Origin of the sequence: Xanthobacter albus, from assembly GCF_043194895.2 — a bacterium.
Taxonomy (GTDB): Bacteria; Pseudomonadota; Alphaproteobacteria; order Rhizobiales; family Xanthobacteraceae; genus Xanthobacter.
This window is the reverse complement of record NZ_CM195532.1, coordinates 1,820,389-1,875,927: the sequence shown is the minus strand read 5'-3', so window position 1 is coordinate 1,875,927 and position 55,539 is coordinate 1,820,389. Positions and strand designations below refer to the sequence as shown.

Annotated in this window: 50 protein-coding genes, 1 tRNA gene and 1 other RNA gene (2 of these 52 cut by a window edge); 28 read left to right on the top strand and 24 right to left on the bottom strand. The window is 70.4% G+C overall.

The features are described 5' to 3' along the window. The 3 genes from V5F75_RS08350 to V5F75_RS08340 form a co-directional block, all read left to right on the top strand. On the top strand, positions 1–841 hold the 3' portion of the coding sequence (locus tag V5F75_RS08350; RefSeq protein ID WP_394034828.1) for an imelysin family protein. 260 nt of this gene lie to the left of the window's left edge; 841 of the gene's 1,101 nt are visible here — the last part of the coding sequence; the start codon falls outside the window, past its left edge; it ends in the stop codon at positions 839–841. A 7-nt stretch (positions 842–848) separates the two neighbouring features. Next, a complete protein-coding gene (locus tag V5F75_RS08345) occupies positions 849–1,967 on the top strand; it encodes a DUF1513 domain-containing protein (protein ID WP_394034829.1) in 1,119 nt (372 codons plus the stop codon). Between the two features lie 263 nt (positions 1,968–2,230). Further along, positions 2,231–2,791, top strand: coding sequence for an NADPH-dependent FMN reductase (locus V5F75_RS08340; RefSeq protein WP_394034830.1), 561 nt, complete (start codon positions 2,231–2,233; stop codon positions 2,789–2,791). Positions 2,792–2,911: 120 nt separating this feature from the next. Here V5F75_RS08340 and V5F75_RS08335 read toward each other — a convergent pair whose 3' ends face one another. From V5F75_RS08335 to V5F75_RS08315, 5 genes are read right to left on the bottom strand one after another with little or no spacing between them, the layout of a single operon-like run. Continuing rightward, on the bottom strand, positions 2,912–4,066 hold the full coding sequence (locus tag V5F75_RS08335; RefSeq protein ID WP_394034831.1) for an acyl-CoA dehydrogenase family protein: 1,155 nt from the start codon (positions 4,064–4,066) through the stop codon (positions 2,912–2,914). Positions 4,067–4,090: 24 nt separating this feature from the next. Continuing rightward, the gene (locus tag V5F75_RS08330) at positions 4,091–5,287 is read right to left on the bottom strand and encodes an acyl-CoA dehydrogenase family protein (protein ID WP_394034832.1); all 1,197 of its coding nucleotides are present in this window, start codon (positions 5,285–5,287) and stop codon (positions 4,091–4,093) included. A gap of 3 nt (positions 5,288–5,290) precedes the next feature. Then, positions 5,291–6,478 carry an acetyl-CoA C-acyltransferase gene (locus tag V5F75_RS08325; protein ID WP_394034833.1) on the bottom strand — a complete coding sequence of 396 codons (1,188 nt, stop codon included), beginning with the start codon at positions 6,476–6,478 and terminating at the stop codon, positions 5,291–5,293. A gap of 21 nt (positions 6,479–6,499) precedes the next feature. Then, complete coding sequence (locus V5F75_RS08320; RefSeq protein WP_394034834.1) at positions 6,500–8,218, bottom strand: AMP-binding protein; 1,719 nt, start codon at positions 8,216–8,218, stop codon at positions 6,500–6,502. Further along, a complete protein-coding gene (locus V5F75_RS08315; RefSeq protein WP_394034835.1) occupies positions 8,218–10,302 on the bottom strand; it encodes a 3-hydroxyacyl-CoA dehydrogenase NAD-binding domain-containing protein in 2,085 nt (694 codons plus the stop codon). The genes V5F75_RS08320 and V5F75_RS08315 overlap by 1 nt, the downstream gene beginning before the upstream one ends. A 466-nt stretch (positions 10,303–10,768) precedes the next feature. On the opposite strand from V5F75_RS08315, the gene V5F75_RS08310 reads away from it, so the two are divergent. From V5F75_RS08310 to V5F75_RS08265, 10 genes are all read left to right on the top strand, one after another. Then, a complete protein-coding gene (locus V5F75_RS08310) occupies positions 10,769–11,971 on the top strand; it encodes an ABC transporter substrate-binding protein (protein WP_394034836.1) in 1,203 nt (400 codons plus the stop codon). An 84-nt stretch (positions 11,972–12,055) separates the two neighbouring features. Continuing rightward, the gene (locus V5F75_RS08305; RefSeq protein WP_394034837.1) at positions 12,056–12,928 is read left to right on the top strand and encodes a branched-chain amino acid ABC transporter permease; all 873 of its coding nucleotides are present in this window, start codon (positions 12,056–12,058) and stop codon (positions 12,926–12,928) included. Positions 12,929–12,939: 11 nt separating this feature from the next. Next, positions 12,940–13,947: a branched-chain amino acid ABC transporter permease gene (locus V5F75_RS08300; protein WP_394034838.1), complete on the top strand. Its 1,008-nt coding sequence runs from the start codon at positions 12,940–12,942 to the stop codon at positions 13,945–13,947. After that, positions 13,934–14,644, top strand: coding sequence for an ABC transporter ATP-binding protein (locus V5F75_RS08295; RefSeq protein WP_394034839.1), 711 nt, complete (start codon positions 13,934–13,936; stop codon positions 14,642–14,644). Before V5F75_RS08300 ends, V5F75_RS08295 begins: the two co-directional genes overlap by 14 nt. After that, positions 14,637–15,359 (top strand): ABC transporter ATP-binding protein, encoded by a 723-nt coding sequence (locus V5F75_RS08290; protein WP_394034840.1) that lies wholly within the window; start codon positions 14,637–14,639, stop codon positions 15,357–15,359. Before V5F75_RS08295 ends, V5F75_RS08290 begins: the two co-directional genes overlap by 8 nt. Next, positions 15,356–16,345, top strand: coding sequence for an NAD(P)H-dependent flavin oxidoreductase (locus V5F75_RS08285; protein ID WP_394034841.1), 990 nt, complete (start codon positions 15,356–15,358; stop codon positions 16,343–16,345). The genes V5F75_RS08290 and V5F75_RS08285 overlap by 4 nt, the downstream gene beginning before the upstream one ends. Positions 16,346–16,367: 22 nt before the next feature. Beyond that, a complete protein-coding gene (locus tag V5F75_RS08280) occupies positions 16,368–17,120 on the top strand; it encodes an enoyl-CoA hydratase-related protein (RefSeq protein ID WP_394034842.1) in 753 nt (250 codons plus the stop codon). A gap of 104 nt (positions 17,121–17,224) precedes the next feature. Further along, positions 17,225–18,037 (top strand): IclR family transcriptional regulator, encoded by an 813-nt coding sequence (locus V5F75_RS08275; protein WP_394034843.1) that lies wholly within the window; start codon positions 17,225–17,227, stop codon positions 18,035–18,037. Positions 18,038–18,065: 28 nt separating this feature from the next. Further along, the gene (locus V5F75_RS08270) at positions 18,066–19,292 is read left to right on the top strand and encodes a CaiB/BaiF CoA transferase family protein (RefSeq protein WP_394034844.1); all 1,227 of its coding nucleotides are present in this window, start codon (positions 18,066–18,068) and stop codon (positions 19,290–19,292) included. Between the two features lie 587 nt (positions 19,293–19,879). Continuing rightward, positions 19,880–21,520 (top strand): Na+/H+ antiporter, encoded by a 1,641-nt coding sequence (locus V5F75_RS08265; protein ID WP_394034845.1) that lies wholly within the window; start codon positions 19,880–19,882, stop codon positions 21,518–21,520. A gap of 14 nt (positions 21,521–21,534) precedes the next feature. On the opposite strand, the gene V5F75_RS08260 is transcribed toward V5F75_RS08265, so the two are convergent. Beyond that, on the bottom strand, positions 21,535–22,455 hold the full coding sequence (locus V5F75_RS08260) for a LysR family transcriptional regulator (RefSeq protein ID WP_394034846.1): 921 nt from the start codon (positions 22,453–22,455) through the stop codon (positions 21,535–21,537). A 124-nt stretch (positions 22,456–22,579) separates the two neighbouring features. Here V5F75_RS08260 and V5F75_RS08255 point away from each other — a divergent pair, with 124 nt between their 5' ends. Then, the gene (locus tag V5F75_RS08255) at positions 22,580–23,413 is read left to right on the top strand and encodes a DODA-type extradiol aromatic ring-opening family dioxygenase (RefSeq protein ID WP_394034847.1); all 834 of its coding nucleotides are present in this window, start codon (positions 22,580–22,582) and stop codon (positions 23,411–23,413) included. A 93-nt stretch (positions 23,414–23,506) separates the two neighbouring features. Then, positions 23,507–23,908 carry a DoxX family protein gene (locus V5F75_RS08250; protein WP_394034848.1) on the top strand — a complete coding sequence of 134 codons (402 nt, stop codon included), beginning with the start codon at positions 23,507–23,509 and terminating at the stop codon, positions 23,906–23,908. Between the two features lie 67 nt (positions 23,909–23,975). Here the strand turns inward: V5F75_RS08250 and V5F75_RS08245 are convergent, their stop codons facing one another. From V5F75_RS08245 to V5F75_RS08235, 3 genes are all read right to left on the bottom strand, one after another. Further along, positions 23,976–24,524 carry a GNAT family N-acetyltransferase gene (locus tag V5F75_RS08245; RefSeq protein ID WP_394034849.1) on the bottom strand — a complete coding sequence of 183 codons (549 nt, stop codon included), beginning with the start codon at positions 24,522–24,524 and terminating at the stop codon, positions 23,976–23,978. Positions 24,525–24,543: 19 nt separating this feature from the next. Next, positions 24,544–25,200, bottom strand: coding sequence for a GntR family transcriptional regulator (locus V5F75_RS08240; protein ID WP_394034850.1), 657 nt, complete (start codon positions 25,198–25,200; stop codon positions 24,544–24,546). A 213-nt stretch (positions 25,201–25,413) separates the two neighbouring features. Further along, positions 25,414–26,415: an MDR family oxidoreductase gene (locus V5F75_RS08235; protein WP_394034851.1), complete on the bottom strand. Its 1,002-nt coding sequence runs from the start codon at positions 26,413–26,415 to the stop codon at positions 25,414–25,416. A gap of 290 nt (positions 26,416–26,705) precedes the next feature. Here V5F75_RS08235 and V5F75_RS08230 point away from each other — a divergent pair, with 290 nt between their 5' ends. Further along, positions 26,706–28,154: an NAD-dependent succinate-semialdehyde dehydrogenase gene (locus tag V5F75_RS08230; RefSeq protein ID WP_394034852.1), complete on the top strand. Its 1,449-nt coding sequence runs from the start codon at positions 26,706–26,708 to the stop codon at positions 28,152–28,154. A gap of 198 nt (positions 28,155–28,352) precedes the next feature. On the opposite strand, the gene V5F75_RS08225 is transcribed toward V5F75_RS08230, so the two are convergent. Then, on the bottom strand, positions 28,353–29,480 hold the full coding sequence (locus tag V5F75_RS08225; protein ID WP_394034853.1) for an aminomethyl transferase family protein: 1,128 nt from the start codon (positions 29,478–29,480) through the stop codon (positions 28,353–28,355). Positions 29,481–30,259: 779 nt separating this feature from the next. On the opposite strand from V5F75_RS08225, the gene V5F75_RS08220 reads away from it, so the two are divergent. The 5 genes from V5F75_RS08220 to V5F75_RS08200 all read left to right on the top strand — a co-directional run bounded on the left by V5F75_RS08220 (position 30,260) and on the right by V5F75_RS08200 (position 37,190). Then, a complete protein-coding gene (locus tag V5F75_RS08220; RefSeq protein WP_394034854.1) occupies positions 30,260–32,578 on the top strand; it encodes a trimethylamine N-oxide demethylase in 2,319 nt (772 codons plus the stop codon). Between the two features lie 298 nt (positions 32,579–32,876). Continuing rightward, positions 32,877–34,559 carry an APC family permease gene (locus tag V5F75_RS08215; protein ID WP_394034855.1) on the top strand — a complete coding sequence of 561 codons (1,683 nt, stop codon included), beginning with the start codon at positions 32,877–32,879 and terminating at the stop codon, positions 34,557–34,559. A gap of 11 nt (positions 34,560–34,570) precedes the next feature. Then, positions 34,571–35,158, top strand: coding sequence for a dimethylamine monooxygenase subunit DmmA family protein (locus tag V5F75_RS08210; RefSeq protein WP_394034856.1), 588 nt, complete (start codon positions 34,571–34,573; stop codon positions 35,156–35,158). Then, positions 35,155–36,111, top strand: coding sequence for a PDR/VanB family oxidoreductase (locus V5F75_RS08205; RefSeq protein WP_394034857.1), 957 nt, complete (start codon positions 35,155–35,157; stop codon positions 36,109–36,111). The genes V5F75_RS08210 and V5F75_RS08205 overlap by 4 nt, the downstream gene beginning before the upstream one ends. Before the next feature lie 17 nt (positions 36,112–36,128). Further along, a complete protein-coding gene (locus tag V5F75_RS08200) occupies positions 36,129–37,190 on the top strand; it encodes a heme-dependent oxidative N-demethylase family protein (protein ID WP_394034858.1) in 1,062 nt (353 codons plus the stop codon). Positions 37,191–37,373: 183 nt separating this feature from the next. Here V5F75_RS08200 and V5F75_RS08195 read toward each other — a convergent pair whose 3' ends face one another. From V5F75_RS08195 to V5F75_RS08170, 6 genes are all read right to left on the bottom strand, one after another. Continuing rightward, positions 37,374–37,898 (bottom strand): dihydrofolate reductase, encoded by a 525-nt coding sequence (locus V5F75_RS08195; RefSeq protein ID WP_394034859.1) that lies wholly within the window; start codon positions 37,896–37,898, stop codon positions 37,374–37,376. Beyond that, complete coding sequence (locus V5F75_RS08190) at positions 37,895–39,160, bottom strand: flavin monoamine oxidase family protein (protein ID WP_394034860.1); 1,266 nt, start codon at positions 39,158–39,160, stop codon at positions 37,895–37,897. The genes V5F75_RS08195 and V5F75_RS08190 overlap by 4 nt, the downstream gene beginning before the upstream one ends. A 46-nt stretch (positions 39,161–39,206) precedes the next feature. Further along, positions 39,207–39,830 (bottom strand): SspB family protein, encoded by a 624-nt coding sequence (locus V5F75_RS08185; RefSeq protein ID WP_394034861.1) that lies wholly within the window; start codon positions 39,828–39,830, stop codon positions 39,207–39,209. Positions 39,831–39,965: 135 nt separating this feature from the next. Further along, positions 39,966–40,326, bottom strand: a transfer-messenger RNA (tmRNA) gene (gene ssrA / locus V5F75_RS08180). 44 nt (positions 40,327–40,370) lie between these two features. After that, positions 40,371–41,336 carry a site-specific tyrosine recombinase XerD gene (locus V5F75_RS08175; RefSeq protein WP_394034862.1) on the bottom strand — a complete coding sequence of 322 codons (966 nt, stop codon included), beginning with the start codon at positions 41,334–41,336 and terminating at the stop codon, positions 40,371–40,373. Next, positions 41,333–41,476 carry a hypothetical protein gene (locus V5F75_RS08170; RefSeq protein ID WP_393988947.1) on the bottom strand — a complete coding sequence of 48 codons (144 nt, stop codon included), beginning with the start codon at positions 41,474–41,476 and terminating at the stop codon, positions 41,333–41,335. The genes V5F75_RS08175 and V5F75_RS08170 overlap by 4 nt, the downstream gene beginning before the upstream one ends. A 261-nt stretch (positions 41,477–41,737) precedes the next feature. On the opposite strand from V5F75_RS08170, the gene aroB reads away from it, so the two are divergent. Next, positions 41,738–43,474 (top strand): 3-dehydroquinate synthase, encoded by a 1,737-nt coding sequence (aroB, locus tag V5F75_RS08165; RefSeq protein ID WP_394034863.1) that lies wholly within the window; start codon positions 41,738–41,740, stop codon positions 43,472–43,474. An 83-nt stretch (positions 43,475–43,557) separates the two neighbouring features. On the opposite strand, the gene V5F75_RS08160 is transcribed toward aroB, so the two are convergent. From V5F75_RS08160 to nth, 3 genes are all read right to left on the bottom strand, one after another. After that, positions 43,558–44,463 (bottom strand): alpha/beta fold hydrolase, encoded by a 906-nt coding sequence (locus V5F75_RS08160; protein WP_394034864.1) that lies wholly within the window; start codon positions 44,461–44,463, stop codon positions 43,558–43,560. A 49-nt stretch (positions 44,464–44,512) separates the two neighbouring features. Next, the gene (locus V5F75_RS08155; protein WP_394034865.1) at positions 44,513–45,148 is read right to left on the bottom strand and encodes a DUF2087 domain-containing protein; all 636 of its coding nucleotides are present in this window, start codon (positions 45,146–45,148) and stop codon (positions 44,513–44,515) included. Positions 45,149–45,357: 209 nt separating this feature from the next. After that, positions 45,358–46,035 carry an endonuclease III gene (gene nth, locus V5F75_RS08150; RefSeq protein ID WP_394034866.1) on the bottom strand — a complete coding sequence of 226 codons (678 nt, stop codon included), beginning with the start codon at positions 46,033–46,035 and terminating at the stop codon, positions 45,358–45,360. Positions 46,036–46,351: 316 nt separating this feature from the next. Here nth and V5F75_RS08145 point away from each other — a divergent pair, with 316 nt between their 5' ends. Continuing rightward, a complete protein-coding gene (locus V5F75_RS08145; RefSeq protein ID WP_394034867.1) occupies positions 46,352–46,891 on the top strand; it encodes a DUF2244 domain-containing protein in 540 nt (179 codons plus the stop codon). Positions 46,892–47,066: 175 nt separating this feature from the next. After that, positions 47,067–47,801 (top strand): ZIP family metal transporter, encoded by a 735-nt coding sequence (locus V5F75_RS08140; protein WP_394034868.1) that lies wholly within the window; start codon positions 47,067–47,069, stop codon positions 47,799–47,801. A gap of 12 nt (positions 47,802–47,813) precedes the next feature. On the opposite strand, the gene V5F75_RS08135 is transcribed toward V5F75_RS08140, so the two are convergent. Then, a complete protein-coding gene (locus V5F75_RS08135) occupies positions 47,814–48,107 on the bottom strand; it encodes an ArsR/SmtB family transcription factor (RefSeq protein ID WP_393988942.1) in 294 nt (97 codons plus the stop codon). Positions 48,108–48,211: 104 nt separating this feature from the next. Between V5F75_RS08135 and V5F75_RS08130 the strand changes: the two genes are divergently transcribed. The 4 genes from V5F75_RS08130 to V5F75_RS08115 all read left to right on the top strand — a co-directional run bounded on the left by V5F75_RS08130 (position 48,212) and on the right by V5F75_RS08115 (position 52,943). Continuing rightward, entirely contained in the window at positions 48,212–48,415 is a 204-nt protein-coding gene (locus V5F75_RS08130) for a YgaP family membrane protein (RefSeq protein ID WP_394034869.1), read from the top strand. Positions 48,416–48,451: 36 nt separating this feature from the next. After that, a complete protein-coding gene (locus V5F75_RS08125) occupies positions 48,452–49,537 on the top strand; it encodes an efflux RND transporter periplasmic adaptor subunit (RefSeq protein ID WP_394034870.1) in 1,086 nt (361 codons plus the stop codon). Positions 49,538–49,554: 17 nt separating this feature from the next. Next, the gene (locus tag V5F75_RS08120; protein WP_394034892.1) at positions 49,555–52,803 is read left to right on the top strand and encodes an efflux RND transporter permease subunit; all 3,249 of its coding nucleotides are present in this window, start codon (positions 49,555–49,557) and stop codon (positions 52,801–52,803) included. A gap of 64 nt (positions 52,804–52,867) precedes the next feature. Continuing rightward, positions 52,868–52,943: transfer RNA gene (locus V5F75_RS08115), tRNA-Ala, on the top strand. 357 nt (positions 52,944–53,300) lie between these two features. On the opposite strand, the gene V5F75_RS08110 is transcribed toward V5F75_RS08115, so the two are convergent. The 4 genes from V5F75_RS08110 to V5F75_RS08095 form a co-directional block, all read right to left on the bottom strand. Then, positions 53,301–53,867: a recombinase family protein gene (locus V5F75_RS08110; protein WP_394034871.1), complete on the bottom strand. Its 567-nt coding sequence runs from the start codon at positions 53,865–53,867 to the stop codon at positions 53,301–53,303. A gap of 159 nt (positions 53,868–54,026) precedes the next feature. Further along, positions 54,027–54,299 carry a hypothetical protein gene (locus V5F75_RS08105; protein ID WP_394034872.1) on the bottom strand — a complete coding sequence of 91 codons (273 nt, stop codon included), beginning with the start codon at positions 54,297–54,299 and terminating at the stop codon, positions 54,027–54,029. 607 nt (positions 54,300–54,906) lie between these two features. After that, complete coding sequence (locus tag V5F75_RS08100; protein ID WP_394034873.1) at positions 54,907–55,107, bottom strand: AP2 domain-containing protein; 201 nt, start codon at positions 55,105–55,107, stop codon at positions 54,907–54,909. A gap of 131 nt (positions 55,108–55,238) precedes the next feature. After that, positions 55,239–55,539: the 3' end of an N-acetylmuramoyl-L-alanine amidase gene (locus V5F75_RS08095; RefSeq protein WP_509212161.1), read on the bottom strand. The gene runs 5,057 nt beyond the window's last position; only the last 301 of its 5,358 coding nucleotides appear in the window; the start codon falls outside the window, past its right edge; it ends in the stop codon at positions 55,239–55,241.

Here is a 55,539-nt window from a genome sequence, read left to right as displayed (position 1 = left end):
GACCGCCGATGCCTGGAATGCGGTGGAATTCATCACCTTCGGTCCCATCAGCCAGAACCTGAGGGCCGACCGCTTCAGCTTCTTCCCCGACCGGCGCAACGCCATCGCCCGCGGCATGGCGGAGGTCATCTCCGACCCCGACGCCGCCCGCCTCTCGCCCGAGCGCTTCGCCCAGGCCAGCGCCTCGGTGCAGGGCCTGCCCGCGCTGGAACGCCTGCTCTATGACGAGGGCGCCGCCCAGGCGCTCGCCGCCGGGCCGGAGGCGGCGCGCCGCTGTGCCTTCGGCCTCGCCATCGCCACCAATCTCGCCGCCATCGCCCATGATGTGCGCACCCAGTGGGGAGGCCGGGACAGCGGGCTGCTCGGCGCGCTGGCGGCCGGCAAAGGCGACCCGGATCTCTTCCCCGATGCCGCCGCCCTTCCCGGCATGATCCTCACCGATCTCTCCGGCGCCTACCAGCGGGTGACGGACACCAAGATCCTGCCCGTGCTCGGCTCCGGCCCGTCCGAGGCCAAGCCCCTCTCGGCGGACAACTGGCGCTCCGGCCGCTCGGGCCGGGTGGCGGCCAACATGGTGAAAAGCGCGGACGCGCTCCTGCGCGCCATCGCCACCCAGATGCCGAGCCGCCCGCAATGGGTGGTGAACAAGGCCGCCACCGAGGCCGACGCCACCGCCGACAAGCTGCCCGCCGACCTCGGCGCCGCCGCGCAGACGGCGAGCGGGGCGGCCGCGCTCCACGCCGCCATCAAGACCTTCAAGGCGGCCCAGCTCGCGGTCTACCGGCCGATGGCCTCCTATTTCGTCATCTCCCTGGGCTTCAACGCCCTCGACGGCGATTGAGGCGGCCATGGGCTTCCTCTCCCGACGCGCCTTCGTCGCCGGCGCGCTGCTCGCGGTTCCCGCCGCCGCGCGCCTGCATGCGGCGGCGGACGCCGCCCCCGCCACCGGCTGGCTCTCCACCGCCGGGGTGACGGAGGGCTTCGCCGCGGTCTCCGTGGACGCCGCCGGCGCGGCCGATGTGGATGCCCCCTCCGCCGCCCGCCTCCATGGCGTCGAGGCCAGCCCCACCGGGCCGCTCGCGGTGGCGGTGGGCCGGCGGCCGGGCAAGGTGGCGGTGGTCTTCCGCCACGACCGTGCGGGCGTCGTTTCCACTTTCGCGCCGGGCGAGGGGCGCGTGTTCTCGGGCCATGGCCGCTTCACGCCCGACGGGCGCTTCTTCCTCACCGCCGAGATCGAGCCCCCGCGCGCGCAGGACGGCCGGCCCACCATGGGCCGCGGCGTGCTGGCGCGGCGCGAGGTGGCGGCCGGCTTCGCCATCACCGACGAATGGCCGACCGCCGGCGACGGGCCCCACGACCTGATGCGCTCGGGCGCCGCGCTGGTGATCGCCAACGGCGGCATCGAGCCCAACACGCCGGAAGCCCGCGACGCGGAGCTGACCGGCTCCACCATCACCCTCCTCGACCCCGCCACCGGCGCCCTGCGCGGCGAGGGACGGCTTTCGCGGGACCTCTCCAGCCTGTCCCTGCGCCATCTCTCGCGGGATGGCGCAGGCGGCACGGTGGTGGCGGCGCAGGACCTGATGAACGACGGCATCGCCCGCCCGCTCCTGTTCCGCATCGCCGCCGATGGCACGGTCTCACCCTTCGAGGCGCCGGACAACGCCTGGCGCGAGCTGCGCGGCTACGTGGGCTCCGTGGCCTACGACGCCTCGGGCCGGTTCGTGGCCTGCGCCTCGCCGCGCGGCGGGCGGGTGGCGGTGTGGCGGGCGGACGGGCGCTATCTCGGCGCCGTGCCTCTGGTGGACGGCTGCTCCCTCGCCATGACCTACGAGGCCGGCGCCTTCGTCGCCGCCAGCGGCTATGGCGAGGTGGTGCGCATCTCGGCCGCCGACGACGGCGTCGCGGTGGTGGCGCGCCGCACCGGCGGCCCGCGCTTCGACAACCACATGGTCCGCATCGGCTGAGACCGGAGGCCCGTGAGCTTTTCCCGCCGACCTCTCACTTGGACGGCTTTGTCCGCTCGTTCTGTCCGCTCGTGCTCCTGGGCGTTTACTCATGCCCGCGCAGCGTGTGAGCGAAACCCGCCTGGCGCCGCTCGGGGCGCGGAGCGGATGGCGCGACGCCGCACGCCTGCGGACCGCGGCCGGCACGTATGACTTCGGCCCCGGTTTGTGCTCAAGTTCCAGCCGCCGGCGGCCAGCCGGCGGATGAAATGAGAGGTCGCGCCATGAAATGGGTCGTTCTGGTGGGCAGCGTGCGCAAGGGGTCCTACAACGCCGCCATCGCGCGCGCGCTCCAGGGCCTCGCCCCCGAGGGTGTCGAGATCGAGATCCTGCCCTCGATCGCCCTCCTGCCCATCTATGACGGAGACATCGAGGCCGCCGGCTTCCCGGCGCCGGTCACCGCGCTCGCCGACGCGATCATTGCCGCAGACGCCCTGGTGATCGTGACGCCGGAATACAATTATTCCATCCCCGGCGGGCTCAAGAACGCCATCGACTGGCTCTCCCGCCTGAAGGAGAAGCCGCCGCTGAAGGACAAGCCCACCCTCATCCAGTCCGCCTCCATGGGCGGCTTCGGCGGGGCGCGGGCGCAGTATCACCTGCGGCAGGTCCTGGTGGCCCTCGACGTGCCGGTCATGAACGTGCCCGAGGTGATGGTGGGCCAGGTCCACACCAAGGTGACGGACGGCACGCTGACCGACCAGGGCACCCTGAGCTTCATCGAAGGCCAGCTCGCCGCCTTCCATGATTTCGCGCGGCGCCAGAAGGCCGGCGCCGCCGCCTGAGGCGTGGCGCACAGTGACCGGGGCCTCCCCTCAGGGGGGCGGCCCCGCGTCATGCCATGGGCTCCGGCCCATGACCCGCGCCGGGCGGGTTTCGCTCAAGGGCCGCGCGGGCCCTCCGCATCAGGCGGCGGCGACCAGCCCGCCCTCGGCCGCCACCCGGCGCTGGTGGAAGGGCGTGTCGCCGAACATCAGCTCGATCATGGCGAGGCGCCGGAAGTGGTGGGCGCCGATATACTCCATGGTCATGCCGATGCCGCCGTGGAGCTGCACCGCGGTCTGCCCCACGAGGCGGGCCGAGCGGTTCACCTGCGCCTTGGCGGCGGAGAGCGCCACGCGGCGCTCTCCAGCATCCTCGGCCTCCACCATCATGGCGGCATAGAGCGCCATGGAGCGGGCCTGCTCCAGCGCCACGAACATGTCCACCGCCTTGTGCTGGAGCGCCTGGAAGGAGCCGATGGCGACCCCGAACTGCTTGCGGGTCTTGAGGTATTCCACCGTCAGCGCGTGCAGCGCCTCCATCAGGCCCACCGCCTCGGCGCACAGGGCCGCGATGGCGCCCTCGACCACCCGCTCCACCACGGGGAGCCCCTCGCCCACCGTGCCGAGCACGGCGTCGGCCGGCACCAGGACATCGGCCAGCAGCACATCGGCCGCGCGGCCGCCGTCCTGCGTCGCGTAGGCCGTGAGGGTGAGCCCCGGCGCATCCGCCGGCACCAGGAACAGGGTGATGCCGGCCCCGTCCCGCCGATCGCCGGAGCTGCGGGCGCTCACCACCAGCGTTTTCGCCGCATCGGCGTTCAGCACCACGCTCTTGCGGCCGTCCAGGCGAAAGCCGCCCTCCACGGCGCGGGCGGTGGTGCCGACATCGTTGAGGTCGTAGCGCGCCTGGACCTCGGAATGGGCGAAGGCGAGGCGGGCGGAACCTTCGATGACGCCCGGCAGCAGCGCCGCGCGCTGCGCCTCCGAGCCGGCGAGGCGCACCGCGCCGCCGCCCAGGATGACGCTCGCGAGGTAAGGCTCCGGCGCCAGCGCGCGGCCCAGGGCCTCCATCACCACCTGCGTCTCCACCGGTCCGCCGCCGAAGCCGCCGTCGGCTTCCGCGAACGGCAGGCCGAGCAGGCCCAGTTCCGCCAGCTCCGCCCACTTGGCCTCGGGAAAGCCCAGGGGCTCGGCGCGGGCGGCGGCGAGCTGCTCGATGGTGGAATAGGTGTCCGAAGCCCAGCGCTGGGCGGTGTCCTTGAGCAGGGACTGCTCGTCGGTCAGGTCGAAATCCATGGAGTCCTCCTCGCGGGCCCGGTTTCAAAGACCAAGGATCGCCTTGGCGATCACATTGTGCTGGATCTCGTTGGACCCGCCGTAGATGGACACCTTGCGGTGGTTGAAATAGACGGGCGCCGCCGCGTCCGCCCAGGCGAACAGGGCCTCGGCGTCGTTGTGGCCGGCGTCGGGCCGCGCCGCCGGCAGGGCCTGCGGGCCCGCCAGCTCCAGCAGCAGCTCGGTGGTCGCCTGCTGCAGCTCCGAGCCCTTGATCTTGAGGATGGAGGAGGCGGGGTCGGGCTTGGTGGGGTCACGCGTCGCCTGCGCCGCCACCACCCGCATCTGGGTGATCTCCAGCGCCTTCAGCTCGATCTCGACGGACGCGAGGCGCGAGCGGAAATCCATGTCGTCCCACATGGTGCCGGCCCCCGCCGGCGTCACCCGCGCGAGGCGCTTGATGCGGGCGATACGCTCCTTGGACATGCCGATGCGGGCGATGCCGGTGCGCTCGTTGGCGAGCAGGAACTTGGCATAGTCCCAGCCCTTGTTCTCCTCGCCCACCAGGTTCTCCACCGGCACCTTGACGGCGTCGAGGAACACCTCGTTCACCTCGTGCCGGCCGTCGATGGTGATGATGGGCCGCACGGTGACGCCGGGGCTTCTCATATCGATGAGGATGAAGGAGATGCCCTGCTGCTTCTTGGCGGTGGGGTCGGTGCGGGCGAGGCAGAACATCCAGTCGGCATATTGGCCCAGCGTGGTCCAGGTCTTCTGCCCGTCGATGACGTAATGGTCGCCGTCCTTCACCGCGCGGGTCTTCAGCGAGGCGAGGTCGGAGCCGGCGCCGGGCTCGGAGAAGCCCTGGCACCACCAGTCCTCCAGGCTCTTGATGCGCGGCAGGAAGCGCTGCTTCTGCGCGTCGCTGCCGAAGGTCGCGATCACCGGGCCCACCATGTGGCAGTTGAACTGCAGCGGCAGCGGCACCGCCGCCTGCATCAGCTCCTCCATGAAGATGTAGCGCTGGACGGGGCTCCAGGGCTGGCCGCCGTATTCCACCGGCCAGCCCGGCACGGCCCAGCCCTTGTCGTTCAGGATGCGCTGGGAGGTCACGTAGTCCTCCCGCGCCATCTTGCGGCCTTCCGAGACCTTGGCCCGGATCTCGGCGGGAATCTCGGTGCGGAAGAAGGCGCGCACCTCCTCGCGGAAGGCGATCTCTTCAGGAGTGAAGCGCAGGTCCATGGATCAGGCCTCCGGGTTGATTTCGATGAGGCCCGCCGCGCCCATGCCGCCGGCGATGCACATGGTGACGACCGCGTAGCGCACGCAGCGCCGGCGCCCTTCCAGCACCGCATGGCCCACGAGGCGCGCGCCGCTCATGCCGAACGGATGACCCACCGAGATGGCGCCGCCGTTGACGTTGCAGATGTCCGGATCGATCCCGAGCGTATCGCGGCAGTAGACGGACTGGGAGGCGAACGCCTCGTTCAGCTCCCACAGGCCGATGTCGGACACCTTGAGCCCGTTGCGCTCCAGCAGGCGCGGCACGGCGAACACGGGGCCGATGCCCATCTCGTCCGGCTCGCACCCGGCGGTCGCATAGCCGCGGAAGATGCCGAGCACCTGCGCCCCGCGCCGCGCCGCCTCGGCGGACGACATGAGCACGCTGGCGGAGGCGCCGTCCGAGAGCTGGCTGGCGTTGCCGGCGGTGACGAACTGGTCGTCGCCCCGCACCGGCTTCAGCTTGGAAAGGCCGTCCAGCGTGGTGTCGGCCCGGTTGCCCTCATCCCTGGCGAGGGTCACGCGCTCGCGCCGGGTCTCGCCGGTCTCCTTGTCGGTCACCGCCTTCTCGACGGTGACGGGCACGATCTCGTTGTCGAACAGGCCCGCGGCCTGGGCCTTCGCCGTGCGCTGCTGGCTGGCGAGGGAAAAGGCGTCCTGGGCCTCGCGCGTCACGCCGTAGCGCCGGGCGACGTTGTCGCCGGTCTCGATCATGGTGACGTAGATGTCCGGCTTGTGGGCCATCAGCCAATCGTTGCGGAAGGCCTCGCGGTTCACCGGCTGCACCAGGGAGATGGATTCCACGCCGCCGGCCACCGCCACCGGCACGCCGTCCATGACGATGCGCTTCGCCGCATGGGCGATGGCCTCCAGGCCCGAGGCGCAGAAGCGGCTCACCGTGACGCCGGTGGCGGTCACGGGAATGCCGGCCACCAGTGCGCCGTGGCGGGCGACATTGCCGCCGGTGGCGCCTTCCGGATAGCCGCAGCCCATGACGACTTCCTCGACCTCGGCCGGGTCCACCCTGCCGCGGGCTAGCGCATGGCGGATGGCGTGGGCGGCCATGTCCGCGCCTTTGGTGATGTTGAGCGCACCGCGCTGCGCCTTGCCGATGGGCGTGCGCGCGGTGGAAACGATGACGGCTTCGACCATGAACGCTTCCTCGTCTTGATTTCAGTGTGTTTCGTTCGCCGCTCCGGCCCGGATGGCCGCCTGCGCGGCGGCCTCCACGGCGGCGGCGGCCTCGGCCATGAGGACCTTGGGCAGGAGCTTGCCGACCGGGCTGCGCGGCAGCGCATCGCGGAATTCCAGGGCGCGGGGCATCTCGTGCCGGCCCAGGCGATCGGCCAGGAAATGGAGCAGATCATCGAGCGTGAAGGGATCGGCGCCGGCCTTCAGCTTCACGTAGGCTTTCGCGGACTGGCCGCGATACGCGTCGGGCACACCGATGACGATGACCTCTTCCACCGCTGGGTGCTCGTAGATGGCGTTCTCGATGGCCGCCGGATAAACGTTGAAGCCCGACGAAATGATCATGTTCTTGCGCCGGTCGACGATCTCGAACAGGCCGCGCGCATCCATGCGCCCCATGTCGCCGGTCAGGAACCAGCCGTCGTGGAAGGCGGCCTGCGTGCCCTCTTCGTCGTTGAGATAGCCCTTGAAGACATTGGGCCCGCGAATGGCGATCTCGCCCACCTCGCCGGGCGGCAGGGCGCGGCCCGGCGCGTCCATGGCGACGATGCGCATGGACAGGCCCGGCAGCGGAATGCCGATGAGGCCCGGCCGCCGCTCCACCTGGAACGGCACGCGGGAGCCGGCGGGCGCCGTCTCCGTCATGCCCCAGCCGTTGTTGAGCTGGGTGCCGATCAGCGCCTCGATCCTCGCCTGGACCTCGAACGGCAGCGGCGCCCCGCCGGACACGCAGGACTTGAGCGCGGAGAAATCCACCGCCTCCACCCCCGGCCGGTTCAGGAGCGCCACCCACATGGTGGGCACGCCGGAGAACTGGCTGGCCTTCAGCACGCTGACGTCACGAATCAGCGTCTCCACGTCGAAGCGCTGGCGCAGCAGCACCGTGTTTCCGTCGCGCAGGTGGCGCAGCAGCACGGTGGTGAGGGCGTAGATGTGGAACAGCGGCAGCACCGCCACCGCCTTCTCGGTGCCAGCCACCAGGGGGCGGCCGCCATCGCGCCACGCCCGATACATGCTCACCGCCGAGGTGAGGTTGCCGTGACTCAGCATGGCCGCCTTGGGCAGGCCGGTGGTGCCGCCCGTGAACTGCAGCACCGCGATATCGTCCACCGAGGGCAGCGGCACGGCGAGCGGGGCATCGCTGGCGAGGGCGCCGAGATCGCGCACGCCCGCACGCTCCGGAGTGGCCAGCGGCGCGCTCTCGCCCACGCCCCAGCGGGCATCCTCCCCCACCAGCACCTCCTCCACGACGCCCTCGGCGAGCATGTCGAGCGCGCCCGGCAGGAAGCCGGGCAGGTTGGTGGTGACGAGCCGGCGGGCGGAGGTGGCCTTCAGCTTGTGGATGATCTCACGCCGGGCATCGAGCGCGGAAATGTGCACCACCCGCGCCCCGAGCCGCGTGAGCGCGAAGAAGGCCAGAGGGTGCCAGGGGGTGTTGGGCAGCAGCAGGGCGACATTCTCGCCGCGCTTCACCCCGGCGCGGGCGAGCCCGCTCGCGAGGCGCTCCACCTCCCGCCCGAGCTCGCGATAGCTGATCTCGCCGTCCCGGAAATCGAGCGCCGTCCCCTCCCCCCGCGCCCCCACGGCGGTGGCGAGCAGTTCCGGCAGGGTGGTGATCTCCAGCGGCGCGGCCCAGTCGCACACCTCTGGGAAGGCGGCCTGCCAGGGCGGCAGCGGCGCCGTGGCAGGCTCCGCGGCCATCACGCCGCCTCCTGCGCGGCGAAGGAGCCCGCGCCTTCCGCGAGGCGCTTCAGCAGCGGGGCGGGCCGCAGGCCGTCGTCGCCGGTCTCGGCGGCGAACGCCTCCAGCGCGGCGACGATCCTGGACAGGCCCACCTGCTCGGCCCAATGCATGGGGCCGCCGGTGAAGGCGGGCCAGTTGTAGCCGTTGACCCAGATGATATCGATGTCGCCGGCGCGGGCGGCGATGCCCTCCTCCAGGATCTTCGCGCCCTCGTTCACCATGGGGTAGAACAGGCGCGCCTCGATCTCCTCGCGGGTGAAGCTGCGGCGGGCGATGCCCCGCGCCTGAGAGAGCGAGGCGATAAGCGCTTCCGTCTCCGGGTCGCGCACGCCGGCGCGGGCGCCCTTGGGATAGAGATAGAAGCCACGCCCGGTCTTCTGGCCGAAGCGGCCCTGCTCGGCCAGCGCATCCGCCACCGGCGCCTTCACCGCCTTGTCGCCGGCCGCCTTGCGGGCGCGCCAGCCGATGTCCACCCCGGCGAGGTCCGCCATGGCGAACGGACCCATGCGGAAGCCGAAATCGGTGACCGCCGCGTCCACCTCATGGGGCAGCGCCCCCGCCAGCAGCAGGCGCTCGGCGGCCTCGGTGCGCTTGGCCAGCATGCGGTTGCCCACGAAGCCGTAGCACACGCCCACCGCGACCGGCAGCTTGCCGAGCTTGCGGCCGAGATCGAGGCTGGTCACCAGAACGTCGGGTGCGGTCTTCGCCCCGCGCACCACCTCCAGCAGGCGCATCACGTTGGCGGGGCTGAAGAAATGCAGGCCCACCACATCCTGCGGCCGCGTGGTGGTGGCGGCGATGGCATCCACGTCGAGGTAGGAGGTGTTGGTGGCGAGGATGGTGCCGGACCGCGTCACCTTGTCGAGGGCGCCGAAGATCTCCGCCTTCACCCCCATGTCCTCGAAGGCGGCCTCCACGACGATGTCGGCATCGGCGGCCGCGTCGAGCCCCACCGCCGGGGTGATGAGGGAAAGGCGCTGCGCCATCGCTTCCTGCGAGAGCGAGCCGCGCTTCACCGAGGTCTCGTAATTGGCGCGGATGCGGGCGACGCCGGCCTCCAGCGCCTCCGCCTTCACCTCGATGAGGGTGACGGGAATGCCCGCCTGGGCGAAGCACATGGCGATGCCGCCGCCCATGGTGCCGGCGCCGATCACCGCCGCCCTGGCGATGGGCCGCGCCTTCACCTCCCGGCCGATGCCGGGAATGCGCGCGGCCTCGCGCTCTGCGAAGAAGATGTGGCGCAGGGCCTTGGAGCTGGGGTCTGCCACCAACGTCGTGAAATGACCGCGCTCAATGGCGAGCGCCGCCTCGAACGGCTGGTCTAAACAGGCGCGGACCGCATCGACCAGCGCGGGCACGTTAGGCGTGCGCGCGTTGCGCTTCAGCGCCTCGGCGGCGGCCGCCTCGAACGCGGCGCGGTCCTCGCCTGTGAGCCGGTCGGCGCGCGCGCCCGACCTGCTCCAGCCCCCCGCCGCGGCGAGGCGCAGGGCGGCGGCGGACGCGGCGGCGATCAGGTCGCCTTCCGCGATCTCGTCGGCGAGGCCGATATCGCGCGCCTTCTGCGCGCTCACCGGATCGCCCGAAAGCATGATGGCGAAGGCCGGCGCGGCGCCGATGAGGCGCGGCAGGCGCTGGGTGCCGCCGGCGCCGGGAATGAGGCCGAGCCTGATCTCGGGCAGGCCGAGCCTGGCGGCGGGCGCCACCACCCGCGCGTGGCAGGCGAGCGCCAGCTCCAGGCCGCCGCCCAGCGCCGGGCCGTTGATGGCCGCCACCACGGGCTTGGGGCAATCCTCGATGGCCGCCACCACATCCGGCAAAGCGGGCGGGACCGGCGGCTTGCCGAACTCCGAGATGTCGGCCCCGGCCACGAACACCTTGCCTTCCGCAGCAAGCACGATGGCCTTCACGGCGGGATCGGCCGCCGCGGCGGCGATGCCCTCGGCGAGGGCCGCGCGCACGGCGGCGCCCAGGGCATTGACCGGCGGATTGACGATGGTGAGCACGGCGACGCCGTTGGTCGCCTCGCTGCGGAGCGGAGCCATTGAGCCTCCCATTGGTTCTGCATTGCAGAATGTAAATCTGCATTATTGGAAGAGGTGACGCGGAAACTGCGGCTTGTCAACCTGTTCAGCAACAGCGGTTGCCACCATCGGATACCGCGCAGCTCTGATATGTTCTGATATGCAGAATTATTTTCCGCAGAAATTGACAGGCCGGCCGAACGCATGGCATTCATCCATCGTCTCCGGGGGCGTGCCTTGCCCCACGGGGCCAGAACGCGGAACAACCGCGCAGCGGGAGGAGCAGGACGGCGCGGGCCAAAGGCCCGGGCCGGCGGGAACGCCATGACCGCGCACCCCTTCCATGCCGATCGAACCGCAGGAGCCGGAATCGCATCCGCCGGTCTGCCCGGCCGCGCCTCCGTCTCCGCCTGAATGGGACGCATTAGCCGAACGAGCGCTCGTTCGGAACTGCGTCCAGGCGTCGGACACGCTCTGGGAGGAACACATGGTCCGCAAGATACCGGCGAAGACGATCGCCTCGGCGACGCTCGCCCTCGGCCTCATGGCCGCCATCACCGGCGCGGCCGCGCAGGACGCATCGAAGGCCGCGCCGAAGACCTTCACCATCGGCGCCCACATGCCGCTCACCGGCACCCTCGCCCGCTCCGGCCAGGCCTTCAACGAGGGCATGCAGGTGGCGGTGAAGATGTGCAACGCCGTCACGCCCGCCTACCAGGTGAAGATCGACCTCATCGACGACGAGAGCACGCCCGCCAAGGCGGTCTCGGCCGTGGAGAAGCTCTCCGCCGACGGGGCTGTCGCCATCATCGGCGGCTACGGCTCCAACATCATCGGCCCGGCGTCGGACGCCTCCGACAAGCTGGGCAAGGTCTACATCACCGCCGGCGCGGTCTCCGACGAGCTGACCAAGCGCGGCCTCAAGACCTTCTTCCGCATCAACAACAACGCGGGCTACGAGCGCGGCATCGCCACCCTCATCGGCGACCTGAAGCCCGAGAAGGTCTCCATCATCGCCTCCACCAAGGAGGCCCCCGCCTTGCTCGCGGAAGGGCTGGAGAAGGACCTCGCCGGCCTGGGCATCAAGGTGACGGTGCACAAGTTCGACCCCGCCATCACCGACTTCAAGCCCATCATCAACAAGATCAAGCTGCAGGATAAGCCCGACATCATCATGATGTCCGGCTACGAGAACGATTACGTGGGCATCATCCGCGCCGCCAAGGTGCTGAAGCCCAATGTGAAGCTGCTCGTGGGCACGTGGTCGCTCGCCACGCCGAAGATGTACACCGAGTTTCCCGACCTCATGAACAACGTGGCCGGAACCTCCTTCCTCCCGTTCCCGGTGGAAGTGAAGAGCGAGGAAGGCGGCAAGTTCGCGGACATCTACAAGCAGACCTACAACAAGGACATCGAATACCTCTCCACCCTGAGCTTCGTGGAGACCATGGTGCTGTGCGACGCCATCTTCCGCGCCGCAGAAAGCGGCACGCTGGAGAAGGGCGGCCTCGCCGACGAGATGCGCAAAACCGACCGCGAGAGCCTGCTCGGCCGCATCCAGTTCGACGCCGCCGGCGACAACCCGAACTTCTCCCTCTCCATGGGCCAGCACCGCGACGGCAAGATCGTCCTGGTCTCGCCGAAGTCCGCCGCCAACGGCGAGGTCGTCTACCCCGGCGTGCCGTGGTGAGCCCGCGCTGACGCGACCGCCCGCGGGCACCGTCCCGCCCGCGGGTCCACCCTTCCGGCCCTCCATGTTCCCCGTCGAGGCGACATGACCGAACTCATCCTGCAGGCGCTGTTTTCCGGCGTGCTCATCGGCGGCGTCTACGCCCTGGTGGCGCTGGGCCTCGCCCTCGCCTTCGGCGCCATGCGCATCATCAATCTCGCCCACGGCGAGCTGGTGCTGCTCGCCGCCTACATGGCCTATCTCGTGGAATCGCGCACCGGGCTCGATCCCTATTTCGCCATTCCCCTCGCCCTGGTGGTGGTGGGCGCGGCGAGCTGGGCGCTGTTCCTGCTGGTGGACCGCATCAAGGACCACCGCGAGCTCAACTCGCTGATCCTCACCTTCGCCATCGGCATCATTCTCACCAACGCCATCCTGCTCATCTTCGCGAGCGACGTGCGCACCACCACCTCGCCCTTCCTGCAGGACGCGGTCTCGCTCGGCGACGTGTTCGCCATGCGCGGCGAGATCATCGCCTTCGTTCTGTCCGTGACGCTCATGGGCGTGCTGTGGTGGTGGCTGAAGTCGAGCTGGTACGGCCGCGCGGTGCGCGCCGTCTCCTCCAATCGCAATGCCGCGCGGCTCATGGGCATCAACCCGGCCCGCATCGAGACGGTGTCGTTCCTGGTGGCGGGGGCGCTCGCGTCCTTCGCCGGCGTCGCCCTCTACACCATGAGCGTGGTGCAGCCGGCCACCGGCCACGCGCTCACGGTGAAGGCCTTTATCATCACCGTTCTGGCGGGCGTCGGCTCCATTCCCGGCGTGTTCCTGGGCGCCGTGCTGCTGGGCGTCACCGAGGCGCTCACGGTCACGCTCGCCTCGTCCGCCCTGCAGGAGCTCGCCGGCATGGTGCTGTTCCTCCTCGTCCTGTTCCTGATGCCGAACGGCCTGTTCGGCGCGCGCGCCCGGCGCGGCTGAAAGGCAAGGCCATGAGCACGACCACATCCACCGCGGCCCCTCCCCCCTCCGCCTTCCGCGGCCGGGGCGCCGCGCTCGGCGCCGGCCTCGTCATCCTCGCGCTGCTGCCGCTGGCGGCGGGCGCCAGCCCCTATGTCCTGGGGCTGCTCATCTCCGCGCTCATCCTCTCCGGCCTCGCGCTCTCCTGGGCGCTGCTCGGCAACCTCGGCGGCATGGTTTCCTTCGGCCATGCGGCCTTCTTCGGGGTGGGCTCCTACGCGTCCGCGCTGCTGGCGGCGAAGGCGGGGGTGCCGGTGCTCATCGCCATCCCGCTCGGCGGGGTGGTGGCCACCCTCTCCTCCCTCGCCATGCTGCCGGCGCTGCGCCTGTCCGGGCCCTACTTCGCGCTGGCGATCCTCGCCTATGCGCAGATCTTCCGCATCCTCGCCACCGAGCTGGACTGGCTCACCGGCGGCGCGGCGGGCCTGCAGCGCTTTCCCGGCCTGCCCACCGTGTTCGGCATCGATCTCGCGAACCGGGCCGGCTCCTACGTGCTGGTGCTCATCTGCGTGGTGCTGTTCGCGGTGGTCTACGTGCTGCTGCGCCGGAGCCACGTGGGCACCGCGCTGCGCGCCATCGCCGAGAGCGAGGACGCCACCCGCGTGGTGGGCGTGAACGCGACGCTGCTGAAGTCCTGGATGCTGTTCCTCTCGGCCTTCATCGCCGGCGTGTTCGGGGCGCTCAACGCGCACATCATCGGCTTCCTGGAGCCCGACTACGCCTTTTCCGGCATCTGGAGCGTCATGCCCATCATCGCCGCCGTGTTCGGCGGCTACCGCACCGTGCTCGGTCCCGTCTGCGGCGCGGTGGTGATCTACCTGTTCGACCAGGTGATCGCGAAAAGCCTGATCCCGGTGGGCCACCAGATCCTGCTCGGCATCCTGCTGGCGGTGATGGTGCTGCTGGCGCCGAACGGCCTCGCGGGGCTCGCCGCCCGCCTCTTCCCGAAGCCTGCGGAGAAGCGCCATGCTGGAGCTTGATGCCGTCACCGTCCGCTTCGGCGGCCTCACCGCTCTGTCCGGCATCACGTTCCGCATCGCGGCGGGGGAGATCCTGGGCCTGGTGGGGCCCAACGGGGCGGGCAAGACCACCCTGTTCAACTCCATCTCCGGCCTCGTGAAAGCGCGCGGGCGCATCGTGTTCGACGGGCAGGACGTGACCGGCCTGCCGCTCCACCGGCGCGCGCGCTCCGGCATCGGCCGCACCTTCCAGATCCCCCAGCCCATGCACCACCTCTCGGTGCGGGAAAACCTGGCCGTGGCGCAGGTGTTCGGCGCCGGGCGCCACGACGAGCAGCGCATCGACGAGATCCTCGCCGTGATGGAGCTGTCCCACAAGGCCGATGCCGATGCGGCCACGGCGCTGGCGCTTCAGGAACTGAAGCGGCTGGAGATCGCCAAGGCCCTCGCCACCGAGCCGAAGCTGCTGCTGCTGGACGAGGTGCTGGCTGGCCTGGAAAGCAACGCCAAGAAATCCTTCATGCTGAAGCTGAAGGAGCTGCACAAACTGTTCGGCCTCACCATCGTGATCGTCGAGCACGACATCGAGACCATCTCGGGGCTCTGCACCCGCGCGGTGGTGCTCAACTTCGGCCAGCTCATCGCCGACGGCACCCCCACGGAAGTGTTCAACAATCCGGCCGTGGTGGAAAGCTACACGGGGACCGCCCATGCTTGAGACGCGCAACCTCTCTTCCGGCTACGGCGCCATCACCGTGCTGTGGGACGTGAACCTCACCTTCCGCGAGGGCGCGCTCACCGCCATCGTGGGGCCGAACGGCGCCGGCAAGACCACGCTGCTGCGCACCCTCACCGGCCTCCTGCCCTACACGGGCGAGATCCGCATGGGCGATGCGCCGCTGAAGGGAAAGACCTGGGACCTCGCCGCCCAGGGGCTGGTCATGGTGCCCGAGGGCCGGCTGGTGTTCCGCGACATGAGCGTGGAGGAGAACCTCTGCCTCGGCGCCTATCCCGAGCGCTGCCGCGCCGACCTTTCCGCCAATTTGGAGCGCATGTACGCCTTCTTCCCGCGCCTCAGGGAGCGCCGGCACCAGCTCGCCGGCTCGCTCTCCGGGGGCGAGGCGCAGATGGTGGCCATGGGGCGCGGGCTGATGGCGAAACCCCGCATCCTGCTCATCGACGAACCCTCCCTCGGCCTTGCCCCGGTGATCGTGAACGAGGTGTTCGACATCATCCGCAAGCTGAAGGCCGAGGGCACCACCATCGTGCTCATCGAGCAGAACACCCGCATCGCCCTCTCGGTGGCGGATGACCTGCACCTGATGCGCGCGGGCAAGGTGATCCTCTCCGAGAAGGCAGCGGGCGTCGATCTCGACCGCCTCCACGACCTCTATTTCGCCCGCGAGGGCGCCACCGAAGGCGCACCCCGATGACAGCGTCAGAAGGCCGCCTACCGCAGGCGTTCCGGGGCCGGCTCGCGCTGCCGGTCATCGCCTCGCCCATGTTCATCGTCTCCGGGCCGGAGCTGGTGATCGCCGAGTGCCTCGCGGGCGTCGTCGGCGCCTTCCCGGCGCTGAACGCCCGCGCGCCCGAGACGCTGGACGGCTGGCTCACACGCATCAAGGCCGAGCTTGCCGCGGCGAAGGCCGCCGACCCCGCCCATCCCATCGCCCCGTTCGCGGTGAACCAGATCGTCCATGCCTCCAACGACCGGCTGGAGCGGGACATGGAGACCTGCGTCGCCCACGAGGTGCCGCTCATCATCACCTCCCTGCGCGCGCCCGGCGAGGTGGTGCGGCAGGCCCATTCCTACGGCGGGCTCGTGTTCCACGACGTGACCACCGTGCGCCATGCCGAGAAGGCGCTGGAGGCGGGGGTGGACGGCCTCATCCTGGTGTGCGCGGGCGCCGGCGGCCACGCCGGCACGCTCAGCCCCTTCGCTTTGCTCGGGGAAGTGCGGCGCTTCTATGAGGGGCCGGTCGCCCTCGCCGGCGCCATCGCCACCGGTGACGCCATCCTCGCCGCCCAGGCGCTCGGCGCCGACTTCGCCTACATGGGCACACGCTTCATCGCCACGGCGGAATCGCGGGCGGCGGCCCCCTACAAGGAGATGATCTCCACCGCGTCTGCGGCGGACATCCTCTACTCGCCCTTCTTCACGGGTGTGCCAGGCAATTACCTGAAGCCCTCCATCGTCGCCTCGGGGCTCGACCCGGACGCCCTGCCCCACGCCGACAAGAGCGCCATGAGCTTCGGCTCCGGCACGGTGAAGGCGTGGCGCGACGTGTGGGGCGCCGGACAGGGGGTGGGCACCATCGCCGACGCGCCGCCGGTGGCCGAGGTGGTGGCGCGCCTGGAGCAGGAATACCGCGAGGCCCGCGCCCGCCTTGCCGCCAACGCCGCGGCCTTCGCCGCCTGAGCAGAATGGGAGGGGACACCCCATGACCGAGAGCCTCGTCATCACCGATCCGCACCCCGGCGTGCGCCTCCTCACCCTCTCGCGCCCCGAGCGGCGCAACGCCCTCGACCGCGCCACCTACCGCGCCCTGGGCGAGGCGCTGAAGGCCGCCGATGACGACGACACCGTGCGCGCGGTGGTGCTCACCGGCGCAGGCGGCTGCTTCACCGCCGGCAACGACCTCGCCGATTTCCAGGACACCTCCAATGCCGGCGAGCCCAGCGCGGGGCTCACCTTCCTCGGTGCCCTCACCAGCTTCGGCAAGCCGGTGGTGGCGGCGGTGGAGGGCTTCGCGGTGGGCATCGGCACCACCATGCTGCTCCATTGCGACCTCGCCTATGCCGGGGCCGGCGCCCGCTTCCGCCTGCCGTTCGTGAACCTCGGCCTGTGCCCCGAGGGCGCGTCGAGCTACCTGCTGCCGCGCATCGCCGGCACCAAGCGCGCGGCCGAGCTGCTGCTGCTTGGCGAGGTGTTCGGGGCGGAAGAGGCGGCGGCCGCCGGCATCGTGAACGCCGTGACCGAGGAGGGCGGCGCCCTTTCCCGCGCGCTGGAGAAAGCGCAGGCGCTGGCGGCCCTGCCCCCGGAATCCCTAGCCACCACCAAGCGCCTGCTGCGCCACGCCACCGCGGAGCCCGTCGCCCGCGCCCTGGCGCTGGAAGCCGAGCAGTTCCACGCCCTGCGCCTGCGGCCGGCGGCGCAGGCGGCGTTCGCGGCATTCTTCAAGAGGCAGGGATGAGCGATGCAACCCGCTCCGAATCCTCGATAATAGGGGTCCCCGCGGCTCCCCGCCGGCGCGCCCGCGCGCGCGGCGCGGCCCAGGACGGAACCGGAAGCCCCACCATGAGCCCCAACGACACGCCCCCGCCCGACCTCGACGCCGACGGCGAGGGCAAGGACGACCGCCACTTCGTCACCGCCCTGGCGCGGGGGCTGGAGGTGCTCGCCTGCTTCAAGCGGGGCGAGACCTTCCTCGCCAACCACGAGATCGCGGAACGCTGCAAGCTGCCGCGCTCCACCGTCTCCCGCCTCACCTACACGCTGACGAAGCTGGGCTATCTCCATTTCGTGGAGGAGGTGGGCAAGTATCGCCTCGGCACCCAGCTCATGGCGCTGAGCACGGTGGCGCTGGGCGGGCTCGACGTGCGGCAGATCGCACGGCCCGCCATGCGGGAGCTCGCGAACTTCTCCAACGCGACGGTGGGCCTCGCGGTGCGCGACCGCCTCTCCATGCGCTACGTGGAGTGCCTGCGCGGCCCAGCCGCCATCTCCCTGAATATCGACGTGGGTGTGCGCATGTCCATGGTGCGCTCGTCCATCGGCCGCGCCTACATCTCCGCGCTCACGGAGGCGGAGCGCGCGCCGCTGTTCGAGGAGATCAAGATGCTCGATCCCCTCGCGTGGCCCCAGGTGCGCGCGGAGCTGGAAAAGGCGATGGCGGACCACGCCACCCTCGGTTGCTGTTGCTCCTTCGGCGACTGGCAGGAAAGCGTGAGCGCCATCGCGGTGGGCTTCCGCCCCGGCGGCGGGCTGCCGCCCATGGCCATCAACTGCGGCGCCCCCACCGTCATTTCCGAACCCAAGTTCCTGCTCGACGAAGTGCGCCCGCGCCTCATCGAGATGGTGCGCCGCCTCGACGGCGTGATGGGCGCCTGACACCCCGCTTTCCCCGGAGTCCCCTTTCATGAGCGAAACCGTGCCCGACCGTGATGCCCTCGACCTGCCCCTCGCCGGGGTGCGCGTGCTCGACCTGTCGCGCATCCTCGCCGGGCCGTGGTGCGCCATGGTGCTGGGCGACCTGGGGGCGGACGTGGTGAAGGTGGAGCATCCGGCGCGCGGCGACGATACCCGCGACTGGGGCCTGCGGACCGGAGCCACGAACACCTCCTACTTCGACAGCGTGAACCGCAACAAGCGCTCCATCGGCGTCGATCTCGCCACCGCGGAGGGCCTCGCCTTGGTGAAGGCCCTGGCGCGGGAGGCGGACGTGGTGGTGCAGAACTTCAAGACCGGCGGCGCCGAGAGGCTGGGCCTCGGCTATGCCGACCTTTCCGCCGAGAACCCCCGCCTTATCTATTGCTCCATCGCCGGCTACGCACCCGACGGCGCGGAGGCGACCCGCCCCGGCTACGATCTCGTGGTGCAGGGCGAGGCGGGGCTGATGGCCCTCAACGGGGAGGCGAGCCAGCCGCCGCTGAAGTTCGGGGTGGCGGCGGTGGACCTCTTCACCGGCCAGTATGCGGCCCAGGCGGTGCTCGCCGCCCTCTACCAGCGCGAGCGCACCGGGCGCGGGCGCAAGGTGGAGCTGGCGCTGTTCGACTGCGGTCTCACCCTCACCAGCTATTACGGCCTGGAGGCCCTGGCCCAGCGGCAGGACCCGCCGCGCTACGGCAATGCCCATCCCTCCATCGTGCCCTACGGCGTGTTCCGCGCCGCCGACGGGCCGCTGGTGCTCACCGTGGGCAACAATGCCCAGTTCAAGCGCTTCTGCGAGGTCATCATCGCCCGCCCGGACCTGCCGGCCGATCCGCGCTTCGCCACCAACCTGGAACGCTCGCGCAACCGCGCCGCGCTGCTGCCCATCCTGGAGGCTGAGCTCCTGAAGCACAGCCGCGCCGGCCTGCTGGCGGCGCTCAAGGCGGCGGACATTCCCGCCGGCGAGGTGCTCGGCCTGCTCGAGGCCCTCTCCTCCCCCCGCGCCGCCGAAACCGGCATGGTGGTGCGCCGCCCCGCCGAGGACGGCGCCGAGCGCCACGTGCTCGCCCCGCCCTACCGTCTCGACGGACGCCGCGTGCCGGTCCGCCGCATGCCGCCGGCCCTGGCCGAGAGCACGGCCGAGGTGCTCACCCAGGCGCTGAACCGCCGGCCGGAGGAGATCGCCGCCCTCACCCGGAACGCCGTGGTGCGCTGAGCCCGCCGGCGCGCGGAGCGCCTGCCCCCGTCATGCACGCCGCAGCGCGGGAAGGGAGCGGCGCCCACCCGACATCCGCCCAAATCCACCCGTGAGAGAGGGGCCAGCACGCCGCCCCGGTCCGCCGCGTCGGAAGCATGCCCTCTTTTCCCTCGCCGTCGCCCGTGCGTCGCCGCATGGGCTTTCGGCGGGCGGCCGAAGACCGTCCACGACATCGATGCCCGAAAGGCCGGCCACAGCCCGAGCGCTCGCGCGTGCCGTCGCGAGGCCCGTTACCCCTCAGCCGCGCGCCCGGCGGGGCCGGGACCACGCCCTTCACCTAAGACCTATCGCCGCGCCCCGGCCGGGTGCCATGGCCGCGCCATTCAAGGGTGGTACTGAGGAACAAACCTCGAATCGCGCCCCTGGCCGCCGGCCCCTCCGCCCCGGCCGGGGTGCGTCTCCCGCGCGAGAGCCGGACGAGATCCGCCTTGGAGCCGCCCTTGCGGCGCTCTGGCGGCTGTCGTGCGGTGATCGCCGGCATGGTCCCGCCACGGGGAACCTTCACCGGCCTCCGTTCCCGATCCCGCCGCCCAAAGCCACGCGACATGAGCACCATCACCGCGACCCTGCTGCTTCTCCTCGGCGTCGTCCTCAGCGGCTCCATCACCCGCGCGCTGCCGGTTCCGGTGCCGCTGCCCCTGGTCCAGATCGCCCTCGGCTTCGCCATCGCGGCGGTGGCGGATCTCGGCGTGGAGCTGAAGCCGGACATCTTCTTCCTCCTGTTCCTGCCGCCGCTCCTGTTCCTCGACGGCTGGCGCATCCCCAAGGAGGGGCTGCTGAAGGACAAGGGCACCATCCTGGAGCTGGCATTCGGGCTGGTGGTGTTCACGGTGCTGGGGCTCGGACTGTTCATCAACTGGATGATCCCGGCCATCCCCCTCGCGGTGGCCTTCGCCATCGCCGCCATCCTCTCGCCCACCGATCCCATCGCGGTGTCCGCCATCGCCGCGCGCGTGCCCATCCCCAAGCGGCTGATGCACATCCTGGAAGGCGAATCCCTGCTCAACGATGCCTCGGGCCTCGTGTGCATGCGCTTCGCGGTGGCGGCGGCGCTCACCGGCAGCTTCTCGCTGGTGGAGGCGACGGGCACCTTCGCGTGGCTGGCCATCGGCGGCCTCGCCATCGGCACCGCCGTGACCCTGGGCGTCACCTGGGCCAAGAACTGGCTGACCCACCGCCTGGGCGAGGAGACGGGATCGCAGATCCTCATCAGCCTGCTGATCCCGTTCGCGGCCTATCTCCTGGCCGAGCACCTGCATTGCTCCGGCATCCTGGCAGCGGTGGCGGCGGGCGTCACCATGAGCTACGCCGAGCAGACCGGCCAGGCGCTCGCCATCACCCGCATGCAGCGCGGCGCGGTGTGGGATACCGTGCAGTTCGCCGCCAACGGCATCATCTTCGTGCTGCTGGGCGAACAATTGCCCTCCATCATCTCCGGCGCTGCGCGGGTGGTGCGCGAGGCCGGGCACCACGAGCCTGTCTGGCTGCTCGTCTACGTCCTCGCCATCAACGTGGCGCTGGCGGCCCTGCGCTTCGTGTGGGCGTGGGTCTCCCTCAACTTCACGCTCTATCGCGCGGCCCGGCGCGGCCACAGCGTCGAGCGGCCGAGCTGGCGCCTCGTTGCGGTCACCGCGCTCGCCGGGGTGCGCGGCGCCATCACCCTCGCCGGCGTGCTCAGCCTGCCCATCTTCATGAACGACGGCTCCTTCTTTCCGGGGCGCGACCTCGCCATCTTCCTGGCGTCGGGGGTCATCATCGTCTCGCTGGTGGCGGCGAGCATCGGCCTGCCCGTGCTGCTGAAGGGCCTCGAGCTGCCGCCGGAGCCCACCCACCGCAAGGAGGAGGAGCGCGCCCGCGCCGCCGCCGCCCAGGCCGCCATCAAGGCCATCGAACAGGCGCAGCACGAGCTGGGCGAAGGCCGGCGGGACGCCGACCTCTACACCGAGACCAGCGCCCGGCTCATGGAAGTCTACCGCCAGCGCATCGACGGGCGGGCCCGCACCGGCGCCGACGGCGAGCGCTACCGCAAGGCCGAGAGCGTGGAGCAGGAACTGCGCCTCGCCGGCCTGCGCGCCGAGCGGCGGGAATTCTACCGCCGCGGACGCGCCAATGAGCTCTCCGACGAAATGGTGCGCAGGCTGGTGCGGGAGATCGACCTGCAGGAGACGCGCATCCTCGCCGAGTAAAAGGGGCGGAGCGCTCAGCCCTCTTCCGGTCCGCGCCCGCCGCGCGCCACCTGGGCCAGATGCTCCGCCATCCAGCGACCGGCGGGGCCGAGGGCGTCGCGGGTGCGGTGCACCACGCACATGGGCAGGCGGATGCTCCCTGCCCTCCCGTCCCAGTCCTCCGGCACGATGCGCACCAGCGCGCCCGAGGCGAGGTCCGCCTCCACCATGTGCAGCGGCATGGAGCCGAAGCCCAGGCCCGCCCGCAGCATGGCGAGCTTGGCCCCGAGGTCGCCGATGCGCCAGGTCTGCGTGGCGTGCACGCCCCTGTCGGGCTCGCCGGTGCCGGCGCGCTCGGTGAGCACCAGCTGCACGTGCTCGCGCAGGTCCTCCGCCGGCACCGGCCCCGCACGCCCCGCCAGCGGATGGGAGGGCGCGGCCACCAGCACCAGCTCCACCTCCAGGAGCGGCATGCGGTTCAGCACCGAGGTATCGGTGGCCGAGGCCACCACCACGCCGAGCGCGCAGCCGCCCGCGCTCACCCGCTGCACGGCACCGGAGAGGCTCTCCACATAGAGACGCGTCTGCACCGTAGGGAAATGGGCGCGGAAGCCCTTCAGCGCCTCCACCAGCACCGGCACGGGAAACATGGCGTCCACCACCAGCGACAGCTCCGGCTCCAGCCCGCCGGCGATGCCGCGCGCCTCGGTGCGCAGGGCGCCCACCGCCTCGGCGATGCGCCGCGCCCGCGGCAGCAGGGCGCGGCCCGCCTCGCTCAGCGCGGGGCGGTAGGCCGCGCGGTCGAACAGCTCCACCCCGCACTGCTCCTCCAGCCGCTGCACCGCGTAGGTGACCGCCGACTGGGTGCGGTTCATGGCCCGCGCCGCAGCGGAGAAGCTTCCCGTCTCCACCACCGTGAGAAACACCTGAACCTGATCGAGGGTCAGCCCATCCATGGCATCATCGATTTTATTGATGGAAACTGCCGAAACTTTCCCAGTTTTTTTCGATTAGGGAAAGCCCCATCTTCCTTTCACGAAAACGGCGCCCGGCGCCGGCACGAGAGAAAGGGACAACGCCATGTCCACCACCGAAAAGACCGCCGCGAGAAGGTGGCCCACCCTGTTCATCGCCCACGGCGGCGGCCCCTGGCCCTTCATGGAGCCCTCGCCCGACCCGTCGGCGCGCTGGGACGGCCTTGCCCGCTATCTCAAGGGGCTCGATGCCGCGCTCGGTGGGCGGCCGAAGGCGGTGCTGGTCATTTCCGGCCACTGGGAGGAAGGCCGGCCCACGGTCAACACCGCACCCCATCCCGGCATGCTGTTCGACTATTATGGCTTTCCCGCCGACACCTACCGGCTGAGCTATCCGGCACCCGGCTCGCCCGAGCTCGCGGCCCGCGTGCGTGGCCTGCTGGAAGGCGCGGGCATCGCCACCGGGGAGGATGCCGCGCGCGGCTATGACCACGGCGTGTTCATCCCCTTCATGCTGATCTATCCGGAAGGCGACGTGCCGCTGGTGCAGCTCTCGCTCCAGCGCGATCTCGATCCGAAGGCCCACATCGCCCTCGGCCATGCCCTGGCCCCGCTGCGGGACGAGGGGGTGCTCATCGTCGGCAGCGGCATGAGCTTCCATAACCTGCGGGCCTTCTTCACGCCCGATCCGCGAGTGGCCGCCGCCGCCGAGGCCTTCGACGGCTGGCTGACGCAGGCGGTGGAGGAAGAGGACCCCGCCACCCGCGAGGCCAGGCTCGCAGCCTGGGCCTCGGCCCCCGCCGCCCTCGCCGCCCACCCGCGCAGCGAGCATCTGGTGCCGCTGTTCGTGGCGGCCGGAGCGGCCGGAACCGATCCCGGCCGCCGCACCTTCCACGACCACATCTTCGGCAAGGCGTATTCCGGCTTCCAGTTCGGCTGAGCGCCGCCGTCCTTCTTCCGCGTCCTGTCGGCGAGCAGGGCGCAGGCTGCCCCCGCCCTCGCCGGCCTCAACTTGGATCAACAGGGTATCATCATGCTTTCCAACGACTTTTTCGACGCCTGGCGCCCCCGCATCCTGTCGCTGCTGCGCATCATCGCCGCGCTCATGTTCATGGCCCACGGCACGGGTAAGCTGCTCGCCTTCCCGCAGGTGCCCATGTTCGCCAACGTGCAGCTGTTCTCGCTGTTCGGCATCGCCGGCGTGATCGAACTGGTGGGCGGCATCCTGCTGGCGCTCGGCCTGTTCACCCGGCCGGTGGCGTTCATCCTCTCCGGCCAGATGGCGGTGGCCTACTTCATGATCCACGCCCCGCAGAATTTCTTCCCCATCCTGAACGGCGGCGAGCTGGCCGCGCTCTACTCCTTCGTGTTCCTTTACCTCGCCGCGGCCGGCGGCGGCGCCTGGAGCCTCGACGCCCTGCGCCAGAAGGCCTGATCCCCGCCCATTGCACGCCTCCCGCCGCTCCGGTCCTGCCGGGGCGGCGCCGTCATGCCTGCAGCCCTCAGGCCGGCGCGCCCCGCCGCTCGGTGTCCGCCCCCGGCAGGCTCAGGCGCATGGCGCACCGGCGCCCGGCGGGCAAGCCGGACGCAGCCTCCTCCGCCAGAACGGCCCGCAACGGCGCCGGCACCCCCTCCGGCGGCAGCTCCACAAATCCGAGACGCTGATAGAAGGGCCCGTTCCAGGGGACATCCCGAAAGGTGGTCAGCGTCACCGCGCGCAATCCGCGCCGCTCCGCGTGGGCGCGAACCGTCGCCATGAGCGCCCGGCCGATGCCCCTGCGCTGCCAATCCGCGCGGACCGACATTTCCCGGACATGGAAGGCATCGCCCAGCGCGGCACCGTTCACGAAGCCGACGGGCGCGTCCGCGGCATCCGCCGCCACGAATGCGTCGCCGGCGGCGATCATCGCCCGGTGCGCCGGCTCATCCTGCACGGCGCCGTCGGCAATCCAGCCGAGCCCGGCGATGGCACGAAACGCCCCGGCCGCGGAGCGCTCGATTTCCGGCAGCAGCGGCGCATCCCCGGCGCGGGCTCTCCTCACGGCGTACATGGCGCTGCCGCAAGGCGCCTCAGGCCGTGCGGAACATCATGTCGATGCGCGTCTCGCTCGCCCGGCGGATGTGGATGCGGGCGGCGCTCTCCGCCTCTTCCGCCGCGCGGGCGGTGATGGCGTCGAGGATGATGCGGTGTTCCTCCAGCGCCGCCGGCGAACGACCCGCGGCCTCGAAGGTGGTGCCGGGCAGAAGCGTCAGCGCATCGGAAAGCTGCGCCAGCGCCTGCGAGAGATAGCGGTTGCGCGCCGCCTCGTAGATGGCCTGATGGAACAGGCGGTTGAAGCGGGCGGTCTCGCCGGGATCGTCGAGCACCTCGGCGCTCTGGTCGAGCAGGTCGGCCATGGCCTTCACCTCCGAGGGGGAGGCATATTGCGCGGCGAGGGCGGCGGCCGCCCCCTCCAGCACCGCGCGCAGGAAGTAGATCTCCCGCACCTGCTGCATGCTGAACTGCGCCACCGCGAGACCGCGGCCGGGCACCAGCTCCAGCAGGCCGTCCGCGGTGATGCGCCGTATGGCTTCCCGGATGGGCGTGCGGCTGACCTTGAAGTGCTCCGCGAGGTCCGCCTCCCGCAGACGCTGGCCCGGCTGGAACTCTCCCGACCGGATCGCATCGCGAATGCGCTGGTAGGCGTATTCCGCCCGGGAAAGATTGGTGTCCGAAGGCTCGTCCATGGTCCTCTGCGTCGTCTGCGGAGCTGCCGGCGTCACCCCCGTGGCCCGCCGGCATCAGCCGTATCCTGCCGTATACGTCGACTTTTCGCCGGCTGCACCCCTCGCGTGCCCGCCAGCGCGCGCCGCGCGCTCATGTCGCGGCAAGGAACGCCCTCTAGGGCGCCCTCCCGGCCGCCCTTGCGGTAGCCCGTAACGGCAGGACCCGGGCGAGGGCTAGAGGGCGAGCCCGCGCACGTTCACCACCGTGCGCCCGCGCACATGGCCCGCGAGAATCTCTCCGGCGAGAGCGGGAAGATCCTCCAGCCCCACCTCGCGGGTCACCAGGGCGAAATCCGCCTCGGTGAGCAGCGCGGCGAGGCGCGTCCATGCCGCGAGCCGCCGCCCGGTGGGGCAATTCACCGAATCGACCCCGAGCAGCGCCACGTTGCGCAGGATGAACGGAAACACGGTCGTGGCAAGCTCGGAACTTGCCGCAAGGCCGCAGGCGGCCACCGCGCCGCCATAGGCGGTGGCGGCCAGCACATTGGCGAGCACGGCGCCGCCCGCCGTATCCACCGCGCCGGCCCAGCGCTCGCCCGCCAGCGGCTTGCCGGGGCTCGCGTATTCGGCCCGGTCCACGATCGCCGTGGCGCCGAGGCTCCGCAGGAACGCCTCCTCGCTGCGCCGGCCGGTGAGCGCGCTCACCTTGTAGCCGAGGCGCGAGAGCACGCGCACCGCCACGGAGCCGACGCCGCCGGCCGCGCCCGTCACCAGCACATCACCGCCGGGGGCGATGCCGTGGCGCTCCAGCGCATCCACGCACAGCATGGCGGTGAGGCCGGCGGTGCCGAGCGCCATGGCGTGCCGGGCGGAGAGGCCCTGCGGCAGCTTCACCAGCCAGTCGCCCCTCACCTTCGCCCGCTCGGCGAAGCCGCCCGACCAGCTTTCGCCCACGCCCCAGCCGGTGAGCACCACCGCATCCCCCGCCGCGAAGCCGGGGTGGGCGCTGGCGCGCACCGTGCCGGCGAAATCGATGCCCGGCACCATGGGGAAGGTGCGCAGGATGCGCCCGAGCCCCTTCAGCGCCAGCCCGTCCTTGTAGTTGAAGGAGGAATATTCCACGTCCACCGTCACGTCGCCGTCCGGCAGGTCGGCCTCGGTGATGTGCTCGAGGGCGATCGCCTGCCCGCCCTCGGTCTTGCGCGCCACCAGAGCGCGGAACGTCTCGTTTGCCATGGAACTCTCCTCCCGCTGCGGCCGGGAGGGCGGTATCCTGCCGGCCCTTCCCTGCGCGTGATGAATTGCCGGGAGGGTTTCCCGTTTCACGAAATCGGGGAAACCCTCTCAGCTCTCGCGTTGACGCGTTCTCTTCATGCGAACCGGTTTCCACTTCGCTTGAAAACGCTCTATTGCGGCCCCGCTCCGCACACAAGCCCCGCCTGGGCCCGGGCAGAGGGCGCTTCATGCGGGCCCGGCCGGGCGCTATAGGTGGCGCACGCGGCCAAGGTCCTTCGCGAGGAACGCCCATGCTTGCCCATGTCGCCTATCCCCATGTCCAGCTCCACATCGACGGCGTGTGGCGCGATGCCGAGGGGGGACGCCGCATCGCGGTGGTGAACCCCGCCACGGAGGAGGAGATCGGCACCGTCGCCCACGCCTCCCGCGCCGATCTCGACGCGGCGCTGGAGGCCGCCGGGCGCGGCTTCGCGCTGTGGCGGAACGTCTCCGCCTTCGACCGCTCCAAGCTCATGCGGCGGGCGGCGGAGCTGCTGCGCGAGCGCGCCGGCGCCATCGCCCGGCTGATGACGGCGGAGCAGGGCAAGCCCCTGAACGAAGCGCGCGGCGAGACCCTGGCCGCCGCCGACGTGATCGAGTGGTTCGCGGAGGAAGGGCGCCGCGCCTACGGCCGCGTCATTCCCGCCCGCGCGCCGGGGGTGTACCAGCTCGTCGTGAAGGAGCCGGTGGGGCCGGTGGCGGCCTTCACCCCCTGGAACTTCCCCATCAACCAGGTGGTGCGCAAGCTGTGCGGCGCGCTGGCGGCCGGCTGCTCCATCATCGTGAAGGCGCCGGAAGAGACCCCCGCCTCCCCGGCCGAGCTGATCCGCGCGTTCGTGGATGCCGGCGTGCCGGCGGGCGTCATCGGCCTCGTCTATGGCGTGCCGGCGGAGATCAGCGAACATCTCATCCCGCACCCGCTCATCCGCAAGGTCACGTTCACCGGCTCCACGCCGGTGGGCAAGCAGCTCGCGGCCCTTGCCGGCGCGCACATGAAGCGCGTGACCATGGAGCTCGGCGGCCACTCCCCCGTCATCGTGTTCGAGGACGCCGACGTCGCGGCGGCGGCGCGGCAGATCGCGGCGGCGAAGTTCCGCAATGCCGGGCAGGTGTGCGTTTCCCCCACGCGCTACCTGGTGCAGGAGAAGGTCTACGAGGAATTCGTGGAGGCCTTCGTGGCGGTGGCCAGGGGCGTGAAGGTGGGCGACGGCTTCGATCCCGACACCACCATGGGGCCGCTCGCCAACGCACGGCGCATTCCCGCCCTGGAAGCGCTCATCGCCGACGCCCGCCAGAAGGGCGCCGAGGTGGTGACCGGCGGCGCGCGCATCGGCAACAAGGGCTATTTCTTCGAGCCCACCGTCGTCACCGGCGTCACCCGCGACATGCGCATGATGAACGAGGAGCCCTTCGGCCCCCTCGCCATGATGCTGCCCTTCCACGATTTCGACGAGGCTGTCGCGGAAGCGAACCGCCTGCCCTACGGCCTCGCCTCCTACGCCTACACGCGCTCCGCCAAGACCGCCAACGCGGTGGCGGGCGCGGTGGAGGCGGGCATGATGACCATCAACCACCTGGGCCTCGCTTTGCCGGAGGTGCCGTTCGGCGGCATCAAGGATTCCGGCTACGGCTCCGAGGGCGGATCGGAGGCCATCGAGGCCTATCTCAACCCCAAGTTCATCTCTCAGGCGGGCATCTGAGACCAAAGGCCCATGAGTTTCGCTCATGGGCCTTTGGTTCAGCCCGCGCGGCACTTGAGCGGACCCGCTTGGCCCCGGTCGAAGACCGGAGCCGATGGCATGAGAGCGGGGGCAAACGAAAGCGGCGGCCCGAAGGCCGCCGCTTGAAGGATGGACCGCGCCCTTCCCCGCCTGGGGGAAGAGCCCTGCCGCGCCGGATCAGGCGCGCTCGTCCAGCGGATGGGTGCGCAGGCGCATGGGATCGTAGAACGGCGTGCGCACCACATTGGCCTCGAAGGCCTCGTCCCCGTCCTGCACGGTGAGCGCGGTGCCGAGCGCGGTGAAGCCCGGCTTCAGCGAGACCAGCGCCAGCGACTTCATGAGATGCCGGCTGTAGGTGACCGAGTTCACCACGCCCACCTCGGCGCCGTCCTTGAAGATCTTGGAGCCGGGGGTCGCCGCCTTGGCGGAGAGCACCTCGATGCCGGCCTGGTGGGTGCGCTCGGTGCCCTTGCGCTTGATGAGCGCCTCCTTGCCCCGGAACGACGGCTTGGAGAGGTCCACCGACCAGTCCATGAGCACTTCCCACGGGGTGGTGTCCTTGTGCGGCATGTCGAAGGGGAAGAACAGCAGGGCGCCTTCCACGCGCACGATGTCGAGGCAGTCCCAGGACACCGGCATCACGCCCAGCGGCTTGCCCGCCTCCAGGATCTTGTCCCACAGCGCGACAGCGTCCTTGGCGGCACAGAACACCTCATAGCCGCGCTCGGCCGAGTAGCCGCCGCGGGCGATGGAGACCGGCACGCCGAACAGGGTGGTCTTGCCGTGCCCGAAATAGGGCAGCGCCTTCAGGTCCATGGGGGTATGGGGCGCGAGGATGTCGAGCGCCTTGGGGCCCTGGAGCGAGAGGATGTGGACATCGTCGTCCCGCTGGAAGGAGACATCGAAGCCCTTCGCCACCACCGGCAGCGCTTCCTCCAGCGCGCCGCCGCCGTGGGAGAGGCGGAAGGTCTCGGGGCCGTCCACATAGACCAGCACGTCGTCGATAAGGCCGCCGGTCTCGTCCACCAGCGAGGCGATCATGGAGCGACCGGCCGGCACCTTGGAGATGTCGGCGGTGACCAGCTCATTGAGGAAGGCGAGGGCATCCTTGCCGCTCACGTTGACCATCTTGAGGGCGGAAACGTCGATGAGGCCGGCCGTGTAGCGGACCGTCCCGGTCTCCTCGTAGGGGCAGGTGGCATAGTGCTGGGGAATCGCCATGTTGTTCCACGATTCCTCGAGCTTCGAGCCGAGCTCGCGGTGACGCCCGTTGAGAACAGATTGGCGCCAAACGGTTTCAGTCATCCTCATCCCCTCTTGCACGTTCTCGGCGGCCATCGGCCTGCTGCGTGGTCACGGACGGTGGGCGGCTGCGGAACGGTGCGCGCAGGCCCCCGCCTGTGGCGCGCATCCTGAAAGGGCACCAATTTTCTGTCAATTACTTTTCTTGATAAGAAAATTATTGCGGCTTTTGCCTGAAATCCGGCACCGGCATGTCCAGGTTCTGCATCATCCGGCAGGAATGCTGCCCAAAAAATAATCGAAATATGCATAATCAATGGGCTTGCGCCATCCGCAATCGATGGCAGTGTGTTTCCGAAGTATCAAAAAAGTTCACTGAGGGGAACATAAGAAACGGAAGCTTCCGCGAGCCGCCCTCCCAGGCGGTGAAGGACGCTTCGCATCATGCCCGGCCTGCCCATGGGCGGCACCGGGCATCCGAGCCTGGCCTCGGCCCCTTGCGGTGCCTGCCTTCCGTGGCGCCGCGGGGGTGGGCCCTTCCCGCATCCGTTGTCGGGAAGGGCCTTCGCCCGCCCCCGCCGGGGCGGGCGCCTCACGCGCCCGGATCGCGCGCCGCCGGCAACGGGCGGCGCCGCGAACGGGCCATCGCCGCCCTGTGGCGGCCACCTGCCCTGCGTGCCGCCGCAGGGGCGCCGATGTGCGGGCTTCGCAGCGCCCGCAAGGCAAGAGCAAGGCCCGCGAGCGCGGCTCATCGGCCCTTGGCCAAGCCGGCGCGGTGTTTGAGCGAAACTTGACTGGTGCCGGTCGATGGCCGGGGCCGATGGTCTGAAATTGGGGGTGTGATGGACGCGTCTCTTCTGCCCGTGGCCAGTGTCGGCGTGCCCCCGCGGCCGCGTACGGGTGCGCGTTTCGTGGTGCGTGGCGGCGGCTGCGGCGTGGTGCAGCTCCATGCCGGCGACGCCGTCACCATCTCCGATCCCGAAGGGCTGCAGGCGGCGTTGGTGTTCGCCATCGACGCCGCCGGCCGCCCGGCCCCCGGCGCCCTGGGCCTCGAGGCCGGCGCGGGCGAGAGCCTCGCGGCCGTGATCGCGGCGGGCGGCGAGGGCGCGGACGACGTGGCCCGCCTGCTCGCGGCGCGCGGCGTGGATGCCGCCGCGCAGAAGGCGGTGACCGTGCTCGCCGCCCATGAGGCCCCCGGCGCCGGTATCACCCTCACCAGCGCCACCGACCTCACGGTGGTGGTGGCCGCCCCCGGCGGCGCCATGGCGCCCGACGAGCAGGCCCCGCCCACCGAGATCGAGGTGGGCATCACCCGCATGCCCGGCGCCGAGCCCCCCCTTCCCCCGCCCCTCGGCCCGGTGAAGCTGGACCTGCGCGTGCCGGCGGCCGAGGCGCGCGCCTACCACGTGAAGGCGGGCGACTACATCCAGATCATCGATGTCTCCGGCCGCCAGTGCTCGGACTTCCTGGCGTTCGACGCCGCCGCGCTGGCCCAGGGGCAGGAATTCGGCCTCGACGGCACCACCACCCGCACGCTGATGGGCGCCGCCTATCCGGGGCCGGGCCTTCACTCCAAGTATTTCGACGAGCGGCAGGTCGCCCTGGTGGAGACCATCCGCGACACGGTGGGCCGCCACGACACCTTCGCCCTTGCCTGCTCGGCCAAGTATTACGACGACATGGGCTATCCGGGCCACGCCAACTGCTCGGACAACTTCAACGCCGTGCTGGAGCCCCACGGCATCCGCCCCAAGCGCGGCTGGCCGGCCATCAATTTCTTCTTCAACACGGGCGTGGACCACACCAACGCCATCACGATGGACGAGCCGTGGTCCCGGCCGGGGGACTATGTGCTGCTGCGCGCGCTCACCGACCTCGTGTGCGCCTCCTCCTCCTGCGCCGACGACATCGATTCCGCCAATGGCTGGGAGCCCACCGACATCCACGTGCGCGTCTATGACGGCGCCGAGAACTTCTCCAAGGGAATTGCCTTCCGCATGAACGCCGAAGCCGAGCCGCGCCTGACGCGCGAAAGCGCCTTCCATCCGCGCATCGCCGAGAAGACCCGCAACTTCGTGGAATATCGCGGCTTCTGGCTGCCCACCTGCTTCACCGGCGAAGGGCCCATCGCCGAATACTGGGCCTGCCGCGAGAAGGCGGCGATCATGGACCTCACGCCCCTGCGCAAGTTCGAGGTGACGGGGCCGGACGCGGAAGTGCTGCTCCAGCGCACAGTGACGCGCGACATCCGCAAGCTCACGGTGGGTCAGGTGGTCTACACCGCTCTGTGCTACGAGCACGGCGGCATGATCGACGATGCCACGGTGTTCCGCCTCGGCCCGGCCAACTTCCGCGTGGTGTGCGGCGAGGAATTCACCGGCAAGTGGCTGCGCGACAAGGCCGCCGAATGGGGCCTGAAGGCGTGGGTGAAGTCCTCCACCGACCAGCTCCACAACATCGCCGTGCAGGGCCCGCTCTCGCGCGAGATCCTGTCCGAGGTGATGTGGACCGCGCCCACCCAGCCCACCATGGCGGAGCTGAAATGGTTCCGCTTCGCGGTGGCGCGCCTCGGCGGCCCCATGGGCGCGCCGCTGGTGGTCTCGCGCACCGGCTACACCGGCGAGCTCGGCTATGAGATCTGGTGCCACCCCAAGGATGCCGCCGCCCTGTGGGATGCGGTGTGGGCGGCCGGCGCGCCGAAGGGCATGAAGCCGCTCGGCCTTTCCGCCCTCGACATGCTGCGCGTCGAGGCCGGGCTCGTGTTCGCCGGCTACGACTTCTGCGACCAGACCGACCCGTTCGAGGCCGGCATCGGCTTCGCGGTGGCGAACAAGGACGAGGACTTCGTGGGCCGCGAGGCGCTGGCGCGCCGCAAGGCCAATCCGGCACGCAAGATGGTGGGCCTCATCGTCGAGTCGAACGAGGACGTGGGCCATGGCGACCCGCTCTACGTGGGCCGCGCCCAGGTGGGCGTCGTCACCAGCGCCACCAAGTCGCCGATCCTGAAGGCGAACATCGCGCTCGCGCGGGTGGACGTGGCGGAGGCCGAGATGGGCAAGGCGCTGGAGATCGGCAAGCTGGACGGACAGCAGAAGCGCATTCCCGCGCGCATCGTGCCCTTCCCCCATTTCGACCCGCAGAAGACACGCGTGCGCGCCTGAAGCGCCCGCGCAAGACCAGCGCCATCCCGGCGGCGCGATGAAATGTGGAACGAAACCCGCGCGACCCCGCGTCGCGCGGGTTTTTTGCATTCCTGCAACCCTGTGAAATATTGATGCCTGAAACATCTTGGTCAGAATCGCTGACCAAGATGGTGCGCGCGAACTGCACTTTTTGCCTTCGAAATAGGCTCCGCCTGAGCAAAAAATCACCTAGACCTTACTTAGGGTCAGACGTATATCTTCATTGACAATAATTTTTCGTATGGAGAAACTCCCCTCCACAAAGAGGGGATAAACCATGAGCATTGCAGCGCTTAAGGACGCAGCAGCCGCCCCGGAAGCGGGCGAGCTCCAGCGCAAGATCAGTTGGACCGGTGCATTCTGGATCGCCAGCGGCGTTCCGGCGCTGGTCCTGTTCTCCATCGGCGCCATCGGCGCCACGGTCGGCGCGCCCGCCTGGGTGGTGTGGATCGTCTCCATCCTGTTCGGCTTCATCCAGGCCTTCACCTATGCCGAGATCGCCGGCCTGTTCCCGCACAAGTCGGGCGGCGCCTCGGTCTACGGCGCCATCGCCTGGGTGCGCTACGGCAAGCTGCTGGCGCCGTTCTCGGTGTGGTGCAACTGGCTCGCCTGGTCGCCGGTGCTCTCCATCGGCTCGGGCCTCGCCGCGGGCTACGTGCTCTCCATCCTGTTCCCGGCGGATTCCGCCATCAACACCTGGTCGCTCACCCTCGTGAACCTCGAGTGGCTGAAGACCGGCCTTTCGCTGCGCATCAACGCCACCTTCGTCATCGGCGCCGCGCTGCTGCTCGTGGCCTTCGCCATCCAGCACCGGGGCATCAGCCAGACCGCCCGCGTGCAGGTGATCCTGGGGGTCGCGGCGCTGCTTCCGCTGATCCTCATCGGCCTCGTGCCGCTCGTCACCGGCGACGTGCTCGCCTCGAACCTCGGGCCGTTCGCGCCGCTGGCGAAGGACGAGGCGGGGCGCGTGATCGCCGGCTCGTGGAACATGGCGGGCGTGACGCTGATGGCCGGCGGCCTCTTCATCGCCGCATGGTCCACCTACGGCTTCGAGACCGCCGTGTGCTACACGCGCGAATTCAAGAATCCGGCCACCGATACCTTCAAGGCCATCCTCTATTCCGGCCTGCTCTGCATCTTCGTGTTCACGCTGGTGCCGATCGCCTTCCAGGGTGTGCTGGGCCTCGGCCAGATGGTGACGCCGGCGGTGCTGGACGCCCAGGGCAGCGTGGTGACGCCCGCCGTCTACGACGGCATCCTTTCCGCCGACATCTATTCGGGCATGGGCGTGGCGAGCGCCATGGCCGGCATGCTCAAGGGCGGCCCGCTGGTGCACAACATCATCGTGGTGATGCTGATCTTCGCCCTCATGCTGGCGATCATCACCTCCATGGCCGGCTCCTCGCGCACGCTCTACCAGGCGTCCGTGGACGGCTGGCTGCCCAAGTACCTCTCCCACGTGAACGAGAACGGCGCGCCCACCCGCGCCATGTGGACGGACCTCGGCTTCAACCTCATCCTGCTGATGATGTCCGACTACGTGTTCGTGCTCGCCATCTCGAACTGCTGCTACATCCTGTTCAACTTCCTCAACCTCAACGCGGCCTGGATCCACCGCATCGACCGGCCGGGCTGGGAGCGTCCGTTCAAGGCGCCCACCTGGCTGCTCGGCGGCGGCGCCGTCCTGTCCTTCGTGAACATGGCCCTGCTCGGCATGGGCGCGGACATCTGGGGCGCGGGCACGCTGGTGACGGGCCTCGTGTGCGCCGCCCTCATCCTGCCGGTGTTCATCTATCGCCACTACGTGACCGACAAGGGCCAGTTCCCGGCGGCCATGCTCGAAGACATGCACCTGAAGGCCGAGGAAGGTGCCGGAACCCGCGCCGGGCTGCTGCCCTACCTGGCGCTCCTCCTGGGCGCGGTGGTCGTCATCGTCGCCCATTCCATCGCGGTGTACTGAACGGAAACGAGATGAGCGACCAAGGGATCAAGAGCAAACCGGCCTACGGCAGGATCGCGGGCGACAAGGCCGCCCGCTATCAGCTGCTGCTGGTCGAGGGGGCGGACATTCCGGCCGAGGCGCTGGCGGAGGGGGTCAACCCCTCCGCCTTCGAGACCTGGACGGTGGCGCGTGCGAGCGCGCTGCCGGCGGCGCCCATCATGGACGAGGCGCCGGGCGCGGTGCGCCCGTTCCGCTCCGCCCGGCACCTCATGTCAGCGCTGGAGGAGCGGCTCGACCGCGAGACCATGGGCCTGCGCGTCTACGCCATCGGCACCGAGCCGTTCCTGTGGGACGCCTTCAACATCGCGGCGGCCGCCGGCCTGTCCGGGCAGGAGACGCAGTTCGCCCACGTGGGGCCGAAGGCGCGGCGCGTCTACTGCGTCCATTGCCGAACCATGTCGGAGGGCGTCACCACCTCCATCTTCGCCTGCGAGGGCTGCGGCGCCCCGCTGTTCGTGCGCGACCATTTCTCCAAGCGCCTCGCCGCCTACATGGGCGTGCAGGTGGACGCCGAGGCCCCCGGCGAGGTGCCCGCAGCCGAGGAGCTCTACAAATGACCGGCCCCGCGACCCTCTCCGTGCGCGTGCGCGAGATCACCGAGCTCGCCCCCACCCTCAAGCGCTTCGCCTTCGAGCTCGCCCATGGCGGCGAGTTTCCCACCGCCCCGGCGGGCGGGCACGTGATGCTCACCCTGCGCGACGGCGGCAAGGTGATGAAGAACGCCTATTCGCTGGTTTCCGCCCCCGGCCAGCGGGCACGCTACGAGATCATCGTGCGCAAGGTGGCCCAGTCGCGGGGCGGCTCCGCCTTCCTGCACGCGAAGGTTTCGCCCGGCGACGTGCTGGACATGGCCCTGCCCGCGAACCTGTTCTCGCTGGCCTCCAAGGCGAAGAAGCACCTGCTCATCGGCGGCGGCATCGGCATCACGCCCATGCTCTCCTTTCTGGCCGAGCTGAAGGCGCGCGGCGCCCGCTGCGAGATGCACCAGCTCTCCTCCGTGGACGAAGCGCCCGTGTTCGAGCGCCTGCTGTCGCCGTTCAAGGATGATGCCGCCGTGCACCTGCACACCGGCGGGCGCGCGACCTTCGATCTCGCCGGCCTGCTCTCGCGCCAGCCGCTCGGCACCCATGTCTACGTGTGCGGGCCGCACAGCCTGATGGATGCGGTGACCGCCACCGCGGCGGCGCTGGGCTGGCCCAAGGGCAAGGTGCACAAGGAGAGCTTCGGCGCCGCCAGCGGCGGCCTGCCGTTCAAGGCGCTGCTGAAGCGGTCCGGCATCGAGGTGGAGGTCAGGGAGAACGAGACCCTGCTCGAGGCCATCGAGGCGGCCGGCGTCGCCGCGCCGTGCCTGTGCCGGGGCGGTGCCTGCGGCGAGTGCGCCACCGCCGTGGAAGAGGGCGAGGTGGACCACCGCGACGACTTCCTCTCCGATGAAGAAAAGGCCGCCGGCAAGCTCATCATGCCCTGCGTGTCCCGCGCCCGGGGCCCGCGCCTCGTCCTTGATCTTTGAGCCGTGGAGGGGAAACGATGACCGTCCAGTTCAAGCCCGCCGAGACCTTCCGCGACACCTTCACCTACACGAAGTCTCCGGAAGACATCCTGCGCTTTCCGTTCCCGTTCCCCGAGGACGAGTACATGTACTCGGTGAACATCGAGCCACACGTGAAGGGCGGGCCTATCCCCGCCTTCCAGGCTGTGTTCGACATCGACGAGCACTACATCGCCGAATGCCGCGAGCGCGAGCGGGTGCTGAAGGAGGACCCCAAGCGCTGCCAGGTGCTGCCCCACATGGCGACCGCCGAGTGGGACACGCTGGAGCTCATCATGGAGAGCCTGGCGTCGGACTACCCCGAGCATTTCTCGCTCTCCAAGGCGGGCGACGTGTGGACCTGGGTGAACCGGCCGCTCGGCATCCACCAGACCTTCACCTTCGGCAAGGCCGAGACGCTGCCCTATGGGCCGTTCGAGTACATCACCCGGCAGGTGCAGGGGGACTTCACCCTCCAGGACCAGCGCGACGACATGCTCTATGTGGACGGCGGCATGGTCACCACCCAGGCCGACTGGTCGTTCGAGTTCGACATCGGCATGAGCTTCATGGAGTGGCACGGCCCGGTGCCGCTGGCGCACGAGAAGGGCGTGTTCGAGCGCGCGCTCAAGTACCTGCTGCGCCTGCAGTGCGGCCAGCCGGTGCGCCGCCTGAACTGGACCATGACCATCAACCCACGGCTCGACACCTCGCCGGAGAACTACCCGGTGTGGGGGCCGGACCGCACCACGGTCACGCCCGAGAACGTGGGCGGCAAGGCCCACCTGCGCGTGGAGCTGCAGACGCTCTACCGGCTGCCGCGCTCCAACGCCATCCTGTTCGGCATCCGCTGCTACCTCACCTCGGTGCAGGACATCGCGCGGGTTCCCAAGTGGCGGCGGCGCCTGCACCGTGTGCTGCGCGACCTGCACCCCGCGCTCGCCGAATACAAGGGCATGACGCGCTATCGCCAGATGGTCGTGGACTATCTCGCCCCCATGGACGACGGTGCGCCCACCACCAAGGGCATCGCCCCGGACACCGACAGGCTGGAGGGCTGAGCCGCCCGCCGCCGGGAAACAGGTCCGCGGCGCGGCTGGCGCGCCGCGGACCTCACGCAGGGGGCCCGTGCGCTTGACGCATGGGCCCAGCTCTCAGGCACTGCCCACGGGGCGCCGGGTCGAGCCCGCGCGATATTCGAGAGAAACCCGCGCCGCTTGCGCAAAGGACCGGGGCCGGTGGTGTTAGGCCCGTTCCAGCGTCACATAGGTGAAGGCGGCATCGTCCTTGGGGCCGCGCTGGGGGCCTTCGCGCAGGACCTCGCGCCATTGCGTGCGGTCGAAGGCCGGGAAGTCCACATCGCCCTCAGGGCGCGCGTGCACCTCGGTGAGGTGCAGCACGCGGGCGAGGGGCATCGCGTCGGCGAACACGCGCCGCCCGCCGATCACCATGGCCTCATGCGCGCCGAGCGCCCGTGCCGCCGCCGCCGCCGCCGTGAGCGCGGCGTCGAGGTCTGGCACCTTCACCACCCCTTCGGGCACGGTGAAGGCAGGGTCCGCGCTCAGCACCACGGAAACGCGCCCGGGCAGCGGCTTGCCGATGGATTCGTAGGTGCGCCGCCCCATGATGAGCGGCTTACCCCAGGTGAGGGCGCGGAAGCGCTTCAGGTCCGAGGAAAGGTGCCACGGCAGGCCGCCGGCGCGGCCGATGACGCCGTTCTCGGCCACCGCCACCACCAGTTCCAGCGGGATCGCAGGATCCATGCTCATGCGACAGGCGTTCCGATCTGCGAGAGCGCCGCCTCGGCCGCGGCGATGCCGGACAGGTGGGCGCCGTGGGCGGTGGAGAAGGCCGGCCCGCCCAACGCCTCGCCCGCGAAGAAGATGCGCTCGTCGATCCCCTCCGAGAGGGCCGCGCGCAGGTCGGCCGCTCCCGGCAGGGCGCAGGAATAGCCGCCGCCGATGAAGGGCTGCGCCGACCAGCGGGTGACGCGCACGCGCCGCACATGGCACTTGAGGCCGGGATCGAACGCCTTCGCCAGCGCCGAGGCCGCGAAATCCACCATCGCCCCCTCTCCGGCCTGCACCAGCGCGCCGGCGCCCGGCCCCGCCACATGCACCACCGCCGCCGGCACGCCGCCCGGATTGAGGATGGCCGATATGGCCAGCCCCTCGGCCCGCGCCTCGTCGAAGGCGTCGAGCCCAGTGCGCGGCGCCACGCCGAACACGTCCTTGTCGAACAGCAGCGCCACCTTCTCCGCGACGCCCAGCGGCAGCGCGGCGAATGCCTCGCCGAGCCGCGGCGGCAGCGCGGGGAAGAAGGAAAGCAGCCCCTGCGCCACCACCGCCGTGGACACAGCGACGACCACCGCGCGGCAGCGCAGCGTGCCCTGCCCGGTCTCCAGCAGGATGCGCGGGCCGGAATGGTCGATCCGCGTCACCGGGCAATCGAGGGTGACGGGCACATTGCGGCTGTGGGCGAGGATGAGGCTGCCGTAGCCGTCCAGCACCGGCCAATTGTCCGCGCTGTCGCGGTAGAGGCTGAAATCCAGGGTGGAGATCCGCTCCGGGGGAGCGGCGGACATGAGGCTGAGCCAGTGGCGCGCCAGGGGCTCCCAGCGGCCGAGGTCCGGCAGCACCTCGCTCGCCGCCACGTCCCGCCCCGCGCGGCCGATGGCCTGGACGGCCGCGAAGGCCGCCTCCACTGCCGCCTCGGCCTCGTCCACCTCGGCGGGGTCGGCGAAGCGGGTGCCGAGGTGCAGCATGCGCCGCGCGTTCCCGCCCGTGTCGTCGAAGGCGAAGCCCAGTTCGCGGGCGATGGGGACGAAGGGATTGGCCCGCGCGTCATGCAGCCAGTGGCAGCCGAGATCGAACGGCACGCCGAGGGTGTCCCGATCGGTGGCCGCACGGCCGCCGCGCACGGATGCGGCTTCGAGCACGCGGAAGTCGGCGCCCGCCTCGGCCAGCCGCACGCCGGCCGCAAGGCCCGCCGCGCCCGCCCCGATGACGGCCACATCGGTGTCGGAGGTCACGCGCGCACCCTCCTGAACGAGACTCCGCCTGAACGCGGCAAGAGGCTCACTTCTTGTTGCGGAAGACGTCGAGCTGCACCACCTGCGCACCACCCGCGGGGCGCTCGGCCGCCTCTTCCGCCGCTTCGTCGGCCTCGCTCCTGGCGCCGGCGAGCCCATTGGGCCCGGCGCTGGAGATCGCCGGCTCGGAGGCCGCACCGCGCGAAGGCTGCTTGAGCGCGGCCGGCGCGGGGACGGGCTTGAGAGCCGCGGGACGGGTCACCGCCTCGTCGCGGCTTTCGTCATCGGCCTCATCCTCGCCTTCGCCCTCGGGGGCGGCCAGCTCGAACTGGAGGCCGAACTTCACGGACGGATCGAAGAAACCCTTCAGCGCGGAGAAGGGAATGAGCAGCTTCTCGGGGATGCCGCCAAAGGACAGGCCCACCTCGAAGGTGGAATCGGAGACGGTGAGATCCCAGAACTGGTGCTGGAGAACGATGGTCATCTCCTCCGGATACTTCTCGCGCATGCGCTGGGACAGGCGAACGCCCGGCGCGCGGGTATCGAAGGAAATGTAGAAATGGTGGTCGCCCGGCAGGCCATCCTTGGCCACGTCGGAGAGCACGCGTCGCACGACGGAGCGCAGCGCTTCCTGGGCGAGGAGATCGTAGCGGATGTGATCGACCGACATGAGCCCGCGTGAGCCTTGTTCCCAGCCGGACCCAACCCTCCACCGCCTCCCAGAAAGGCGCCGCGTCAGATGCGGGGGCGTCGCGCGCGGGAGCGGTGATGCAACCTTCCCGCCGATCCGGCTGCGCCGGAGGGAAGTGGAGGCTTCTGTTGCCAGGTGCCTCCGAACCCCGCCTATCCAGAGCTACCCGGTAGGACTTTGATTTGGTCTTTCAAACCGCTCACGCGGCCTGAGCAACCGGAGCATAGTTGTCGTTGGCAACTATAAGTTTAGCCCGATAACGGTGGTACAATGCCGAGCGAAAGAAAGCCCTTTACACCCTCGTCGATCCTATTTCGCCCCCGCCGGAGCCCGCCTCTGTGAAGCTGCGGGCTTTGGTGGAGGCGCCGGGTACCGCCCCCGGGTCCGAATGGCTTATTACGACATCCATTTATCGCCATAGCCGGTTTGCACCGGCGCAACGAATATAAGCGGCCCCTCGCGCCCTGGAAAGGGGCACGCATCCAGAAAGTCTGGGAAACCCACCACTGGATACCGCCATCAATCCCGTGCCGGCCCGTCCGAAAGGGGGTGAAGATCTCGCACCATGCCTTTCAGGCGCTCGTCCAGCACATGGGTGTAGATCTGGGTTGTGGAAACATCCGCATGGCCGAGCAGCGTCTGCACCACGCGCAGGTCCGCGCCATGGGCGAGGAGGTGGCTGGCGAAGGCGTGCCGGAGCACATGGGGCGAGAGCTTCGCCGGGTCCAGGCCCGCCGCCAGCGCCAGGTCCTTCAGGTCCCGCGCCGCCTGCTGGCGCGTCACATGGCCGCTTTCGCCGAAGGAGGGGAAAAGCCAGCGTGCCTCCTCCAATCCGGCCGCCTTGCGGGCGCCGAGCCACGCCGCCATGGCCGCCTTGGCGGGCGCCGAGAGGGGGACGAGGCGCTCCTTGCGGCCCTTGCCGGTCACCATGATGGCATCGGCGCGGGTGCGCGCGGCCGAGGCCGGCAGGCTCACCAGCTCCGACACGCGCAGGCCGCTCGCATAGAACAGTTCCACGATGCAGGCGACGCGCAGGCGGCGCAGCGCCTCGCCCCGCGCCGCGGCGCCCTCGGCCGCCCCCTCTCCTTCCGCCGGGGCGGCGGCGCGGGCATGGGCGGTCTCGATCAGCCGCGTCACCTCCGCCACCGTGAGCACCTTGGGCAGCGGCCGGCCGCGCTTCGGCCCTTCCAGCACCGCCGCCGGATCGTCGCCGCGATGCCCCTCCGCGAACAGGAAACGATAGAACTGGCGCAGCGCCGAGAGCCGGCGCGCGATGGTGGTGCCCTTGAAGCCGCGCTTGTCGAGGTCCGCGAGATAGGCGCGGATGGCGTCGGTGGCCGCGCCGGCCGGGCTTTCGCCCCGCCCGGCGAGGAAAGCCGCGAAGTCGTCGAGGTCACGCCGGTAGGCCTCCAGCGTGTTCCGGCTCGCCCCGCGCTCCACCGCCTGCATGTCCAGGAACAGGGCGAGCGGGCCGGACGCGCTCATTTGCCGATCCGGTCCGGCGGCACGGTGAAGCTGATCTCCCGCGTCTTCGGCTCGACCCAGTTGGCGAGCGCCCATAGGGCGCCGTAGCCGAGCCCGACGAGAACGCACAGCACCACGATCAGACGGATGAGGGTAGGCACCGTCGGCTTCTCCCATGCCGGGCGAATCGCTGCGCGCCGGCCATGAGCGAAGAGGTGCCACGCTCAACCGTCGTGTTCAACCGCATTGCCGACCCCCGCCGCCAATGCTAGAGCCCGATCATGCCGGGTGGAAAGGACGAAGACCCACCTGCCGCAACGGCCGCGCCGCGCCCATGGAAGGCCGAGGCGACAGGCCGGAGCCTCAAGGAATCTCGGGTGCAGACACACAAGACCGCGCAGCCAGCAGAGGACACCCGGACCATGACCACGGGGCGCCCGCACGGCCCGCTCACCGCAGAGGAGATCCTGGCGCGGCTCGGCGCGCGCGCGGTGGTGCTGGTGGGCATGCCGGGGGCGGGCAAGTCCTCGGTGGGCCGGCGCCTCGCCAAGCGCCTCGCCCTGCCCTTCGTCGATGCCGACGAGGAGATCGAGCGCGCCGCCTGCATGAGCATTCCGGAAATCTTCGCCCGCCGCGGCGAGGCCGAGTTCCGCGAGGGTGAGAAGCGCGTGGTGTCGCGCCTGCTGCAGTCCGGCCCCATGGTGCTGGCCACCGGCGGCGGCGCCTTCATGAGCCCGGAGACGCGGGCGGCGGTGGCGGAATACGGCATCTCCGTCTGGCTGCGGGCCGATCTCCATACCCTGCTGCGCCGCGTGAAGAAGCGCACCGACCGCCCGCTGCTCGCCCAGGGCGACCCCGCCGCCAAGCTCGCCGCCCTGCTGCGCCAGCGCGGCCAGACCTATGCCCTCGCCGACGTGGTGGTCGATTCCCGCGATGTCGCCCACGACGTGGTGGTGGACGAGGTGGTGGCGGCGCTCGCCCGCCACCTGTCGCACCCCGACCAAGGACACCGCACCATGACCGTCTCGCCCGCCCCCGTCTTCCCTGCCGGCGCCCAGCGCAGCGCGGTGCGCGTGGATCTGGCGGGCCGGCCCTACGACATCCTCATCGGCCCCGGCCTCCTGTCCGAGACCGGCACCCATGTGAAGGCCCTGCGCAAGGGCGCGCGGGTGGCCATTGTCACCGATCGCAACGTGGCGGCCGCCGGCCACCTCGCCACCGTCGAGGCCTCGCTGGCCGAAGCCGGCATCGAGCACACCGCCATCGTGGTGGAGCCGGGCGAGAAGACCAAGTGCTGGGCCGGCCTCCAGCAGGTGGTGGAAGGCCTCATCGCCGCCCGCATCGAGCGGCGCGATCTGGTGCTGGCGCTGGGCGGCGGCGTGGTGGGCGACCTCGCGGGCTTCTCCGCCTCGGTGCTGCGCCGGGGCGTGGACGTGGTGCAGGCGCCGACCACCCTGCTCTCCCAGGTAGATTCCTCCGTCGGCGGCAAGACCGGCATCAACTCGCCCCAGGGCAAGAACCTCGTGGGCACCTTCCACCAGCCGGTGCTGGTGCTGGCCGACACCGCCGCCCTCGACACCCTGCCCGTGCGCGAGGTGCGGGCGGGCTATGCGGAGGTGGCGAAATACGGCCTCATCGGCGATCTCGCCTTCTTCGAGTGGCTGGAGAAGGAGCATGCCGGCGTCATCGGCGGCGGGGCCGCGCGCATCGAGGCGGTGGCCGCGAGCTGCCTCGCCAAGGCCGCCATCGTCGCCCGCGACGAGAAGGAGACCGGCGACCGGGCCCTGCTCAACCTCGGCCACACCTTCGGCCACGCGCTGGAAGCCGGCGCCGGCTTCTCCGATCGCCTGCTCCACGGCGAGGGGGTGGCCATCGGCATGGCGCTCGCGTTCGCCTTCTCGGCGCGGCTCGGCCTGTGCCCCGGCCAGGACGTGACGCGGGTGGTGCGCCACCTGGAGGCCGCCGGCCTGCCCACCCGCATCTCCGACGTGCCCGGCGCGCTGCCGGACACCGACGGCCTGATGGCCCTCATCGCCCAGGACAAGAAGGTGAGCCGCGGCGCGCTCACCTTCATTCTCGCGCGCGGCATCGGCGAGGCGTTCGTGGCGAAGGACGTGGACCCCGCCCAGGTGCGCGCCTTCCTGGCCGAGGCGCGCTGAGCGCGGGCCCGCGCCCGCCCTCCGCCTTGGACCATCGGCCCGGTCCTTGACCGGGCCCGTGCGTGAAGCACTGAACTTCGGCCTCAGCCGCGCGGGTCCAGAAAAGCCCCCGCCGCCCGTCGCACCTCGGCGAAGTGGGTGAACAGCGCCATGTGCGTGCCCCCTTCGAGAGCCAGCAGGCGCGCCCCGCCCACCCGGCGGGCGATCGCCTCGCCCTGGCCGAAGGGCACGATGCCGTCCGCCGTGCCGTGCACGGCCAAAAGGGGCGCTTTGACCCCGGCGTCACAGCACGCCGGCAGGGCGGCGAACTGCGCCACGTCGCGGAAGGTGCCCGGCATGCGCTCGCCCATGCGCAGGCAGGAGCTGAGCAGGAGGGCCGCCAGCAGCGGCCCCGCCTGCGGATCGGCCAGCACCCGCGCGCGCTCGGCTGCGGCGGGCACGAAGCCCCGCGCGGCCATGCCCGTCCAGTGGCGCACCGCCCAGGCCGGCACCGCGCGCAGGCCCGGCAGGCGGGCGAGAAAGCGCGCCCGCTCCAGCACCGCGCGCCCCTGCGGCCGCGCCTCCAGCCGGCCGGTGCAGGCGCTGACCAGCAGCAGCCCCCGGCAGCGCCCTGGAAACAGCCGCGCGAACGCCAGCGCCGAGGGCCCACCGCCGGAGAAGGCGGCGATGTGGACCGCATCCGCGCCCAGCGTGTCCAGCAGCACGGCATAGGCTTCGGCCTGCGCTTCGGCGGTGCCGCCCGTCTCCAGCGGGGTGCCGGGATAGCCCGGCCGCGCGACCGCGATGACCCGCCGCCGGAACGGCCCGCCGAGCAGGGCGCGCGCGAGCAGCCAGGACTGGTCGAGCCCGCCCATGATGCCGTGCAGGGCGAGCATCGGCGGCCCCTCCCCCGCCACCGCGCAGGCGAGCGGCCCGCGCGGCGTGGAGATGAGCACCGGCTCCGGGATCTCCCCCAGAAGCCGTTCCGCCGCCTCAGCCACCGAATGCATCCGCGCCCTCCCCGCGCGCATCCGCCCCATGCCGGAGGGATGCGCCGCCTCAGGAGAGTGGCGCATCGGCGTGATTCGGGCCAACGCGAACCTGCGCGCCGCGCCCGGCCGGCATTGGCCGCTGCACCGCCAGATGCGCCGCCACGCGGCGGATGAGGGCGCGCGCCTCCGCCGGCGGGCGCTGCTCGATGCGGCGATAGGCGCGCCCGTCCGCCGTGCGCCACACCATGCCGCGATCAGCCATCTCCCGGCGCAGCAAGGCGTGATCCTCGAACAGGTGGCGGGCATTGAGGCGGGCGTTGATCTCCCGCTCGGCGAAGGTCTCGCCGGCCGGCAGGGTGGACCACAGCGCCCACAGACACAGGTGGCGCCAGCTTTCCTTCCCCGGCCAGCGGGTCAGGCGCCCCTCGGCATCGAACAGGCGGGCGACGCGCTCCACCCGCTTCTCGTCCACCGGCTCGGCAACGGGCCCGGCCGGGGGCTGCACGGCGCGTGGCGTGGCATCCTCGGCGCCCTCGGCCACGGCGCGGAAGTGCTGGAAATTGCGGTGTCCGCCGGCGCGGGCCAGCATGTTGAGCAGTTCGAGATGGCTCGGCAGGTGATCGCAGCGCGCGAGCTGGCCGCGCAAGGCGCGGGCGAAGGCGGAAATATCATCCGCAGCGAGCGGAAAGACCGGTCTGGACATGACTCATCCTCGACAAGGCGCCGATTTCCGGAAACGGATGTCGATGGTCACCGGCTTGCGACGCGACGCGGGACAAGCTGTCGATCGAATGCGGATAAGGCAGGTTTAGCTCCCCTCGCGGGGCGGTGACGCCTGGGTGAACTGCGGACCCTGCCCCACGATTAGCCCAACCGCGCGCCGGGCTCAAGCCGCCCGCGCCCCGGCGGCGCTCAGAAGCGCTTTTCCGGCCAGCGGCACAGGTCGGCGATGAGGCAGCGGCCGCACTCCGGCAGGCGGGCCTTGCAGATGTAGCGTCCGTGCAGGATCAGCCAATGGTGGGCGTGGAGCTTGAAGCGATCCGGGATGCGCGCCTCCAGCGCCTCCTCCACCGCCAGCGGCGTCGCGCCGGGGGCGAGGCCGGTGCGGTTGGCGACGCGGAACAGGTGCGTGTCCACCGCGATGGTGGGCACGCCGAAGGCGATGTTCAGCACCACGTTCGCGGTCTTGCGGCCGACACCGGGCAGCGCCTCCAGCGCCTCCCGGTCGCGCGGCACTTCGCCGTGGTGGCGCTCCAGCAGCAGGCGGGAGAGCTCCACCACGTTCTTCGCCTTGTTCTTGTAAAGGCCGAGGGTGCGGATGAAATGCGCCACCTGCTCCTCCCCCAGCGCCACCATGGCCGCGGGGGTGGGAGCAGCGGCGAACAGGCCCTTGGTGGCCTTGTTCACGCCCACATCCGTCGCCTGGGCGGAAAGCACAACCGCCACCAGCAGGGTGTAGGGATCGGTATGGTCCAATTCACCCTTGGGCTCGGGGTTCTGCTTTTCGAAGCGGGTGAACGCCTCCACGATCTCCTCTTCGCTCCACGAGGCGACCGTTTTGCCGTGCACGGCGGCGGCCGCGTTCGCCACCGCCTTGCTACGGCGGGGGGCGACAGGCTGCTCGGACGCGCCGCGCTTCCCCGCGCCGTCCCGGCCTACCGTCCCCTCGCCCGCGGCGCCCTTGGCGGCGGTCGTCTTCGCAGATGCGCGCCGGGTGGCGCCCGTGGAAGAGGCCGCGGCCTGCGCCCCTCCCCCTCTTTCTTCTCCGGCGGCGGACCGCGCCCCCTTGCGCGGACGCGGCGGGGAGATGAGGTCCGCGAGCGGATCGTGGGTGTCCTCGGGAGCGGCGGCGGGCGGGCGCTGGGCTGGCGGTTTTCGCGGCATTTTTCCCCTATACTGCGCTCTCATGACCGACGCCACCGATCCGGCCCCCATCCGGGCGAATGCGTGCGAAGACGCGGGCGATCCCCTCGTCTATGCGGTCACGCTCGCGCCCCACCGCTCCCTGTCGGCGGGCGGGACGGTGATGGTGACGGGGCTTGCCGCGCTGGCGAGCCTCGGCACCGGCGCCGTGTTCCTGGCCATGGGCGCCTGGCCGGTGACCGGCTTTCTCGGGCTCGATGCGCTCCTGCTCTATCTCGCCTTCCGCGCCAGCGCCCGCGCGGCACGGGCGCGCGAGCACATCACCGTCACCGCGAGCCTCGTGGAGGTGCGGCGCGAGCCGGCGCGCGGGACAGGCGGCATAGAGCGGCTCAACCCCTCCTGGACCCGCGTGGAGCGCACCGACGACGACGATTTCGGCACGCTGGAGGTGGCTCTGGCCTGCGGACGGCGGCGGGTTCCGGTGGGCGGCTTCCTCGGCCCGGCGGAGAAGGGGCGGCTGGCGGGCGAGCTCGCGGGCGCGCTCGGGGCCGTGCGCAAGGGCATCGTGCGCAGCGCGCCGTAGAGCGTTTCCGAGCGAACGGATCCCAGTTCGCGTGAGGAAAACGCGTCATCGCAAGAGGATAGATCGTCTCGGTGTTTCCATGAAACGCTGAAACGATCTGGACGGCGCGCGGCGCCCGTCACACGGCGGACGCCGGCATTCCGGTAACGTGCGGCAGCTTTCCGGAGCCGCCGCCATGTCTGCCATACCTCAAGCGCTGAACCTCGTCTGGCCCACCCTCATTCCCGCCGTGCTGGCGGTGCTGGGCGCCCTCCTGGGCACGGTGTGGCGGCCGGGGCGCCACACGCGCAGCTCCGTGCAGCATTTCACGGCCGGCGTGGTGCTGGCCGCGGTGGGCGCCGAGCTGCTGCCGGAGCTCGGCGCGGCCCCGCCGCTGGGCATGGCCATCGGCTTTCTCCTCGGCGGCGGCGCCATGCTTGCCATCCGCGCCGCGGTGGGCGAGGAGATGGACGATGAAGAAGCGGAGGGCGCGACGGCGGGGCGCGGCAGCACCGGCCTGATGGTGACGGTGGGCGTCGATCTCCTCATTGATGGCCTTCTGTGCGCGGTCACCCTCGCGGCGGTGCCGGAGAGCGGGCTGGTGGTGGTCGCGGCGCTCTCGCTGGAAGTGTTCTTCCTCGGCCTCGCCACGGTGGTCACCCTCGGCGGCGGCGGACGCGCCATGGCGAGGATGTCCGGCCTGGCGCTGCTGGTGCCGGTGGGCGCGCTGATCGGCGCGGCGGCCTTCTCCGCCCTCCCGGCCGTGATGCAGACCGGCATCCTCGCCTTCGCCACGGCCGCGCTGCTCTACCTGGTGGCGGAGGAGCTGCTGGCCGAAGCCCACGAGGGCACGCGGGACAACAGCTATTCCGCGGGCGCCTTCTTCCTCGGCTTCCTCGCCGTGCTGCTGCTCAACGCGCTGGGCGGGTGAGAGGCGCGGGGCTCAGCACCCCATCGCCTTACCGCAGAAGGCGTCGTGCAGCGCCTCCACCACCTGGATCACCTCCGGGCGGGCGATGCGGTAGAACACGCTGGTGCCCTCGCGTCGGGCGGCGACGAGGCCATCCGCCCGCAGGCGCATGAGCTGCTGAGACATGGGCACCTGCTCGATGCCCAGCTCCTCGCGCAGCTGCGCCACCGATTTTTCCTCGGCCCCGAGCGCGCACAGCACCAGGAGGCGCTGGGGATGAGACAGGGAGCGCATCAGCTCCGCCGCCTTCTCCGAGGCCGGGATCATCTCCGATATATTCATGATCTTGAATTTATAATCTTTGAATGTTATATGCAACCTGAACGATGCGAGGCGACGCACCGCCCCGCGCGCAATCGGGAGCCAGAATAATGTCGGTCGATCGCGCCGTCATGATGTTTGCCGGGTTCATGGTGCTTTTATCGCTGGCCCTCGGCATCTTCGTCTCGCCCTACTGGCTGTGGCTCACCGCCTTCGTGGGCGTGAACCTCATGCAGGCGTCCGTCACGGGCTTCTGCCCGGCGGCCATGATCTTCAAGAAGCTCGGCCTCAAGGCCGGCTGCGCCTTCTCCTGATCTCGGGGGCGGCACGGCCGCCCGGAACGGAACACCATGTCCCCTGCCCTTCTTCGCGCGGCCGCGCTCGCCGCCGCGCTCGGCTGTGCCGTGCTCGCCGGAGCCACGGCGCCCGCGACCGCCCAGCCCGCACCCGCCGGCGTCCCGCCGGCGCCCCGCGTTTCCGCCGGGCCCCAGGAAAAGGCGCCCTTCCCCGTGCATCGCCAGGACATCGCCGAGATGAAGGCGGTGTTCGGCGAGGTGGAGAGCCGCACCGTGGTGCCCGCCCGCGCGCGCCTCGGCGGCACCGTGCGGGAGGTGAAAGTCTCCGAGGGCAGCGAAGTGAAGAAGGGGGACGAAGTCGCCCTGGTGGTGGACGACAAGCTCACCCTCACCCTCAACGCGGCGGACGCCAAGATCAAGGAGCTGAACTCCCAGCTCGAGAACGCCCGCACCGAGCTCGATCGCGCCCAGCAATTGCTGGCCAAGGGGTTCGCCAGCCAGAGCCGCGTGGACACCGCCAGGACCCAGTTCGACGTCGCCGCCAACCAGGTCGCCGCCGCCGAGGCCGACCGCGCTGTGGTGCTGCAGCGCGAGCGCGAGGGGGCGGTGCTGGCGCCCGCTGACGGACGCGTGCTCACCGTGCCCGTCACCCCCGGCTCGGTGGTGCTGGCGGGCGATGAGATCGCCCGCATCGCCTCCGGGCAATATTACCTGCGCCTCTCCCTGCCCGAGCGCCACGCGGCGGATATCCGCGAGGGTGGGCGGGTGCGCATCGGCGCGCGTGGCCTCTCGCCAGAGAAGGCCGGCGACCTCGCCACCGCGCGGGAGGGCCGCATTGTGAAGGTCTATCCCGAGATTACCGGCGGCCGGGTGATGGCCGACGTGGACGTGGCCGGGCTCGGCGATTATTTCGTCAACGAGCGCACCCTGGTGTGGATCGAGATCGGCCGCCGCCCGGTGCTGGCGGTGCCGCCGGAGGCGGTGGCCACCCGCCACGGCGTGGACTATGTGCGCCTCATGACGCCACGGGGACCTTCCGACGTGGCCGTGGTGCTGGGTGAGCGCTTCGCGGAGAACGGCCAGCCGCGCGTGGAGGTCCTCACCGGCCTTGCCGACGGCGACAAGGTGGTGCTGCCGTGAGCGAAACACCCCCTCCCGTGAAGCTCGGCATCGCCGGCACCCTCACCCGCACCTTCATCCGCTCGCCCCTCACGCCGCTGCTGCTGATGGCGGCCTTCGCCTTCGGCCTCATCGCCCTCCTCACCCTCCCGCGCGAGGAGGAGCCGCAGATCTCCGTGCCGATGGTGGACATCCATGTCACCGCCAACGGGCTCAAGGCGGAGGATGCGGTGAAGCTCGTCACCGAGCCGCTGGAAACCATCGTCAAGGGCATCGACGGGGTCGAGCACGTCTATTCCAACACGGCGGACGACGGCGTGCTGGTCACCGCCCGCTTCCTGGTGGGCACCGACCCCGATGCCGCCATCCTGCGCGTGCACGAGAAGCTGCGCGCCAATTTCGACCGCCTGCCGGTGGGCATCCCGGAGCCGCTGATCGTCGGGCGCTCCATCGACGACGTCGCCATCCTGGTGGTGACGCTGACACCCAGGCCCGATGCCGCCGATCGCTGGAGCGCCAACGGCCTCACCCGCATCGCGCGCGAGCTGCAGGTGGAGATCGCCAAGCTGCCGGACATCGGCCTCAGCTACATCGTCGGCGAGCAGCCGGAGGAGATCCGCGTCGCGCCCGACCCGGAGAAGCTCTCGCTCTACGGCATCACGCTGGCGCAGCTTTCCGGCAAGATCGAGGGGGCCAACCGCTCCTTCCAGGCCGGCACGGTGCGCGAGAAGGGCCAGCAGCGCACGCTGGTGGCGGGCCAGACGCTGCAGACCCCCGCCGAGATCGGCAACCTGCTCCTCACCGCGCGCGACGGGCGCCCCGTCTATGTGCGCGACGTGGCGCAGGTGACGCTCGCCACCGAACCGGAGGAAACCCGCGTCTACGACGTGCGCCGCGGCGGCGACGCGCTGGTGCGCGTGCCGGCGGTGTCGCTGGCCATCGCAAAGCGGCCGGGCACCAATGCGGTGATCATCGCGGACGAGGTGCTCCAGCGCATCCAGGCGCTGAGCGGGCAGATGGTCCCCTCGGACGTGGAGATGACCATCACCCGCAATTACGGCGAGAGCGCCAACGAGAAGGCCAACGAGCTGCTGCTGCACCTCGGCCTCGCCACCCTCTCCATCGTGGTGCTGGTGGGGGTCGCCATCGGCTGGCGCGAGGCGCTGGTGGTGGCGGTGGTCATTCCCTCCACCATCCTGCTCACGCTGTTCGCCTCGCGCCTCATGGGCTACACGCTGAACCGGGTGAGCCTGTTCGCGCTCATCTTCTCCATCGGCATATTGGTGGACGACGCCATCGTCGTCATCGAGAACATCGCCCGCCACTGGGCCATGAAGGACGGGCGCCGGCGCGAGGACGCCGCCATCGCGGCGGTGGCGGAGGTGGGCAATCCCACCATCGTGGCCACGCTCACGGTGGTGGCGGCGCTGCTGCCCATGCTGTTCGTGTCGGGCATGATGGGCCCCTACATGAGCCCCATTCCAGCCAATGCCTCGGCGGCCATGGTGTTCTCCTTCTTCGTCGCGGTGGTGCTCACCCCCTGGCTCATGCTGAAGGCGGCAAGCTCCAGGGCGGTGGTGGCGCACGCCCATGAGGCGGCCGGCGGGGGCCGGCTGGGGCGGCTCTATGTGAAGGTGGCGGAGCCGATCCTGCGCACCAGGGCACGGGCCTGGACCTTCCTGCTGGCGGTGGGCGCGATCACACTCGCCTCACTTTCCAGCTTCTACACCGAGCATGTCACGGTGAAGCTGCTGCCGTTCGACAACAAGACCGAGCTGAACGTGGTGCTGGACCTGCCCCAGGGCGCCTCGGTGGAGGACACCAACCGCGTGCTACAGCAGATGGTGGACGTGCTCGCCCCGGTGCCGGAGGTGGTCTCGTTCCAGACCTATGCCGGCACCGCTTCGCCCTTCAACTTCAACGGGCTGGTGCGCCACTACAACCTGCGCACAGCGCCGCGCCAGGGCGACATCCAGGTGAACCTGACGCCCAAGGGCGAGCGCCACCGCACCAGCCACGACATCGCCCTGGACCTCCGCCAGCGGCTCAAAGCCATCCCCCTGCCCCCCGGCAGCGCCCTGAAGGTGGTGGAGCCGCCGCCCGGACCGCCGGTGCTCGCCACCCTGCTGGCCGAGATCTACGGGCCGGACCCGGAAACCCGCCGCGCGGTGGCGCGCAAGGTGCGCGCGGCATTCGAGAGCGTGCCCTTCATCGTGGACGTGGACGACAGCTTCGGCACCACCGCCGAGCGGGTGCGCCTCTCCATCGACCAGGACAATCTCGAATTCTACAAGGTCGAGCAGGCCGACGTTTACGACGCCATCCGCGCCTTCTACGGCGGCGCCACGGTGGGCTATTCCCATCGCGGCGAGGGGCGCCCGCCCATCCCCATCCGCCTTGCGCTGTCCAAGGCCGACAGGCAGGTGGACGCCCGCACCCTTTCCACCCCCGTGCCGGCCAATGCCGTGCCCGGCGGGCGCGGGGTGCTGGAGCTGGGCGACGTGGTGAGCGTGACGCGCGAGCCCTCCTCCTATCCCATCTTCCGCCATAACGGCCGCGCGGCGGAAATGGTGACGGCGGACCTCGCCGGCGCCTACGAGGCGCCCGTCTACGGCATGATCGCGGTGGGCAAGGCGCTCGACGCCATGGACTGGGGCAGCCTGCCGAAGCCCGTGGTGGCGCTCCACGGCCAGCCGGCGGACGAAAGCGCCCCCACCGTGCTGTGGGACGGCGAATGGGAGGTGACCTGGGTGACCTTCCGCGACATGGGCGCGGCCTTCGGGGTCGCCATCCTGGGCATCTATATCCTGGTGGTGGCGCAGTTCCGCTCGTTCAAGCTGCCGCTGGTGATTCTCACGCCCATTCCGCTCACCTTCATCGGCATCGTGTTCGGCCACTGGCTGTTCAGGGCGCCGTTCTCGGCGCCGTCCATGATCGGCTTCATCGCGCTCGCGGGCATCATCGTGCGCAACTCGATCCTGCTGGTGGACTTCATCCGCCATGCCCGCGCGCCTGGCCGGCCGCTGAAGGAGGTGCTGCTGGAAGCCGGCGCCATCCGCTTCAAGCCGATCCTGCTGACCGCGCTGGCGGCCATGATCGGCGCGGCGGTGATCCTCACCGATCCCATCTTCCAGGGGCTCGCCATCTCGCTGTTCTTCGGCCTCCTGTCCTCCACCGCGCTGACCGTGCTGGTGATCCCCGCCATCTACGTGGCGCTGCGGGGCGAGGGAGAGGCACGAAAGAACGGGGATGTGGACAACGCGGAACGTCATCCACAGGGCGCCTGAAATTCCGCCCCACGCCGCTTGACATGAAAGGGGGGCGCCTCGTAAATGGCGCCTCCCATGGATCGGGGCCGTAGCTCAGATGGGAGAGCGCTGCAATCGCACTGCAGAGGTCAGGGGTTCGATTCCCCTCGGCTCCACCAACCCGATCCGGCATCAAAATTTCCATTTATAATCAGCCACTTACTGCACACGACGAAGTCGGTGCGTACCCGACTTGGTACCCCAACTGCGTACCCGATGCCGTTGGGGCAAAAGGACAGATGGGCGAAGGCGCCTGCGCGTGTAGCAACTGATTTTCTCAACGGGAAACACGCACCCCTTTTCAACCTCCGCCGCCCCTCCCATCCACCCGCTGCACCGCCGACACACCCACCCCCAGCGTCTTCGCCACCTTCAGCATTGCCATGCCCTGCGCCCGAAGCTCCTTGATCCGGGCTTCCGTGTCGGCGCCCCCCGTGGGCCGCCCCAGCTTCTTGCCCCCACGCCGCCTCCTCCCGCTACGCCTCCGCCCCCTGAAGCACCCGGTAAACGCTCGCACGGCCGATCCCGAGGCGCCCGGCAATCTCCGTAGGGCTCACGCCCTCACCCTTCAGCCGCCGCACCTCCTCCGCCTTGGCCCGTGCCGTGGGCTTCCTGCCCCGGTACTTGCCGTCGGCCTTGGCCTTGGCAATGCCGGCCCGTTGCCGCTCAAGGAGCAATTCCCGCTCGAAGGCGGCCACGGCCCCGAACACGGACAGCATGAGGCGGCCCGAGGCGGACGCGGTGTTCAGCTTCTCCCCGCCCGGGTTCAGGATGACGAGCCCCACGCCCTTGGCGTCCAGGGCCTCCACCACTTGCCACAGGTGCGTGACGGATCGCGCGAGGCGGTCCAGCTTGGTCACCACCAGCGTGTCGCCCTCCCGCAGGAACTCCAAGGCCCGTTCCAGCTCCGGGCGGGACGCGGCAACGGCGCTGACGTGCTCCTGAAAGAGCTTGTCGCAGCCGGCCTCCCTGAGATCATCAAGCTGGCTCTGGAAGCCCGCATCCTGCCCGTCCGTGCTCACCCGCGCATAGCCCACCAGCATCGTCGTTCCCCTGTCCCACTACCCGCCTTGGCGGGTCCCACTGAACACCTCCCCTGCGAGACGGTGTGGAGGGCGTCCGATAGAGTCCATTCCGGAGTTTCGGACGCCTCGTCTCACAGGGCTTAGGGCGTCACTGAGACGCCCCCGCCCTTCCCCGCCTCAGGCAGCCTCGCCAGCCACACAGGGCATCGCCTCAGCGGCTTCGACGGCGGCACGGGTGATGGGGCTGGCGCCATCGAACCAAGCACCCCAGGCGGCCTCAGCGGCCTTCAGCGCGTCCCAAGCCTCCCGCAGAGGGCTCCCAGGCTCTCCCATGGCCTCCAGAGTGCCGAGGACGGCGAGGCGTCCCATGTGGCCGTAGCGGCGGATGAGCTGCCCATGCCACGCCTGACGGGCTTTGTTGGCAGCCTCAAAGAGTTCGTAACCCGGCATCTCAGTTCTCCGCATGTTGTGATGGAATGTTCGTGGGCCAATCGCCGCTCAGAACGTGAGAAAGCCTGATTCGCCTCACTGAAACTGTCAATCACAATTCTGAGATTTTATCGAATTTTCTCGGAAGTGATTGAGGTTCAATGCGGATTTTGGCTGACCTACAACTTATGACAGAAGCGGAATAACGCAGGCATGGGGCGCATGTACATGCGCTGCGGACGCCTGTGCTTGCGTGGGTGCGGGCGTGACTTGCCGTTCACGCGCGAAACGGCACACCCCGCGCGGCATTCCGTTTCGCGCGGGATACGGCACAACGGGCGCGTAACGCGCGGGCGGTGTCCTGCCCAGGTGCGAAGGGGGTACGGGGGGTGCCGCGCGGGCTTTATTCTATCGAGGGGGCTTCGGAAATTTCCGGCAGGATTTTACCGGGAAGCTCGGCCGGCAGGGGTGTCATGCCCGCCTCGGCGCCGCTTAGGCGCGGCTGAAGAGGCGTGACATGGCACGAGAGCGGGCGGGAAGAACGGCGGCGCCGCATCGGGGTCAGGGCGGGCAAGGCCCGCTGGGGACCGAACGCGGGTCGATGTCAGATGTTAAGGCTGGCTCATGGCTACTGCCGTGCCCTGCCACCCCGGTATTGCAGGGCCGCCGCCTCATAGGCCCTTGCAGCCTCTTCCGGCTGGTCGAAGGAGCCGAGCCAGAGGCGCTTGCCGTCGACCGTAATGGTGGCCGTCCAACACCCATAGAGGGCATCCCAGGACACGCCCCGGAACGGGCGCTTGACCGCCTTGCGGCTGGTGGTCGTGGTCAACGCGGCTTCGATGCCGCCTGCGGCGACGGCTTCGGGCACCCACGCGGGTGCTGGGCATGACGCTGCCCCTCCGCGCGAAGGTGGCCGTCATGCTCTCCATGGCCTCAGAGGGAGACGACGGGCGGGAAGGGTCAGTTGATCGGGCCGAACAGGGCGTCGCCGAGGCTGTAGTCGCTGTTCTTGGGCGGCTTCGGCGGGGCATTGCGGATCATGGAGCCCAGGGAGGCGCGGAACGGAACCGCGTTCTGGAACGGCATCGCCGCGAACATCTGCCGCCATTCCTGCTGGGACCGCTCGCGCCCATCCATGAGGGGGTGGAGGATGGCTCCCAGCGTCTTGTGCAGGGCGTCCAGGACGCTGACGACGGGCGGCAGCGCGGCACTGGAGGGGAGACCAGAGTTGCGGAACCCGAAGAGGGGCTCGGCCCCCAGG

What these genes read in the sequence shown, in the direction of transcription:
- V5F75_RS08345 (WP_394034829.1), top strand. Translation starts at nt 849, where the DNA reads ATGGGCTTCCTCTCCCGACGCGCCTTCGTCGCCGGCGCGCTGCTCGCG.
- V5F75_RS08340 (WP_394034830.1), top strand. Translation starts at nt 2,231, where the DNA reads ATGAAATGGGTCGTTCTGGTGGGCAGCGTGCGCAAGGGGTCCTACAAC.
- V5F75_RS08335 (WP_394034831.1), bottom strand. Translation starts at nt 4,066, where the DNA reads ATGGATTTCGACCTGACCGACGAGCAGTCCCTGCTCAAGGACACCGCC.
- V5F75_RS08330 (WP_394034832.1), bottom strand. Translation starts at nt 5,287, where the DNA reads ATGGACCTGCGCTTCACTCCTGAAGAGATCGCCTTCCGCGAGGAGGTG.
- V5F75_RS08325 (WP_394034833.1), bottom strand. Translation starts at nt 6,478, where the DNA reads ATGGTCGAAGCCGTCATCGTTTCCACCGCGCGCACGCCCATCGGCAAG.
- V5F75_RS08320 (WP_394034834.1), bottom strand. Translation starts at nt 8,218, where the DNA reads ATGGCCGCGGAGCCTGCCACGGCGCCGCTGCCGCCCTGGCAGGCCGCC.
- V5F75_RS08315 (WP_394034835.1), bottom strand. Translation starts at nt 10,302, where the DNA reads ATGGCTCCGCTCCGCAGCGAGGCGACCAACGGCGTCGCCGTGCTCACC.
- V5F75_RS08310 (WP_394034836.1), top strand. Translation starts at nt 10,769, where the DNA reads ATGGTCCGCAAGATACCGGCGAAGACGATCGCCTCGGCGACGCTCGCC.
- V5F75_RS08305 (WP_394034837.1), top strand. Translation starts at nt 12,056, where the DNA reads ATGACCGAACTCATCCTGCAGGCGCTGTTTTCCGGCGTGCTCATCGGC.
- V5F75_RS08300 (WP_394034838.1), top strand. Translation starts at nt 12,940, where the DNA reads ATGAGCACGACCACATCCACCGCGGCCCCTCCCCCCTCCGCCTTCCGC.
- V5F75_RS08295 (WP_394034839.1), top strand. Translation starts at nt 13,934, where the DNA reads ATGCTGGAGCTTGATGCCGTCACCGTCCGCTTCGGCGGCCTCACCGCT.
- V5F75_RS08290 (WP_394034840.1), top strand. Translation starts at nt 14,637, where the DNA reads ATGCTTGAGACGCGCAACCTCTCTTCCGGCTACGGCGCCATCACCGTG.
- V5F75_RS08285 (WP_394034841.1), top strand. Translation starts at nt 15,356, where the DNA reads ATGACAGCGTCAGAAGGCCGCCTACCGCAGGCGTTCCGGGGCCGGCTC.
- V5F75_RS08280 (WP_394034842.1), top strand. Translation starts at nt 16,368, where the DNA reads ATGACCGAGAGCCTCGTCATCACCGATCCGCACCCCGGCGTGCGCCTC.
- V5F75_RS08275 (WP_394034843.1), top strand. Translation starts at nt 17,225, where the DNA reads ATGAGCCCCAACGACACGCCCCCGCCCGACCTCGACGCCGACGGCGAG.
- V5F75_RS08270 (WP_394034844.1), top strand. Translation starts at nt 18,066, where the DNA reads ATGAGCGAAACCGTGCCCGACCGTGATGCCCTCGACCTGCCCCTCGCC.
- V5F75_RS08265 (WP_394034845.1), top strand. Translation starts at nt 19,880, where the DNA reads ATGAGCACCATCACCGCGACCCTGCTGCTTCTCCTCGGCGTCGTCCTC.
- V5F75_RS08260 (WP_394034846.1), bottom strand. Translation starts at nt 22,455, where the DNA reads ATGGATGGGCTGACCCTCGATCAGGTTCAGGTGTTTCTCACGGTGGTG.
- V5F75_RS08255 (WP_394034847.1), top strand. Translation starts at nt 22,580, where the DNA reads ATGTCCACCACCGAAAAGACCGCCGCGAGAAGGTGGCCCACCCTGTTC.
- V5F75_RS08250 (WP_394034848.1), top strand. Translation starts at nt 23,507, where the DNA reads ATGCTTTCCAACGACTTTTTCGACGCCTGGCGCCCCCGCATCCTGTCG.
- V5F75_RS08245 (WP_394034849.1), bottom strand. Translation starts at nt 24,524, where the DNA reads ATGTACGCCGTGAGGAGAGCCCGCGCCGGGGATGCGCCGCTGCTGCCG.
- V5F75_RS08240 (WP_394034850.1), bottom strand. Translation starts at nt 25,200, where the DNA reads ATGGACGAGCCTTCGGACACCAATCTTTCCCGGGCGGAATACGCCTAC.
- V5F75_RS08235 (WP_394034851.1), bottom strand. Translation starts at nt 26,415, where the DNA reads ATGGCAAACGAGACGTTCCGCGCTCTGGTGGCGCGCAAGACCGAGGGC.
- V5F75_RS08230 (WP_394034852.1), top strand. Translation starts at nt 26,706, where the DNA reads ATGCTTGCCCATGTCGCCTATCCCCATGTCCAGCTCCACATCGACGGC.
- V5F75_RS08225 (WP_394034853.1), bottom strand. Translation starts at nt 29,480, where the DNA reads ATGACTGAAACCGTTTGGCGCCAATCTGTTCTCAACGGGCGTCACCGC.
- V5F75_RS08220 (WP_394034854.1), top strand. Translation starts at nt 30,260, where the DNA reads ATGGACGCGTCTCTTCTGCCCGTGGCCAGTGTCGGCGTGCCCCCGCGG.
- V5F75_RS08215 (WP_394034855.1), top strand. Translation starts at nt 32,877, where the DNA reads ATGAGCATTGCAGCGCTTAAGGACGCAGCAGCCGCCCCGGAAGCGGGC.
- V5F75_RS08210 (WP_394034856.1), top strand. Translation starts at nt 34,571, where the DNA reads ATGAGCGACCAAGGGATCAAGAGCAAACCGGCCTACGGCAGGATCGCG.
- V5F75_RS08205 (WP_394034857.1), top strand. Translation starts at nt 35,155, where the DNA reads ATGACCGGCCCCGCGACCCTCTCCGTGCGCGTGCGCGAGATCACCGAG.
- V5F75_RS08200 (WP_394034858.1), top strand. Translation starts at nt 36,129, where the DNA reads ATGACCGTCCAGTTCAAGCCCGCCGAGACCTTCCGCGACACCTTCACC.
- V5F75_RS08195 (WP_394034859.1), bottom strand. Translation starts at nt 37,898, where the DNA reads ATGAGCATGGATCCTGCGATCCCGCTGGAACTGGTGGTGGCGGTGGCC.
- V5F75_RS08185 (WP_394034861.1), bottom strand. Translation starts at nt 39,830, where the DNA reads ATGTCGGTCGATCACATCCGCTACGATCTCCTCGCCCAGGAAGCGCTG.
- V5F75_RS08175 (WP_394034862.1), bottom strand. Translation starts at nt 41,336, where the DNA reads ATGAGCGCGTCCGGCCCGCTCGCCCTGTTCCTGGACATGCAGGCGGTG.
- aroB (WP_394034863.1), top strand. Translation starts at nt 41,738, where the DNA reads ATGACCACGGGGCGCCCGCACGGCCCGCTCACCGCAGAGGAGATCCTG.
- V5F75_RS08160 (WP_394034864.1), bottom strand. Translation starts at nt 44,463, where the DNA reads ATGCATTCGGTGGCTGAGGCGGCGGAACGGCTTCTGGGGGAGATCCCG.
- V5F75_RS08155 (WP_394034865.1), bottom strand. Translation starts at nt 45,148, where the DNA reads ATGTCCAGACCGGTCTTTCCGCTCGCTGCGGATGATATTTCCGCCTTC.
- V5F75_RS08145 (WP_394034867.1), top strand. Translation starts at nt 46,352, where the DNA reads ATGACCGACGCCACCGATCCGGCCCCCATCCGGGCGAATGCGTGCGAA.
- V5F75_RS08140 (WP_394034868.1), top strand. Translation starts at nt 47,067, where the DNA reads ATGTCTGCCATACCTCAAGCGCTGAACCTCGTCTGGCCCACCCTCATT.
- V5F75_RS08135 (WP_393988942.1), bottom strand. Translation starts at nt 48,107, where the DNA reads ATGATCCCGGCCTCGGAGAAGGCGGCGGAGCTGATGCGCTCCCTGTCT.
- V5F75_RS08130 (WP_394034869.1), top strand. Translation starts at nt 48,212, where the DNA reads ATGTCGGTCGATCGCGCCGTCATGATGTTTGCCGGGTTCATGGTGCTT.
- V5F75_RS08125 (WP_394034870.1), top strand. Translation starts at nt 48,452, where the DNA reads ATGTCCCCTGCCCTTCTTCGCGCGGCCGCGCTCGCCGCCGCGCTCGGC.
- V5F75_RS08110 (WP_394034871.1), bottom strand. Translation starts at nt 53,867, where the DNA reads ATGCTGGTGGGCTATGCGCGGGTGAGCACGGACGGGCAGGATGCGGGC.
- V5F75_RS08105 (WP_394034872.1), bottom strand. Translation starts at nt 54,299, where the DNA reads ATGCCGGGTTACGAACTCTTTGAGGCTGCCAACAAAGCCCGTCAGGCG.